The 56,290-nt window shown below is 73.2% G+C and carries 50 protein-coding genes and 1 tRNA gene (2 of these 51 running past the window's edge); 22 read left to right on the top strand and 29 right to left on the bottom strand.

The window, feature by feature from the left end; all coding sequences use genetic code 11:
* The 8 genes in view from ACFY15_RS31845 to ACFY15_RS31810 are tightly spaced (at most 50 nt apart) and all read right to left on the bottom strand, a layout consistent with a single transcriptional unit that may run on beyond the window.
* Positions 1-539, bottom strand: the 5' portion of a protein-coding gene (locus ACFY15_RS31845) for a lipopolysaccharide biosynthesis protein (RefSeq protein WP_390826530.1). Its footprint begins 205 nt before the window's first position; 539 of the gene's 744 nt are visible here — the first part of the coding sequence; the start codon lies at positions 537-539; the stop codon falls past the left edge of the window.
* A gap of 50 nt (positions 540-589) precedes the next feature.
* A complete protein-coding gene (locus tag ACFY15_RS31840) occupies positions 590-1,831 on the bottom strand; it encodes a glycosyltransferase (protein WP_390826529.1) in 1,242 nt (413 codons plus the stop codon).
* Positions 1,828-2,610: a polysaccharide deacetylase family protein gene (locus tag ACFY15_RS31835; protein ID WP_390826528.1), complete on the bottom strand. Its 783-nt coding sequence runs from the start codon at positions 2,608-2,610 to the stop codon at positions 1,828-1,830. The genes ACFY15_RS31840 and ACFY15_RS31835 overlap by 4 nt, the downstream gene beginning before the upstream one ends.
* Positions 2,600-4,552 carry a murein biosynthesis integral membrane protein MurJ gene (gene murJ, locus ACFY15_RS31830; protein ID WP_390688448.1) on the bottom strand — a complete coding sequence of 651 codons (1,953 nt, stop codon included), beginning with the start codon at positions 4,550-4,552 and terminating at the stop codon, positions 2,600-2,602. The genes ACFY15_RS31835 and murJ overlap by 11 nt, the downstream gene beginning before the upstream one ends.
* Positions 4,549-5,907: an O-antigen ligase family protein gene (locus ACFY15_RS31825; protein WP_390688446.1), complete on the bottom strand. Its 1,359-nt coding sequence runs from the start codon at positions 5,905-5,907 to the stop codon at positions 4,549-4,551. The genes murJ and ACFY15_RS31825 overlap by 4 nt, the downstream gene beginning before the upstream one ends.
* Positions 5,908-5,910: 3 nt before the next feature.
* A complete protein-coding gene (locus ACFY15_RS31820) occupies positions 5,911-7,482 on the bottom strand; it encodes a sugar transferase (protein ID WP_390826543.1) in 1,572 nt (523 codons plus the stop codon).
* A 2-nt stretch (positions 7,483-7,484) separates the two neighbouring features.
* The gene (locus ACFY15_RS31815) at positions 7,485-8,714 is read right to left on the bottom strand and encodes a glycosyltransferase family 4 protein (protein WP_390826527.1); all 1,230 of its coding nucleotides are present in this window, start codon (positions 8,712-8,714) and stop codon (positions 7,485-7,487) included.
* Between the two features lie 19 nt (positions 8,715-8,733).
* Positions 8,734-9,837 (bottom strand): DUF3344 domain-containing protein, encoded by a 1,104-nt coding sequence (locus ACFY15_RS31810; RefSeq protein WP_390826526.1) that lies wholly within the window; start codon positions 9,835-9,837, stop codon positions 8,734-8,736.
* Between the two features lie 182 nt (positions 9,838-10,019).
* Here ACFY15_RS31810 and ACFY15_RS31805 point away from each other — a divergent pair, with 182 nt between their 5' ends.
* The 5 genes from ACFY15_RS31805 to ACFY15_RS31785 all read left to right on the top strand — a co-directional run bounded on the left by ACFY15_RS31805 (position 10,020) and on the right by ACFY15_RS31785 (position 13,153).
* The gene (locus ACFY15_RS31805; RefSeq protein ID WP_390826525.1) at positions 10,020-10,271 is read left to right on the top strand and encodes a chaplin; all 252 of its coding nucleotides are present in this window, start codon (positions 10,020-10,022) and stop codon (positions 10,269-10,271) included.
* Positions 10,272-10,389: 118 nt separating this feature from the next.
* Positions 10,390-10,800 (top strand): rodlin, encoded by a 411-nt coding sequence (locus tag ACFY15_RS31800; protein WP_390688442.1) that lies wholly within the window; start codon positions 10,390-10,392, stop codon positions 10,798-10,800.
* 259 nt (positions 10,801-11,059) lie between these two features.
* On the top strand, positions 11,060-11,293 hold the full coding sequence (locus ACFY15_RS31795; protein ID WP_390688441.1) for a chaplin: 234 nt from the start codon (positions 11,060-11,062) through the stop codon (positions 11,291-11,293).
* A gap of 119 nt (positions 11,294-11,412) precedes the next feature.
* Entirely contained in the window at positions 11,413-12,633 is a 1,221-nt protein-coding gene (locus tag ACFY15_RS31790; RefSeq protein WP_390826524.1) for a chaplin, read from the top strand.
* 178 nt (positions 12,634-12,811) lie between these two features.
* Positions 12,812-13,153 carry a hypothetical protein gene (locus ACFY15_RS31785; RefSeq protein ID WP_390826523.1) on the top strand — a complete coding sequence of 114 codons (342 nt, stop codon included), beginning with the start codon at positions 12,812-12,814 and terminating at the stop codon, positions 13,151-13,153.
* Between the two features lie 46 nt (positions 13,154-13,199).
* On the opposite strand, the gene ACFY15_RS31780 is transcribed toward ACFY15_RS31785, so the two are convergent.
* Together ACFY15_RS31780 and ACFY15_RS31775 are read right to left on the bottom strand one after the other, a co-directional pair.
* Positions 13,200-13,442 carry a chaplin gene (locus ACFY15_RS31780; protein ID WP_390688438.1) on the bottom strand — a complete coding sequence of 81 codons (243 nt, stop codon included), beginning with the start codon at positions 13,440-13,442 and terminating at the stop codon, positions 13,200-13,202.
* 158 nt (positions 13,443-13,600) lie between these two features.
* Positions 13,601-14,092 (bottom strand): hypothetical protein, encoded by a 492-nt coding sequence (locus ACFY15_RS31775; RefSeq protein ID WP_390826522.1) that lies wholly within the window; start codon positions 14,090-14,092, stop codon positions 13,601-13,603.
* 281 nt (positions 14,093-14,373) lie between these two features.
* Between ACFY15_RS31775 and ACFY15_RS31770 the strand changes: the two genes are divergently transcribed.
* Complete coding sequence (locus ACFY15_RS31770) at positions 14,374-14,784, top strand: rodlin (protein ID WP_390688436.1); 411 nt, start codon at positions 14,374-14,376, stop codon at positions 14,782-14,784.
* A gap of 108 nt (positions 14,785-14,892) precedes the next feature.
* Here the strand turns inward: ACFY15_RS31770 and ACFY15_RS31765 are convergent, their stop codons facing one another.
* Positions 14,893-15,531, bottom strand: a complete 639-nt coding sequence (locus ACFY15_RS31765) for a vitamin K epoxide reductase family protein (RefSeq protein WP_390688435.1) — start codon at positions 15,529-15,531, stop codon at positions 14,893-14,895.
* 191 nt (positions 15,532-15,722) lie between these two features.
* On the opposite strand from ACFY15_RS31765, the gene ACFY15_RS31760 reads away from it, so the two are divergent.
* Positions 15,723-16,520 (top strand): DUF6227 family protein, encoded by a 798-nt coding sequence (locus ACFY15_RS31760; RefSeq protein WP_390826521.1) that lies wholly within the window; start codon positions 15,723-15,725, stop codon positions 16,518-16,520.
* A 328-nt stretch (positions 16,521-16,848) separates the two neighbouring features.
* Here the strand turns inward: ACFY15_RS31760 and ACFY15_RS31755 are convergent, their stop codons facing one another.
* Positions 16,849-18,417, bottom strand: a complete 1,569-nt coding sequence (locus ACFY15_RS31755) for an MFS transporter (protein WP_390688433.1) — start codon at positions 18,415-18,417, stop codon at positions 16,849-16,851.
* 62 nt (positions 18,418-18,479) lie between these two features.
* On the opposite strand from ACFY15_RS31755, the gene ACFY15_RS31750 reads away from it, so the two are divergent.
* Positions 18,480-19,451, top strand: coding sequence for a helix-turn-helix transcriptional regulator (locus ACFY15_RS31750; protein ID WP_390826520.1), 972 nt, complete (start codon positions 18,480-18,482; stop codon positions 19,449-19,451).
* A 124-nt stretch (positions 19,452-19,575) separates the two neighbouring features.
* Here the strand turns inward: ACFY15_RS31750 and ACFY15_RS31745 are convergent, their stop codons facing one another.
* From ACFY15_RS31745 to ACFY15_RS31730, 4 genes are all read right to left on the bottom strand, one after another.
* The gene (locus ACFY15_RS31745) at positions 19,576-20,553 is read right to left on the bottom strand and encodes an RNA polymerase sigma factor RpoD/SigA (protein ID WP_390688431.1); all 978 of its coding nucleotides are present in this window, start codon (positions 20,551-20,553) and stop codon (positions 19,576-19,578) included.
* A 512-nt stretch (positions 20,554-21,065) separates the two neighbouring features.
* Positions 21,066-21,854: a dioxygenase gene (locus ACFY15_RS31740; RefSeq protein ID WP_390826519.1), complete on the bottom strand. Its 789-nt coding sequence runs from the start codon at positions 21,852-21,854 to the stop codon at positions 21,066-21,068.
* 133 nt (positions 21,855-21,987) lie between these two features.
* Positions 21,988-23,541, bottom strand: coding sequence for an MFS transporter (locus ACFY15_RS31735; RefSeq protein ID WP_390826518.1), 1,554 nt, complete (start codon positions 23,539-23,541; stop codon positions 21,988-21,990).
* A gap of 95 nt (positions 23,542-23,636) precedes the next feature.
* Entirely contained in the window at positions 23,637-24,281 is a 645-nt protein-coding gene (locus ACFY15_RS31730; RefSeq protein ID WP_390688428.1) for a TetR/AcrR family transcriptional regulator, read from the bottom strand.
* A gap of 332 nt (positions 24,282-24,613) precedes the next feature.
* Between ACFY15_RS31730 and ACFY15_RS31725 the strand changes: the two genes are divergently transcribed.
* Positions 24,614-25,891, top strand: coding sequence for a M6 family metalloprotease domain-containing protein (locus ACFY15_RS31725; RefSeq protein WP_390688427.1), 1,278 nt, complete (start codon positions 24,614-24,616; stop codon positions 25,889-25,891).
* An 82-nt stretch (positions 25,892-25,973) separates the two neighbouring features.
* Complete coding sequence (locus ACFY15_RS31720; RefSeq protein ID WP_390826517.1) at positions 25,974-26,453, top strand: RidA family protein; 480 nt, start codon at positions 25,974-25,976, stop codon at positions 26,451-26,453.
* Positions 26,454-26,479: 26 nt separating this feature from the next.
* Here the strand turns inward: ACFY15_RS31720 and ACFY15_RS31715 are convergent, their stop codons facing one another.
* Entirely contained in the window at positions 26,480-27,361 is an 882-nt protein-coding gene (locus ACFY15_RS31715) for an alpha/beta fold hydrolase (protein ID WP_390826516.1), read from the bottom strand.
* 124 nt (positions 27,362-27,485) lie between these two features.
* Between ACFY15_RS31715 and ACFY15_RS31710 the strand changes: the two genes are divergently transcribed.
* From ACFY15_RS31710 to ACFY15_RS31695, 4 genes are all read left to right on the top strand, one after another.
* On the top strand, positions 27,486-28,115 hold the full coding sequence (locus ACFY15_RS31710; RefSeq protein ID WP_390688424.1) for a TetR/AcrR family transcriptional regulator: 630 nt from the start codon (positions 27,486-27,488) through the stop codon (positions 28,113-28,115).
* A 62-nt stretch (positions 28,116-28,177) separates the two neighbouring features.
* A tRNA-Arg gene (locus tag ACFY15_RS31705) sits at positions 28,178-28,250 on the top strand.
* A 178-nt stretch (positions 28,251-28,428) separates the two neighbouring features.
* The gene (locus tag ACFY15_RS31700; RefSeq protein WP_390826515.1) at positions 28,429-28,695 is read left to right on the top strand and encodes a hypothetical protein; all 267 of its coding nucleotides are present in this window, start codon (positions 28,429-28,431) and stop codon (positions 28,693-28,695) included.
* Complete coding sequence (locus ACFY15_RS31695) at positions 28,692-29,138, top strand: hypothetical protein (protein WP_390826514.1); 447 nt, start codon at positions 28,692-28,694, stop codon at positions 29,136-29,138. The genes ACFY15_RS31700 and ACFY15_RS31695 overlap by 4 nt, the downstream gene beginning before the upstream one ends.
* Before the next feature lie 161 nt (positions 29,139-29,299).
* Here the strand turns inward: ACFY15_RS31695 and ACFY15_RS31690 are convergent, their stop codons facing one another.
* From ACFY15_RS31690 to ACFY15_RS31675, 4 genes are all read right to left on the bottom strand, one after another.
* Positions 29,300-34,855 carry a DUF4011 domain-containing protein gene (locus ACFY15_RS31690; protein WP_390826513.1) on the bottom strand — a complete coding sequence of 1,852 codons (5,556 nt, stop codon included), beginning with the start codon at positions 34,853-34,855 and terminating at the stop codon, positions 29,300-29,302.
* 592 nt (positions 34,856-35,447) lie between these two features.
* Positions 35,448-35,669 carry a hypothetical protein gene (locus ACFY15_RS31685; RefSeq protein ID WP_390688405.1) on the bottom strand — a complete coding sequence of 74 codons (222 nt, stop codon included), beginning with the start codon at positions 35,667-35,669 and terminating at the stop codon, positions 35,448-35,450.
* Positions 35,670-35,779: 110 nt separating this feature from the next.
* Entirely contained in the window at positions 35,780-37,609 is a 1,830-nt protein-coding gene (locus ACFY15_RS31680; protein ID WP_390826512.1) for an MFS transporter, read from the bottom strand.
* Between the two features lie 129 nt (positions 37,610-37,738).
* On the bottom strand, positions 37,739-40,648 hold the full coding sequence (locus ACFY15_RS31675) for a D-alanyl-D-alanine carboxypeptidase family protein (RefSeq protein ID WP_390826511.1): 2,910 nt from the start codon (positions 40,646-40,648) through the stop codon (positions 37,739-37,741).
* A 278-nt stretch (positions 40,649-40,926) separates the two neighbouring features.
* Here ACFY15_RS31675 and ACFY15_RS31670 point away from each other — a divergent pair, with 278 nt between their 5' ends.
* The 3 genes from ACFY15_RS31670 (at position 40,927) to ACFY15_RS31660 (ending at position 43,311) form a co-directional block, all read left to right on the top strand.
* On the top strand, positions 40,927-41,667 hold the full coding sequence (locus ACFY15_RS31670; protein WP_079427798.1) for a GPP34 family phosphoprotein: 741 nt from the start codon (positions 40,927-40,929) through the stop codon (positions 41,665-41,667).
* 293 nt (positions 41,668-41,960) lie between these two features.
* Positions 41,961-42,845 (top strand): helix-turn-helix domain-containing protein, encoded by an 885-nt coding sequence (locus tag ACFY15_RS31665; RefSeq protein WP_390688402.1) that lies wholly within the window; start codon positions 41,961-41,963, stop codon positions 42,843-42,845.
* Between the two features lie 253 nt (positions 42,846-43,098).
* Complete coding sequence (locus ACFY15_RS31660; RefSeq protein ID WP_390688401.1) at positions 43,099-43,311, top strand: DUF397 domain-containing protein; 213 nt, start codon at positions 43,099-43,101, stop codon at positions 43,309-43,311.
* Between the two features lie 111 nt (positions 43,312-43,422).
* Here the strand turns inward: ACFY15_RS31660 and ACFY15_RS31655 are convergent, their stop codons facing one another.
* Complete coding sequence (locus ACFY15_RS31655; protein ID WP_390688400.1) at positions 43,423-44,280, bottom strand: hypothetical protein; 858 nt, start codon at positions 44,278-44,280, stop codon at positions 43,423-43,425.
* 127 nt (positions 44,281-44,407) lie between these two features.
* Between ACFY15_RS31655 and ACFY15_RS31650 the strand changes: the two genes are divergently transcribed.
* Positions 44,408-45,610, top strand: coding sequence for a PLP-dependent aminotransferase family protein (locus tag ACFY15_RS31650; RefSeq protein ID WP_390688399.1), 1,203 nt, complete (start codon positions 44,408-44,410; stop codon positions 45,608-45,610).
* A 7-nt stretch (positions 45,611-45,617) separates the two neighbouring features.
* On the opposite strand, the gene ACFY15_RS31645 is transcribed toward ACFY15_RS31650, so the two are convergent.
* Together ACFY15_RS31645 and ACFY15_RS31640 are read right to left on the bottom strand one after the other, a co-directional pair.
* Positions 45,618-47,141, bottom strand: a complete 1,524-nt coding sequence (locus ACFY15_RS31645) for an alpha/beta hydrolase (RefSeq protein WP_390826510.1) — start codon at positions 47,139-47,141, stop codon at positions 45,618-45,620.
* 105 nt (positions 47,142-47,246) lie between these two features.
* Entirely contained in the window at positions 47,247-49,112 is a 1,866-nt protein-coding gene (locus ACFY15_RS31640; protein WP_390688397.1) for an AMP-dependent synthetase/ligase, read from the bottom strand.
* A 236-nt stretch (positions 49,113-49,348) separates the two neighbouring features.
* On the opposite strand from ACFY15_RS31640, the gene ACFY15_RS31635 reads away from it, so the two are divergent.
* Positions 49,349-50,119, top strand: coding sequence for a hypothetical protein (locus ACFY15_RS31635; RefSeq protein ID WP_390688396.1), 771 nt, complete (start codon positions 49,349-49,351; stop codon positions 50,117-50,119).
* Here the strand turns inward: ACFY15_RS31635 and ACFY15_RS31630 are convergent.
* Both ACFY15_RS31630 and ACFY15_RS31625 read right to left on the bottom strand, forming a co-directional pair.
* Positions 50,116-51,063 carry a DUF1648 domain-containing protein gene (locus tag ACFY15_RS31630; protein WP_390688395.1) on the bottom strand — a complete coding sequence of 316 codons (948 nt, stop codon included), beginning with the start codon at positions 51,061-51,063 and terminating at the stop codon, positions 50,116-50,118. The genes ACFY15_RS31635 and ACFY15_RS31630 overlap by 4 nt on opposite strands.
* A complete protein-coding gene (locus ACFY15_RS31625; protein ID WP_390688394.1) occupies positions 51,060-51,407 on the bottom strand; it encodes a GntR family transcriptional regulator in 348 nt (115 codons plus the stop codon). The genes ACFY15_RS31630 and ACFY15_RS31625 overlap by 4 nt, the downstream gene beginning before the upstream one ends.
* A 124-nt stretch (positions 51,408-51,531) precedes the next feature.
* On the opposite strand from ACFY15_RS31625, the gene ACFY15_RS31620 reads away from it, so the two are divergent.
* Together ACFY15_RS31620 and ACFY15_RS31615 are read left to right on the top strand one after the other, a co-directional pair.
* Positions 51,532-51,852, top strand: coding sequence for a hypothetical protein (locus tag ACFY15_RS31620; protein ID WP_390688393.1), 321 nt, complete (start codon positions 51,532-51,534; stop codon positions 51,850-51,852).
* A 256-nt stretch (positions 51,853-52,108) separates the two neighbouring features.
* Entirely contained in the window at positions 52,109-52,372 is a 264-nt protein-coding gene (locus ACFY15_RS31615; protein ID WP_390688392.1) for a hypothetical protein, read from the top strand.
* Here the strand turns inward: ACFY15_RS31615 and ACFY15_RS31610 are convergent, their stop codons facing one another.
* Positions 52,373-53,212, bottom strand: a complete 840-nt coding sequence (locus tag ACFY15_RS31610; protein WP_390826509.1) for a helix-turn-helix domain-containing protein — start codon at positions 53,210-53,212, stop codon at positions 52,373-52,375.
* A 412-nt stretch (positions 53,213-53,624) separates the two neighbouring features.
* On the opposite strand from ACFY15_RS31610, the gene ACFY15_RS31605 reads away from it, so the two are divergent.
* Entirely contained in the window at positions 53,625-54,845 is a 1,221-nt protein-coding gene (locus tag ACFY15_RS31605) for a hypothetical protein (RefSeq protein ID WP_390826508.1), read from the top strand.
* Between the two features lie 19 nt (positions 54,846-54,864).
* Here the strand turns inward: ACFY15_RS31605 and ACFY15_RS31600 are convergent, their stop codons facing one another.
* Together ACFY15_RS31600 and ACFY15_RS31595 are read right to left on the bottom strand one after the other, a co-directional pair.
* Positions 54,865-55,830, bottom strand: a complete 966-nt coding sequence (locus ACFY15_RS31600; RefSeq protein ID WP_390688534.1) for a glycosyltransferase family 2 protein — start codon at positions 55,828-55,830, stop codon at positions 54,865-54,867.
* Between the two features lie 100 nt (positions 55,831-55,930).
* Positions 55,931-56,290 carry the 3' end of a dicarboxylate/amino acid:cation symporter gene (locus ACFY15_RS31595; protein WP_390688389.1) on the bottom strand. 960 nt of this gene lie beyond the right edge of the window, so 360 of the gene's 1,320 nt are visible here — the last part of the coding sequence; its start codon lies beyond the right edge, outside the window — the gene reads right to left on this strand; the stop codon is at positions 55,931-55,933.

Here is a 56,290-nt window from a genome sequence, read left to right as displayed (position 1 = left end):
TCACCCGGCGCGACGGCCTGGTTGAACAGCAGCAGCTGCACACCGGTGTTCTTGGCAGCCTGGTTGCTGGTGAGCGAGAGGGCGTCGGCGACGGCGTTGGCGATGTCGGCGGCCTCGGCGGCGCTCCTGGAGGTGCCGGTGATCGCGATCATCGGCGAGTCGGGGGAGGTCTCGGCGCGGACCTGCGTCCGCAGCTGCCGGGCGCCGATGCCCGCGCGGGGCTGGGCGTAGGCGAGGGTGGAGCTGCTGGTGGCGATGCGGCCGTAGGCCTGGGCGAAGCCGAGGGCGGTGGCCGGCTCGGTGGTCTCGTTCGGGACGGCGACGACGTAGCTGGTGGCGGCGTACTCGGGCGCCTTGAGCACCCCGTACGCCCCGCCGGCGGCCATCCCGAGCAGGGCGCAGGCGGGCAGGGGCCACCACGCGGACGGTGGCAGCAGCCTGCGCCTCCTGGCGGAGCGGTGGTCGGACTTCTTCCGGTCGGGCTTCTTCTGGTCGGGCCTGTTCTGGTCGGGCCTGTTCTGGTCTGCGCTGTCGGCCATGGGGTGCTCGCTTCCTGGGTGAAGGGGGTGCGTAGGGGCAAAGAAGGGGATCAGCCGTCCGAGCCGGGCGCGGCCAGGTCAAGCCCCGCCTGCGGTCGGGGCGCGGGCTCGGGTGCGGAGCCCCGGGGCTCGGCCGCGGGCACGGGCCCGGCGCCGCCCCTCGCCGCGGGCACGGGTGCCGCCAGCGCGAGCCCGTAGACGTCCAGCAGCCGCGCCGCGCTCCGCGCGATGTCGTACCGCCGCACCACCGCAGGCGCGGGCAGGCGGCGGGCGCCCGCCTCCATCTGCCCCCGCAGCGCGGCGACCAGCTCCTCGGTCCCCGTCCCGATCCGCCGCGCCCCCGGCGCCTGCGCGGCGGGCAGGTCGTCGATGGCGGGGCAGGTCACGTGCAGCACGGGCAGCCCGGCGGCCAGGGCCTCGACGACGGCCAGCCCGAACGCCTCCTCCCGGGAGGGGGACACGAAGACGTCCATGGCGGCCAGCAGCGCGGGGACCCCGGGGGTGCGCCCGTCGGGGCTGTCGCCCAGCGGGTCCCGCTCCCCCAGCAGGTGGATCCGCGCCTGGGCGCCCAGTTCGGCGGCGAGGGTGCGCAGCGCGGCCCGCTCCGGGCCGTCACCGGCCAGCAGCAGGTGCGCGCCGGGCAGTGCGGCGACGGCCCGGACGAGGACGTCGAACCGCTTGCCGGGCACCAGGCGCCCGACCCCGCCGACCACGAAGGCCCGTTCGGGCAGGCCGGTCCGGGCGCGGGTGGCACGGCGCACGCCCTCGTCGAAGCGGAAGCGGGCGGCCTCGATCCCGTTCGGGACGACGTGGACCCGCTCGGCGGGCACCCCCCACCGCTCCAGGCGGGCCGCGACGGTGTCCGAGACCGCGACCGTCGCCGCCCCGAGCCGCTCGCTGGCGAGGTACAGGCGGCGGACCCCGCCGGACAGGGGCCGGCCCTCGATCTCGGCCTCGCCCAGGGAGTGCTCGGTGGCCACCGTCGCCCGGACCCCGGCGAGCCGGGCGGCGAGGCGCCCGTAGACGCAGGCCCGGTAGAGGTGGGTGTGGACGAGGTCGTAGCGGCCCCGCCGGACGAAGCGGACCAGCTTCGGCAGGGCGCCGAGGTCGCGGTTGCCGTGCATGCCGAGGTGGACGACCCGGATCCCGTCGGCGCGCAGCCCCTCGGCGACCGGGCCGGGGTTGGTGAGGGTCAGGACGTCGCAGTGCATGGGCATGTGGCGCAGCAGCAGCCGCAGTTGCTGTTCGGCACCGCCGACGCCCAGGCCGGTGATGATGTGGAGGGCCTTCACCGCAGCACCGGCACCTTCCGACGCAGCTCGCGGGCCCCGTGCCGCAGCTCCTTGATCCGCAGCCGGGCGGCCCCGTCGGCCTGGCTGACGTGGGTGCGGGGCAGGGCGTGCGGGCCGGCGAGGCGTCCGGGGGAGATCGCGCAGGCGTACGCGTAGCCGGCGGCGCGGGTGGCGTCGACGACGCGGGCGTCGAGGTGGCCGTACGGGTAGCAGAACCCGTCGGGCAGGGTGCCGGTGAGTTCGCGCAGGAGCTCGCGGCTGCCGCGCAGTTCCTGCTGGAGGACGTCGTCGGGGGCGGCGGTGAGGTCCTGGTGGAGCAGGCCGTGGGAGCCGATCTCCTGTCCGGCGGCGGCGACCTCGCGGATCTGTTCGGCGGTGAGGAGGGACTTGCGGGGGCCGAGCGGGTCCCACACGTTGTCGACGCCGAGCCGTCCGGGGAGGGCGAAGAGGGTGGCGGTGAAGCCGTGGCGGTGCAGCAGGGGCAGGGCGCGGGTCAGGAAGTCGGTGTAGCCGTCGTCGAAGGTGAGGCCGACGAGGTCGTGGCCGCGTCCGGCCGCGCGGGCGCGCAGCAGTTCGCCGACGCAGACCCCGCGCAGACCGCGGGAGCGCAGCCACCGCAGCTGGGCGTCGAGGGCGTCGGGGGTGACGGTGATCCCGTACGGGTCCTCGGCGGGGTCGGTGAACTCGGCGACGGAGTGGTACATCAGGATCCACGGCGACGGGGTCCGGCGGGCGGCGGCCGCCACGGCCGCGGGTGCCGTGTCGGTGTCAGCGGGCATTGCGGAACCTCTGGGTGAGCTGGGCGGTCTGGGCGGCGGTGTGGGCGGCGATCTGGGCGATCTGGCCGGGGAGGGCGGTGATCTCCAGGGCTCTCATGGCCAGCCCGGTGGCCCCGAACATGGCGGGGACCAGCAGGCAGCCGAGGGCGGCGCTGAGCAGCGGGTCGGGGATCATCGGGCCGGCGAGCCAGCCGGTGGCGCAGGCGCAGGCGGCGGCGACGGCGAGGCGGCCGATGCTGACGGCGACGCGGCGGGCCTGGATGGCGATGATGCGGGAGCCGATGCCGGTGAGGAGCAGGGCGGCGGTGGCGGTGATGCCTGCGGCGTTGGCGGCGGCGATGCCGTAGGTGCCCCACCAGCCGACGAGGAGGGCTCCGGCCGCGATGTTGACGAGCAGTCCGGCACCCATCGCGAGCGCCGGGAACCAGGTGGGCCGGGCGGTCGAGAAGAAGGGCCGGGACAGGGCTCCGACGAGGCAGTGGCCGAGGAGTCCGAGGCCGTAGACGCGCATGACGGACGCGGTGGTGAGGGTGTCCTGGTGGGTGAAGGCGCCGCGTTCGAAGAGGACTTCGATGATCTGCGGGGCGTAGCCGATGACCAGGGCCATGCCCAGCAGAACGGCGAGGGAGGCGAGCGCGAGGTCCTGTTCGACGCGCCGGCGGGCCTTCTCGCGCTCGCCGCCGGCCATGGCCTGGGCGACGACGGGGAAGGTGACGGTGCAGATCATCAGGGAGAGCACCATCGGCATCTGCGCGACCTTCTGCGCGTAGTTGAGGTGCGAGATGGCGCCGGAGGGCAGGGAGGCGGCGAGGAACCGCTCGACGAGGACCTGGGACTGGCGGAAGACGGCGAAGGAGATGACGGGGGCGATCACGCCGAAGGCGATGAGGGTGGGCCGGTCGCGGTCGCGCTGGCTGCGGGGGGCGCCCTTGGCGCGGGGCGGTCCGAAGCCGACGTTGCGGATGAAGGCGGGCAGTTGCACCAGCACCATCAGCAGTCCGCCGACGGCCACGCCGGCGGCGGCGGCCCGGACGCCCCACAGGGTGTGGAGGGCGACCATGGTGGCGATGATCCCGACGTTGTACGAGACGTAGATCGCGGCGGGCGGCAGGAAGGACCGGTGGGCGCGCAGGGCGGCGCTGAAGTATCCGGCGATGCCGAAGGTGAGGACGGTCAGGGCGGTCATCCGGGTGCACTGGACGGCCAGTTCCGGGTCGGGCAGGCCGGGTGCGAGGACGCCGACGACCAGGGGGGCGGCGACGACGAGGACGGAGGCGACGGCCGCGAGGAAGACCATCAGGCGCGGCAGGGTGGCCCCTACGAGCAGGCGTACGGGGTCGGCCGCGCGGGCCTCCTTGCGGGTCAGTCCGGCCCGGCTGGCGGCGCGCCGGGCGAGGGCGTGGCTGAAGGCGGGCACCATCAGCAGGGCCATGGCGTCCTCGATCAGCAGGGTCGAGGCCATCTCGGGGACGGTCCAGGAGATGAGGAAGGCATCGCTGTCGTGTCCGGCGCCGAAGAGGTGGGCGATGGCCTGGTCGCGCAGGAGGCCGAACACGGCCCCGGCGGCGGTCAGTCCGGCGGTGACGGCGGCGGCCTTGACGAGGAACCGGCCGAGGGGGACGCCGGGCTTGCCGGCCCCGCCTGCGGCCCGGTCCGCGCCGGGCCCCGCGCCCGCCCCCGCGCCACCGACGGCGCCCGCGCCCGTGCGCCCGGCGGCCTCCCCGCCGGGCCCTGCGGAGGCGGAACACGGTGGCCGGGTGGCGCCCCGCCGGGGCGGAACGGCCGCGTCGGTCCCCGCGGGCGCCGGGCCCCGGCCGGTGTACCCGGGCCGGGGCCGGGCCTCGGGCGGCCCGTCGACGGCGGGAGCGGTGGCGGGGCCCGCGGCCGCGGCGAGGTCGGTCGCCGGGGCCGCGGGCCGCCGCCAGGGGGTCGTGTCGGTCACCGGACGGCCGGCCCGTCGGCGGGCCGGCCGTCCGCGGCACCGGTGGAGGGCAGCGCCCACCAGGCCGCGAGCCCGACGATCACACCGGTCAGGACGGTGGAGGGGCCGCCGATGTCCGCGTACAGGAAGTCGGTCAGCTGCCACACGAGCAGCCCGATCGCGATCAGCCCGCAGTCGCGGATCCTCCGGTCGCGGGCCACCGCGTACCGCCGCAGCCCCGCGACCAGCAGGGCGGCCCAGCCGCCGGCGAGCGCGAGCAGTCCGACGAGCCCCTGTTCGCCGAGGACCAGCAGGTACATGTTGTGCGGGGACAGCAGCGGCTGCCTGATGAAGGCCTGGCCGGCGCCCGCGGTGTCGCTGCCGGAGGACAGGCCCAGCGAGGAGTGCCCGTCGCGGTGCGCGGGGAAGCCCTTGAGGCCCACGCCGACGGCCGGCCGCTCGCGCCACATCGACTCGGCGGCGGCCCACATCGTGTAGCGGTCGGTGACCGACTGGTCGGGGGCGCTGGAGACGCGGGTGATGGAGTCGAGCCGCTCGGCGACCATCTCGGAGCCCAGCCCGAGCCCGGCGACCAGAACCACCCCCAGGGCGGCCAGCGCCACGAGCACCGCCAGCGCCCGCCGGATCCCGGCCAGGCACATCACGAGCACCGCCGCCCCGACGGTGGCGATCCACGCGCCGCGGCTGAAGGACAGCACCAGCGGGACCACCAGCGCCGGCGCGCAGCACGCGGCGGCCCTGCGGACCTTCGCGGGCAGTCCCGGCGCGAGGGCTGCGGCGGTGGCGACGACGAGCCCGTACGCGACGACGGTGGCCATGCCCATGACGTCGCCGGGGCCGAAGGTGCCCACGGCGCGGATGTCCTCGCCCTGGTAGGAGGCCCCGGTGTGCGTCGCGTACTGCACGACCCCCACCGCGCCCTGCACCAGCCCGAGCACCACGAAGCACCCGGCGGCGAGCCGGAACTCCCGGGCGTCGCGCACCAGCAGCACCACGGCCGCCGGGACCAGCACGAACACCTGGAGGTAGCGCACGAACCCGGGCAGGGCGGCGTACGGGTCCCCGGCGGTCGCGGTGGAGACGGCGAGCCCGATCCCCGGGGTCCCGAGCACGAGCACGCCCAGCGGGTTCAGCGTCCGCACCCGGCCCCGCAGGGCCTGTACCGCGCAGACGAGGGCGAGCAGCAGCGAGGCGGCGTCGGCGGGGCCGACCTTGCCGGAGGCGGTGGCGTCGCCGGCCGGGAGCGGGGCGAGCAGGAGCAGGACGGTCGCGGCGAGCGGCAGCAGCGGCCAGTGCCGGCGCAGCACGGCGGCCGCGGCGGCGGGGCGCACGGGTCCGGGGACGGCGAGGCTCATGGCTCAGCTCCCGCCCAGCCGGAAGCGGAAGAAGGAGGCTGCGGTCCGCGCCAGGATCCACAGGTCCTGCCACAGCGACCAGGTGTCGATGTAGTGGTTGTCGAAGCGGGCCCGGTCCTCGATGGAGGTGTCGCCGCGCAGCCCGTTGATCTGGGCGAGTCCGGTGATGCCGACGGGCATCCGGTGGCGGGCCTCGTAGCCGGGGTGGAGGCTGCTGAACTTGGCGACGAAGAAGGGGCGTTCGGGTCGCGGGCCGACCAGGCTCATGTCGCCGCGCACGACGTTCCACAGCTGCGGCAGCTCGTCCAGCGAGGATTTGCGCAGGAAGGAGCCGACGGGGCTCATCCGGCGGTCGCCGGCGACGGTCCAGCGGGTGGCGGACTCGTGCTCGTCGGCGCGCAGGGTGCGGAACTTCAGCAGGGTGAAGGGGCGCCCGTAGAGGCCGACCCGTTCCTGACGGAAGATCACCCCCGGCCCGTCGGAGAGCCGTACGGCCAGCGCGCAGACGCCCATGACGGGGGCGGCGGCGAGGAGGGCGAGCGCGGCGAGGGCGGAGTCCACGATCCGCTTGGCGGACCGCTCCACCGGCCGGGCGGGCCGGGGCAGCAGGGGCTGTACGGCGTAGCCCCACAGCTGATCGGCGGGGTGGGCGAGCCGCATCCCGGTGACCTTGGCGGTGCCGGCAGGGTCGGCGAGCCAGAGCCGGCAGCCGTGGTCGTGGAAGAGGCGGACCAGGGCGGCGGTGCGCTCGTCGGTCTCGGGCGGGCGGGTGAACACCGCGCAGCGCACGGAGTTCTGGATGACGGCGCGCCGGACGTCCTCATGGGTGGCGAGTACGGGCAGCGGGCCGCCCACCGCGTCGGCGGGCTCGGCGGCGTCGGCGATCCCGACGGGCCGCAGCCCGTACTCGGGGCGTCCGTGCAGGGCGGCGGCGACGGCACCGGGCCCCTCGCCGGGGCCGACGACGAGCGTGGAGACGGGGTGGCGCACGGCGGAGCGGCGCCACGCCCGGTGGACCAGCCCGCGTCCCGCGCAGGCCAGGACGGCCTGGAGGCAGACGGCGGTGAGCAGCGCGTTCCAGCCAAGGGCCCGCTCGGGCGCGGCTGCGGCGAGGACGGCGGCGGCTCCGCACCACAGCGCGGCGGTCCGCCAGGCCAGCGCGGGCAGTTCGAGGAGGGCGGAGGGGGCGAGGCGGGGCCGGTAGAGCCCGCCCTGCGCCTGGAGGGCGGCATTGACGGCGGCGAGCAGGGCGGCGGCGGGCACCGCGGCCTGGGCCGGGAGCTGCGGCCCGGGCAGGGCCGCCACGGTGGCGGCCGCCGCCAGCGCGTCGGCGGCCACCAGCGCGGCGGCGCCCCGGCCGCCGCGGACCCGGCCCGGGCGGGCGGCGGGGCGGGCCCGTTCGGCCAGCGGCCCGCGCGGCGGGTGGATGGCGGTCACGGCACGGCGGCCCGCCGCGGGGGACGCGGCGGGCGGAACGGCGGGTGGGACGGCCGGCGACACGGAGGCGAAGGCGCTGCCGCCGGCGTGCCCCGTGCCGCTCTGCCCCCCGGTGTGCCGGGCGGGTGCGCTGTCCATCGTCATCGGCTGATGCGCTCCTGGTTCAAGGGCTGGGGGTTCCCCCCGCGCAGCCGGGGGGAGGGCCTGCCCAGCAGTTCGTGGTACAGGCCGGTGACCGCGTCCGTGGTCCGCCGCACGTCGAACTCGGTCCGGGCGTGCTGCTGGGCCTGCTCGCCGAGTTCGGCGAGCAGCCGCGGTTCGGCGAGCAGCCGTCCCAGGGCCTTGGCCAGCGCCGTCGGGTCCTCCGGCGGTACCAGGCAGAGCCGTCCGTGACCGGACGGCAGGCTCTCCCGCGCACCGCTGACGTCGGAGACCAGGACCGGTCGGCCGCAGGCCATGGCTTCGAGGGGGGCGAGCGCCATGCCTTCCCACCGCGACGGCAGTACAACGAGATCGGCGGCCCGAAGCCACGGTCGGATGTCGCGGGCCGCTCCGGCGAAGTGGACTCCGGCGGGTGCGGTGCGGCTCAGCCGTTCGGCGTCGGGGCCGTCGCCGACCAGGGCGAGGCAGGCACCGGGGACGGTGGCGAGCGCCTCCGGCCAGGCGCGCAGCAGGACGTCCTGGCCCTTCTGGGGGCAGAGCCGGCCGACGCAGACGGCGAGCGGCCCCTCGCCCCGCAGGGCCTCGGGCAGCGGGAGCGCGGCGCGGGCCTCGGCCCGGTCGCGGTCGCGGTCGGGGTGGGCGGGGCGGAAGTGGGCGAGGTCCACGCCGTTGCGGATCACCGCCCAGCGGGCGGTGATGCCCTCCGCCTCGCCGGCCCGGCGTTCCGCCTCGCTGACGCAGAGCACCCGGTCGGCCCAGCGGGCGCCGGCCCGCTCCCAGCGCAGCGCGAGCGCGGCGGTGGTTCCGCCGGCGGCGTCGAAGGACCAGGCGTGCGGCTGGAAGACGGTGGGCAGGGAGCCCCGTACGGCCATCCGCCCGGCCAGCCCGGCCTTGGCGCTGTGGGCGTGCAGCAGGTCCGGGCGGACGCGGCGGACCAGGCGGGCGGCGCCGAGCACCTCGGCGGGCAGCCCGGGCCCGGGGGAGCGTCCGGCGCGCCAGGTGAGGACCTCGGCCCCGGCGGCCCGGGCCGCGTCGGCGAGGGAGCCGCCGTCCGGGCAGCCGACGACGACGCGCAGGCCGGCGGCGGACTGGGCCCGTACGAGGTCGGTGACGACCCGCGCGACGCCGCCCTCGACGGGCTGGACGAGATGCAGGACGGTGAAGGACGGCGCGGCCGGAGAGCCGGCCGGCGAGGGGTGTTTCGGCACGTGGAGCGGTCTCCTGCGCTCAGCGGCGCGCGTCTGTCTGAACGAAGAGCACACCGAGGAATTGACCCTGACTTTCGCCCGTGAACTTGAAGTTCAGACTGTGGGCGCCACCGGACAGGGCGGGACTCAGGTCGAACACGTCCGCGTCATATCCGAGATTATTAATATTTTCAGGCTGTCGTACTGATGAAGGCCGACCGAATTCCGTGATCGTGGAATTCATGAGGTCGTTGAAGGGGTTCTCGGCGTCGCCGACGTTGATGCGGCGCCCACTGTCGGCCGTCACCGTGAGTGAGTCCCCCAGGGCTCCGCGGTCCCCGTCGTACGCCACCACCCCGGCCTTGCCCGCGGCCCCGGGCGGCGCCCCCAGGCCGGCGATCTCCACCGTCTCCGCGGCGGCGTCCCCGGCCCCGGCGGCCAGCGACTCGAAGCCGTCCCACAGCGAGATCCGGCGCAGCGGCTCCTGCGGGTGCTCGTAGGCGACCACCAGCGTCCAGCCGCCCCAGGCGCCCACCTCCGAGTGCCCCATGGCGACGTTGAGCTGGGCCACGGTCCACATCCCCGCACCGCCCTTGCGCACCAGCGGGGTGACGTCGGCGGAGGCCTGGTAGGCATCGCTGCCCGCGTCCGTGCGGTGCCCGATCACGGTGTCGGCGATCACCGGCTTGTACGCGCCCCCGGGCTCGGCGACCAGGACGCGGCCGTTGTCCTCCGACGGCTTCTGCTCCCCCACCCGCAGGTTCCCACCCCAGTAGAGCCGGGCGTACGAGACCTTCGCGCCCTGCGGGACCTTGAGCTCGGCCCGGGTGGAGTTGTAGGTGTCGGGGTCCTTGTCGACCTCGTCGTAGAACATCTCGAAGTCGCCGTTGGTCCCCGCCGCACCCTTCTTCACCTCCGCGCACGGCTCGGCCTGCGGGGACTCCTCGCGGCGGCAGCTGATCGCCGAGTTCGAGGCCCGGACCAGCCCTCCGTGCTGCACGGCCTGGTAACGCTGGGTGAAGGGGATCCGGGGCATTTCGCGCGCCGCCGCGGGAACCGCAGCACCGGCCGAAGGGACGTGGGCGGAAAGCGTGAGGCAGGACAGCAGACCGAGTGCGGCGAGGATTCTGCGGGAGGAACCCATGACCCCGTCTCCATTTTCGATCAAGGGGACAAAACAGGAGTGAACTTTGTCAGAAATCGGGCTGGAAATCACGTCGGACTCGCTCGTACGGCCTTTCGGGCGACGGCACGCACCCTGCCGGTGGGCGAGTCGTTATGCCGGTGCATCGTTGTTCGAGTTTTCGAACCGAAAGGAATGCGGAGATGAAGAAGAGGCTGGTGCGCGGCACTATCGTGGCGCTCGGGGGCGCCGCGCTGCTGATGGGCGGCGCGGGCCTCGCCTCCGCGCACGGCGGCGGAGCGACGGCGGAAGGCCTCGCCGCGGGCTCCCCCGGCGTGCTGAGCGGCAACCTCGTCCAGGTTCCCGTCCACGTCCCGGTCAACGTCTGCGGCAACACCGCCCAGCTGGTCGGGCTGCTGAACCCGGCCTTCGGCAACCGCTGCCTGAACGCCTGAGCGTCATCCGCACGTTCGAAACGGCGGCATCCGGGTGAAGTGACGCAACCCGAACCGGAGCCGCGCCGTTGATCCGGGTGCTCCAGTATCCGGGCAATCCTGCAAAAAAGGGACGATAATGATCAAGAAGCTTGTGGCCGGCGCAGCGGTTGCCGCCTCCGCCGTCGGTCTCGGCGCCGCCATGGCCCCGCAGGCGATGGCCATCGGCAACGACAACGGCGTCAACACCGTGAACGGCAACAACTCGGCGCAGATCTACGGCAACCAGGCCACCTACGGCAACATGAGCCCGCAGATGGCCCTGATCCAGGGCTCGTTCAACAAGCCCTGCATCGCCCTGCCGGCCAAGGTCAACGCCCAGTCGCTGCTGGCCCTGGTGAACGTCGGCGTCCAGGACATCCCGGTCCTGTCCAGCCCGCAGAACCAGCAGTGCACCGAGAACTCCACCCAGGCCAAGGGCGACGAGGCCCTCTCGCACATCCTGGACAACATCCCGATCCTCTCGGGCAACGTCTCCTCCGGCAGCTGACCGAGGCCGCGCCGCGCGAGGCCGTCGCACCCCCGGGTCGCGGCGGCCTCGCCGTGTATCGAGCCCATCGCCGTGTATCGAGCCCTCGAATTCCATCCCGATAAATTCGGGCGAGAATTCCCCGAAGGCACCGCCGAAGCATCGGAGTGAAATACCCGGCGCCCCCTCGGAAATACCCGGACTTCGCGGTTTCTTTTCACCGGCCCACTCGTTGTTGTGTATGCAGCGGACAGACCTCTGCGGGAAGGATCGAATTCAGATGAAGTACAAGAAGGCAGTGGTGATGGCCGCCGGCGTTCTCGTCGCCGCCGGTGCCGCCTCCCCCGCCATGGCCGACTCGGTCGCCGACGGCCAGGCCGTCGGCTCCCCGGGCGTCCTCTCCGGGAACCTCGTCCAGGTCCCCGTCCACATCCCCGTGAACGTCTGCGGCAACACCGTCAACGTGATCGCGCTGCTGAACCCCGCGTTCGGCAACACCTGCGTCAACAACTGACGCGGCGCCTGCGCCAGCAGGGGCAGACCTCCTCGGGCGGCCCCGGAGTGCACGGCGGTGCACTCCGGGGCCGCCTTCGATTCAGGACCGGCCCCGCGCCGGTAGACAGGGAAGGACCCATGCGACAGGTACTGAGCCGACAGGTACTGGGCAAGGGGGTGCTCACGGCCGCGGCCGCCTCGAGTCTGCTGTCGATCGCGACCGGCGCGGCCTACGCGCATCCCGGGGCGATGGCCGAGGCCTCGCATTCACCGGGCGTGCTGTCCGGCAACAGCGTCTCGGTACCCATCACCTTCTCGCCGAACGTGTGCGGCAACAGCGTGGACGGGGGCGCCGCCCTCAACCCCGCGATGGGCAACACCTGCGCCACCTCGACCGGCGCCCACGCCGGCGGCCACGACTACGAGCGCTACCTGAGCCCCGAGAACGCCGAGGCCTTCGAGCGCTACCTGGAGGAGCGCGAGGGCGGCCGGCACGCGCTGCCCGCGCAGCGCCGGGAGGACGAGGGCGGCTATGGGGACCGCGGCGACGAAGCGCCCCGCGCGCACGCCCCCCGCCACGCGGCCCCCCGGCCCGAGCAGGCCCGTCCCGAGACGCCCCGCCACGAGACCCCGCGCCACGCGGCCCCCCGCCACGACGACGGCCGCCACGGGGACGCCTACGGAGGCTCCGGCGAGGACGACCGGGGCCCGCGGGGCGGCAAGGAGGAGTGCGACGACCACCCGCCCGCCCCCCACGCCGAGCACCCGGCCCCGCACCCGGCGCCCCCCGCGCCCGCGCCGCACCACCCGAAGCCCAAGCCGCACCCCGCGCCGGCCCCGCAGCCCCGGCCCGCGCCCGCGGCGGAACACCCCGCCCCGCTGCCCGCGCCCGCCGGGGTCCCCGTACCGCCGCAGGAGCACGCCCAGACGCTCCCCGCCCCGGCCGAGGAGCAGCCGCACACCCTCCCCGCCCCCGCCGAGGAGCAGCCGCACACCCTCCCGGCCCCGGCCCCGGCGCCGCCCGCGCAGGAGATGCCGGCGCCCCGCCCCCCGCACGGCAGCCAGCCCGAGCGGCCGCTCCCGGCGCCCGCCCCCGTACCGGACGTCGTCCGCCCGGCCGACCAGCCCCCGGCCGCCCCGGCCGGCGACCTCCCGGTGCACCTGCCCCCGGCTCCCGCACCGGCCCCGGCACCCGCCCCCGCCGCCGCCCCGCCGGCGACGCTCCCCGCGCCCGCCCCCGCCCAGGCGGGGCCGCAGCTGGCGGCCACCGGCGCCGGTGAGCTGGGGGCCATGGCGGCCCTCGCCTCGGCGCTGGTCCTCGGCGGCGCGATTCTCTACCGGAGGTCGGCCGCCGCCTGAGCGGGAACACCGGTAATCGGAGGAAACAGCGGCCGGAGAATCCGCCTCGGATTCTCCGGCCGCTCCCGCGCGCCCGCCCGGCCGGCGTTTCCGGAGCGGCCGGGAATCGTTACCCAGGGGGAAAGCGCCGAGCCGGTCGCCGCCGCCTCGCTCCCCGAAAAGAATGAGGATTTCGACAATGAAGCTCTCCCAGGTCGCCGCCGTCGTCGTCGGCTCCGTCGCCGCCCTCGGCGCCACGGCCCCCGCCTTCGCCGCCGACGCCCCCGCGATGCCCCCCATGAGCGCGACGGGCGGAGTGACCGAGGTGCTCGACGCCGTGAACCCCGTCTCCGAGGCCCTCCCCCGGACGGCGGGCAACGCACTGGCCGAGCAGGGCGACACCGTCGGCAAGGTGGTCCACACGACGCAGGCGGTCAACAAGATCCGCAATGACGTCCCCGGCACGGCCCTGGGCCTGGCGAACGGCGCGACCAAGGCCTCCCCGCTGCTCGGCGGAGTGGAGCTCAATGGCGGCAAGTAGCCGCCGGGGCCGGCCGGTTCGGCTTCCGAAACGACTGTGGGGAACGTCAGTCGTTGACGCAGACGTTGCCGAACGCCGGGTTCAGCGCGCCGACGAGGTTCACGGAGTTGCCGCAGACGTTGACCGGGATGTGCACGGGGACCTGGGCCAGGTTGCCCGACAGGACACCGGGGGAGCCCACGGCCGCGCCCTCGGCCTGGGCGTCGGCGGAAGCGGCGCCCGCGGCACCGGCCACAGCGAGACCAGCGGAGGCCAGGGCCACGGCGGCCTTCTTGGCAGCAGAGTTCATGGGAAGTGCACCTTCTCGTTCGATGTCCTGCCCCGGTACCGGGGCTCACACCGAGCGAAACGGTCCAGCATCACGGACGACACGGCTCACGGCCGAATCTGACCTGTTCAGCCCAATAGTCGTAACCATTGCGGCCGCCGACGCCGTCACGGGTGCCGCTATCGGCTGATGGGGATGTCGGGAATGTCGAGATCGGGGAGTTTCGGGACCGCAGGGACGGCCGGGGCGGCGGGAACGGCCGGCGCGGCACCGGTCGCCGGCGGGACCGCCGGGAGGTTGACCGGCGGGACCGTGACCGGCAGGTCCGGCAGCTTGACGTCGGGGAGCTTGATCTCCGGAAGCTTCGGGATCTCGATCGGCGGGAGTTTGACCCCGCCGAGGAGGCCCGAGAGTGAGCCCAGCAGGTCGGACAGGGTTTTGGAGAGGCCCGCGACGAGGTCGTCGATGGGGCCCGCCGCGACCCGCTCCCGGGACTCCGCCGCCTCCTCCAGCCGTTCGATCTGCTGCTGGACGGCCGCCGCCTTCCGCTCGACGGCGGCGGCGCCCTGGCCGTCCGCGGCACCCGCCGGGGCTGCCGCGCCGGACAGTATGACGACGGCGAGGGCCGACGGGACGAGGATGCGAAGGAGGGACGCCTTGGTGGGGTGCATGGGGAACCCTTCGGGGTGGTCGCACATAAGCGGACCGGAATAGTCCACTTACTCACCCACCGTGCGAACGCCCTGCACGGAGCGCAACCGGAGGCGGCGCCCCCGCGCGCGCCTGGGGCTGCGTACGGCCCTCGCGCAGGTGTCCGGAGCGGCCTCACCCGCTCCGGGGAAATCCCCGCCCCGGACCGGCCGTTCGAGTGAAGCAGCGCAACCATGCCCGGCGGCGGCCGGTTGATCAGGGCGCTCCACTAGCGGGCACTCGTGCGACAGAAGGACCAATGATGCTCAAGAAGATCATGACCGCCGCCGCGGTTTCCGCCGTTGCCCTCGGCGCCGGCGCCGCCGCCACCGCCCCGGCCATGGCCATCGGCAACGACAACGGTGTCAACACCGTCAACGGCAACGGCTCCCAGCAGATCTACGGCAACCAGAAGACCGCCGGCGACATGAGCCCGCAGCTCGGCCTGGTGCAGGGCACCCTCAACAAGCCCTGCGTCGGCCTGCCGGTCAAGGTCAACGCCCAGTCGATCCTGGCCGCGCTCAACGTCGGCGTCCAGGACATCAACGTCCTGTCCAACCCGCAGAACCAGCAGTGCACCGAGAACTCCACCCAGGCCAAGGGCGACGAGCCGCTCTCGCACATCCTGGACAACATCCCGGTCCTCTCCGGCAACGCGTCCGCCGGCAGCTGACCCGGCTCCACCCCTCCTGGTCAGGGCCGCGCCAGCCCGTGGAGCGAAGTGACGAGGGCCCCGGCGGCGTCCGCCGCCGGGGCCCTCGCACGCGTGGGGCCGCCCGCCTCAGCCCGTCCAGAAGTCCCACCACCGGGTCAGGACCAGCATCCCGATCACCCCGAGGTGCAGGGCGGGCGGGGCCCAGGCGAACTCGGCGAAGAACCCCCGCAGCGGGGCCGGCGCGGGCAGGCGGCCCGTGCGGACGTTGTGGGCCGTGACCGCCCAGAACATCAGCAGCGTCGCCACCCATGCCAGACAGCACCACAGGCACAGGGCGTTGATCCCGTAGAGCGACTGGACCATCAGCCAGGCGCAGAAGCAGGTGCCGAAGGCGGTGCCGGCGTTCAGTCCCAGCCAGAACCAGCGGCGGTGGCGGGCCCCCGCGAGCAGTCCCGCGCCCACGCAGACCACGACGGCGTAGGCGGCCAGCCCGAGCATCGGGTTGGGGAAGCCGAAGACGGCCGCCTGCGCGCTCTTCATGACGCTGCCGCAGGACACCACGGGGTTGAGGCTGCACGCGGGCTTGAAGTCCGGGTCCTCCAGCAGGAGGAACTTGTCGAGGGTGATCACCCAGGAGGCCAGCAGTCCGGCGGCCCCGGTGGCCACCAGCAGCCAGGCCAGGGACCGGGGGGCGTCCGGTCCGCCCTCGGAGGGGGTACTGGAGTGCCGCCGCTGGCGCGGCACGTCCACTGTGTTCGTTGCCATGGCGCCCATAGTCCCGCGCACCGCCGCAAACCCTGACGAATCCCGGCTGTTCCCGGGCAAGTTGACCTGAAGGTGTGGTGGGAACCCCTGATGCTTCCCGGACGTTTTACCGAATCCCGGACGTGATGTCAGAGCCAGGGGCTACGTTGTGCTTCCGCGAAGTGACAAGCTGCGACGGCCTGGAGCCCACCTTGAGCGATCCGTACGAGACAACCGAGGCGCACCTCGAGCGACTCCTGGGCCGCGCCCTCAACTCCTTCGACCTTCCCGACCCGTTGGTCGAGCGCCTCGGTACGGCGCTCGCCCACAGCTCCTCCCTCTACACCACGCACCACAGCCCGTCGGCGGGGCAGTGGCGGGAGACCCACCGGCACACCTACCTGCTCTCCGACGGCGAGACGGCCTCCCTGTGGGAGCTGGCCTACCGACTGAAGGGCGACGGCGAAACCCGGTACGAGGTGTTCGCCTGCCGCGAGGAACTCGCCCTGGCCGGGGCCCGGCTGTTCGGCGAGGCCGCCGCGGAGCCGGCCCACCCCCTGCCCGAGCCGTGCGGGGCCGGGGACGGGACCCCGGACCTGTACGGGGCCGGGGTGGAGGAGGACCTGGCGCTGCTGAGCGCGCTGTTCGCCGCCCCGGACCCGCGGGAGCGCCACCGCGAGTACACGGCGGAGGGGTCCGCCGACCACGCCCGCCGGGTGCTTCGGCGCGCCGAGAACGCCGACCGGCCGGGGCCGGAGGCGGCCGCGCTGCTGCGCACGGCCTACGCGCACCGGATCACCCAGGCCTTCGGCGGCCGGCAGTCCCTGGCCGACGGCCGGGACGCCGGGTTCAGCCTGTACGAGCACGCCTTCGTCCTGCCGGACGGGAGCGAGCTCAGCCTGTGGGAGGTCGAGCACACGGCGACGCCGGACGGGCGGCACATGTGCGAGGTCTACGAGAGCGAGACCGCCGCACGCGGGGCGATGGAACTGCGCACGCGCGTGCGCTGACGCCGGCCGCCCGGTGCGGGACGCAACGGCGGCGCCCGGGCGGGGCGGCCGCGGGACTCCCGGGACGGACTCCTGGCACAGGGGGAGGTCCAGAGTGATGCGAACCGCCTCGGGCGCAGGTCGGCGCAGGTCGCCGTCGTTCTGCCGGCGAGCCGGACGGCGGCAGTGCTGTGGGCCGGGGCGCGGGCGAGGGCGGCGGGGCCCGCGTCGACCCCGCTGCGGACCGCTGCCGGCCGGCGCCGCGCCGTGGAAGGCGCCCTCGGCGTCGGCCGGCAGCGGACATGCCCGCCCACAGGGGCGGACATGTCCGTGAGGGGTGGCCGGGTGCTCAGGCCTGGGCGGCCTGCTCGACGGCTCCCTCGCGCTCGGAGAGCGGGACCTGCTTGCGGGGCAGGACGAACATCACCGCGAAGATCACGACGAGGACCGCCACGACCCACCACAGCGCGCCGTGGAAGGCGTCGACGTAGGGGGCGCCGAGGATCCGGTCGTCGTCGATCGAGCCGAAGAAGACGACGGAGGTCAGGGCGAGGCCCAGGGCGTTGCCCATCTGGCCGGTGGTGTTGATCAGGCCGGAGGCCGAGCCGGCGTGCTCCCGCGGCACCTGGGACAGGATGGTGTCGTTCAGCGGGGCGACGATCAGGCCCATGCCGATGCCCATGACGATCAGCGGCGGGGCCATCTGCCAGGAGGAGATCTCCATGCCGTAGCGCTGGGACTCCCAGATGTAGAGGAGCAGGCCCGAGGCCATGACCAGCGCGCCGGCCTGGAGCACCTTGCGGCCGAAGCGGGGGACGAGCTTCTCGACGGAGAGGCCTGCGGCGACGGAGACGGCGATGGAGAAGGGGATGCCGGTGCTGCCGGCGTGAAGCGGGGTCCAGCCGAGGCCCATCTGCATGTAGAGCGTCCAGACCAGGAAGAAGATGCCGGTGGCCAGGCCGAAGGCCAGCTGGACGGTGATGCCGCCGGCGAAGCTCTTGACCTGGAAGAGGGAGAGCTCGACGAGCGGGGAGCCGTCCTTCTTGATCTTGTACTTCTCGTAGCCGACGAAGACGGCGAAGACGACCGGCGACGCGATCATGCAGAGGAAGCCCCACAGCGGCCAGTCGTTCTCCCGGCCCTGGGTGAGCGGGTAGATCAGCAGGACCAGCGCGAGGGTCGCGAGGACGACACCGACCAGGTCGAGGCGCAGGGCCTTGGGGGCCTTCGACTCGGAGATGAACCTGCGGCCCAGGATCACGGCGGCGATGCCGACGGGCAGGTTGATCAGGAAGATCGTGCGCCATTCGAGGCCGAAGAGGTCCCACTCGGTGAGCAGCGCGCCGAGCAGCGGCCCGGAGACCGCGCCGAGGCCGACGATGGCGCCGAACATGCCGAAGACCTTGCCGCGCTCGTGGGGCGGGAAGGTGACGTGGATGATCGCCAGCACCTGCGGGACCATCATCGCCGCCATGGCGCCCTGGAGGAGCCGGGAGGCGACGAGCATGCCCGGGTCGGGCGCGATGCCGCAGAGCAGCGAGGCGGCGGTGAAGCCCGCGACGCCGACGAGGAAGAGGCGCTTGCGACCGAAGATGTCACCGAGACGGCCGCCGGTGATCAGACCTGCGGCGAAGGCGAGCGCGTAGCCGGCGGTGATCCACTGGATGGCGCTGGTCGAGGCGCCGAAGTCCTGGCGCATGCTGGGTATCGCGATGTTGACGATCGTGACGTCGACCAGGTCCATGAAGGACGCGGTCATCACGATGGCGAGCGCCAGCCAGCGGCGGCGGTCGGCCGGGGCGTCGGGGGTGCTGGGGTCGGCGGCCGCCTCCGGTGCCGCCGGGGCGGGGACGGTCCGCTCTTCTCGTACGGGCCCGTTCTCTCTTTCGGGCGATGCTGTGGACGTCTCGGTGCTCATGGAGAGGAACCTAGACCGCATCTAGGCCAGGATGCGTCCTATTTCCCTGGCAATCTTGAAGGATGAACGACACACCCGCCCGGCTGCTCACCCTGCTGTCCCTGCTCCAGACCCCGCGCGAGTGGCCCGGCAGCGAGCTGGCGGAGCGGCTGGGCGTGAGTCCGCGGACGATCCGGCGGGACGTCGAGCGGCTGCGCGACCTGGGGTATCCGGTGGAGGCCACGCTGGGCGCGGCCGGCGGGTACCGGCTGGTCGCGGGGGCGGCGATGCCGCCGCTGGTTCTGGACGACGAGGAGGCCGTGGCCATCGCGGTGGGGCTGCGGGCGGGGGCCGGCCATGCGATCGAGGGGGTCGAGGAGGCCTCCGTGCGGGCGCTGGCCAAGCTGGAGCAGGTGCTCCCGGCGCGCCTGCGGAACCGGGTGGGGGCGCTGCAGTCCGCGACGGTGGCGGTGACCCGGGGCGACGGGCCGAGCGTGGACCCGCGGACGCTGACGGCGATGGCCGCGGCGGTGGCGGGCCCTGAGCGGCTGCGGTTCGCGTACCGGGCGCGGGACGGGGCCGACTCGCGGCGGCTGGTGGAGCCGTACCGCCTCGTCAGCACGGGCAGCCGCTGGTACCTGGTGGCCTTCGACCTGGAGCGGGAGGACTGGCGCACCTTCCGGGTGGACCGGGTGAGCGAGCCCTTCGCGACGGGGGCCCGGTTCACCCCGCGGCCGCTGCCGATGGAGGCGGCGGAGTTCGTACGGCGCGGGCTGCGGGGCCGGGAGACCTATCGGGCGGACGTGTCCTTCGCCGTTCCGCCGCAGGAGCTGCCGGGGTGGCTGCGGGAGTGGGCGGTGCCCGAGGCGCGGGGGGCGCGGGTGTGCTTCGAGAGCGGGGACGCGCCGGAGTGGCTGGCGGCCCGGATGGCTCTGACGGGGCTGGCGTTCACGGTGCGGGGGCCTGAGTTCCTGGCAGGGGCGGCAGCCGCACTGGCGGCCCGGCTGGCCGGAGCGGCGTCGACCCCGGGGCCGGGGCCGGCCGGGCCGGCGTAGGGACCGGGCCAGGGCGGGGTCGGGCCAGGGCCGGGGCAAGGGGCCGGGCCCCGGGGCAGGGGGGAGCCCCGGCACCTGGGGGGGGAGAGGTGCCGGGGCTCGTCTCGGGGGCTTCGGGCGGGCGTCAGGCCACGGCGTCGAAGCCGGTGTCGCGCGCCATCCGCTTCAGCTCCAGCAAAGCATGCTTCTCGATCTGGCGGATCCGCTCGCGGGTCAGCCCGTGCTGCTTGCCGACCTCCGTGAGGGTCCGCTCGCGGCCGTCCTCGATGCCGTAGCGCATCTTGATGATCGACGCCGTGCGCTGGTCCAGCTTGCCGAGGAGGTCTTCCAGCTCCTCGCTGCGCAGCAGCGCGAGCACGGACTGCTCGGGGGAGATCGCGGCGGTGTCCTCCAGCAGGTCGCCGAACTGGGTGTCGCCGTCGTCGTCGACGGACATGTTGAGGCTGACCGGGTCGCGCGCCCAGTCCAGGACGTCCCCGACGCGCTTCTCGGTGGAGTCGAGCTCGGCGGCGATCTCGGCGTGCTCCGGGTCGCGGCCGTTCTCGCGGTTGAACTCGCGCTGGATGCGACGGATGCGGCCCAGCTCCTCCACCAGGTGGACGGGGAGGCGGATGGTGCGGGACTGGTCGGCGATGGAGCGGGTGATGGCCTGGCGGATCCACCACGTGGCGTACGTGGAGAACTTGAAGCCCTTGGTGTAGTCGAACTTCTCCACCGCGCGGACGAGGCCGGCGTTGCCCTCCTGGATCAGGTCGAGAAGGGGAAGTCCGCTGCGCGGGTAGCGGCGGGCGACGGCGACGACGAGGCGGAGGTTGGACCGGATGAAGACCTCCTTGGCCCGCTCGCCCTCGGCGACCAGGGCCTCCAGTTCCTCGCGCGCCGGGGTCTCCCCGTCGCGCTCGACCTCGCCGTCGAGGATCTGCCGGGCGTAGACGCCCGCCTCGATGATCTGCGAGAGCTCCACTTCCCGGGCGGCGTCGAGCAGCGGCGTCCGCGCGATCTCGTCCAGGTACATGCCGACCAGGTCGCGGTCGACGATCTCTCCGCCCACGGCGCGGGCGCTGCTCGTGGACTGACGACGGGCGACGGCGCGGGTTGCCATGCGGTGCTCCCTTGCGATGCGATGAACGGTCGCGGTGCGTCTTCGGACACTCTCCCGAGTGCCTGCTTCCGAGGGAAACAACGACTGGAATCGGGACAGAATTCCCACACGCCTCCCTCTTCCCCGGGATCTTGCAGTATCCTGCCCCGCCAAGGCGCCGACCGGGCGCGTCTGGCGGGCCGCGAGAACCCGAAGAGGTGCAGGTCAGACCTGCCCCGGGGCCTCCGGGGCGACCCGCGTGACCACGGCGCCGATGAGACCGCCGTCACATGCGGCGCGTCCGCCCCAGCGGTGCCCGCGGGCTGCACCTCCACCCCCCAAGACGGCCCGCACCGGGTTCTGGTTGCCTGCCCGTCACCCGTTCGGGCGGGGTATGGGCATATTCCTGCGGCACGGTCCCGATGCGCCCCGGCGCCGCGGTGGACCCGCGGCGCACCGGCGGCCGTCCCCTCCGGTCCAGCCGGAGCTTTCGTCATCGGCGAGACGATCACCGGGCCCGCGCGCGGCGGCTCCTAGCCGAACTGCACCGACCGCTTCGACAGCCCCATCCAGAAGCCGTCCACCGGGGTGGACTGGGCGGTGAGGTCCGAGCCGGCGGCGCCGAGGGTGACGAAGAGGGGGGCGAAGTGCTCCGTGCGGGGGTGGGCGAGGCGGCCCGCCGGGGACTTGGCCTCGAAGTCGAGCAGGGCGTCGACGTCGTGGGCGGCCAGGGCTTCGCGGCCCCAGGCGTCGAACTCCGCCGACCAGCCGGGCACACCGGGGCCGGTGTGCCGCAGGGCGGCCAGGTTGTGGGTGAAGAAGCCGCTGCCGACGATCAGTACGCCCTCGTCGCGCAGCGGGGCGAGTTTGCGGCCGATGTCCATCAGGCGGGCGGGGTCCAGCGTGGGCAGGGAGATCTGGAGGACCGGCAGGTCGGCCCCGGGGTACATCTCGACGAGGGGGACGTACGCACCGTGGTCGAGGCCGCGGTCCGGGACGTCCTGGACCGGGGTGCCGGGGGCCTTCAGCAGGGCGCGGACCGAGGCGGCGAGCTCCGGGGCGCCGGGGGCGTCGTAGCGGACCCGGTAGTAGTGCTCGGGGAAGCCCCAGAAGTCGTACACGAGCGGGGCCGGCTCGGTGGCGCCCAGCGCCAGCGGCGCCTCCTCCCAGTGGGCGGAGACCATCAGGACGGCGCGCGGCCGGGGCAGCCCCGCCGACCAGGCGGCGAGCTCCGCCGGCCAGAGCGGGTCGTCCGCGAGCGGGGGCGCGCCGTGGCTGAGGTACAGCGCCGGCATGCGCTCGGGGGCGGGGGCTGCGGTCATCGGGCGCTCCTCGGTCCGTGGTGCGTACGTCGTCCGCGGGGAGGGCGTACCTGGTTCACCCGAAAAGACTAACCCCGCTTCGTTCAAATTTGAACGAAGCGGGGTCGTCAGTCATTCCCGTACCGGCGCCCCGTCAGTGGGCGATCACCGGGACCGGCAGCTCGGCGTCCTCGGCGGCGCCCGCACCGGAGCCGGCGGCCACCGGACCGCCCTGGCCCGGACGGCCCGTGGTGATCAGGGTGAACGCGAGGGCCGCGCTGACCGTGAGGATGCCCACGGCCCACCAGATCGCCGACGAGTAGCCCTCCACCATGGCCTGCGCCTGGACCAGCTTCCCCGCGACGCCGCCCGCCGCGGCCTCGGCCGCGTGGTCGGTCAGGTAGGCGGTGGTCGCCGAGGCGGCGATGGTGTTCAGCAGGGCGGTGCCGATCGCGCCGCCGACCTGCTGCGAGGTGTTGACCATGGCCGAGGCCACGCCGGCGTCGGCCGGGTCCACGCCGTAGGTCGCCAGGGACATGGCCGGCATGAACGCGGTGCCCATGCCGAGGCCCAGCAGCAGCTGCGCCGGCAGGATCAGCGCCGGGTAGGACGAGCCGACCTCCAGCCGGGTCAGCAGCAGCATGCCGGTGGCGGCGAGCAGGAAGCCCGGGCCCATCAGCAGCCGGGGCGCGACCCGGGTCATCAGACGGGCGCCGATCTGGGTGGAGCCCGTGATCATGCCCGCGATCATCGGCAGGAAGGCGAAGCCGGTCTTGACGGGCGAGAAGCCCTTGACGACCTGGAGGTAGTACGTGAGGAACAGGAACAGGCCGAACATCGCGATGACGGCGAGGCCGAGCGAGAGGTAGACACCGCCGCGGTTGCGCTCCAGCAGGACGCGCAGCGGCAGCAGCGGGGACTTCACCCTGGACTCGACGGCGACGAAGGCGGCGAGCAGCACGGCGGAGGCGAGGAACAGGCCCAGGGTGGCCCCGTCCGTCCAGCCGGCCGACTCGGCGCGGGTGAACCCGTACACGAGCGAGACCAGGCCCAGGGTCGAGAGGACCACGCCGGGGATGTCGAGACGGGCGCCGTTGCGGGAGCCGGCCGGCTCGCGGACGACCATCCAGGCGCCGGCGGCCGCGACGACCGCGAAGGGGATGTTGACGAAGAACGTCCAGCGCCAGTTGAGGTACTCGGTCAGGAAGCCGCCGAGGATCAGGCCGACGGCGCCGCCGCCGCCCGCGATCGCGCCGTAGATGCCGAAGGCCTTGGCGCGCTCCTTGGCGTCGGTGAAGGTGACCGCCAGCAGAGAGAGCGCGGCGGGGGCGAGCAGCGCGCCGAAGGCGCCCTGAAGGGCGCGGGCGCCCAGCATCATCGCCTCGCCGGTCGCGGCGCCGCCGAGCGCGGAGGCCAGGGCGAAGCCGGCGAGGCCGGTGATGAAGGCGTTCCTGCGGCCCCACTTGTCGGCGATGCGGCCACCGAAGAGGAGGAGCCCGCCGAAGGCCAGCGCGTAGGCGGTGATGACCCACTGGCGGTTGCCGTCGGAGATGCCGAGGTCGGTCTGCGCGGAGGGCAGGGCGATGTTCACGATGGTCGCGTCGAGGACGACCATCAGCTGCGCCAGCGCGATGAAGACCAGGGCCTTCCAGCGGCTGGGATCGGCGGCAGCGGCAGCCGGCGGGGCGGACGCGGCTGTTTTGGACATGGGGGTACCCACTTCACTGTACGGAATGACTGAAAAGGGATGGAATGAAATGAAAAGAGGCGGTTTTCGAGGTTACTGAAGGGCGGGGTGCCGCGTCACATGGTTTTCCTGCTGAGGTCCTGCAACGTGACGGCGCTGCCGGGGAGTTGGGAGAGGGCCGGTGCCCGCAGCCCGTCGAGGAAGAGCTGGAGGTGGCGGTGGACGAAGCCGCCCACCGCCGCGCACTCCGTCCCGGGGAGGGGGCGGGCGAGCTGGGACAGGGCGAGCATCAGATCACCGGTGCCGATGTCGGCGCGCAGCAGGCCCGCGCTCTGGCCGGCGGCGACCAGGGTGTCCACGGCGGTCCCCAACGCCTCGCGTGCGGCGAGGAGTTCGGGGTGGTCGTGGTCGAAGCCGTCGACAAGCATCGGGCACAGGGCGCCGATCCGCTCGTCGGCCGCGGCGTGTGTGAAGCGGCAGAGCGCCGCGAAGGCGTCGTGTTCCTCGGCGAGGGCGTCCTCGGCCTGGGCGGTGACCCGGTCCATCACGTAGAGCACCACGTGGTGGACGAGGTCCGCCCGGTCGGGGAAGTGCCGGTACAGGGTGGCGTTGCCGATGCCCGCCCGGCGGGCGATCTCGTCGAGGGGGGCGTCCGCGCCGAACTCCACGAACATCTCGCGGGCGGCCCCGAGGATCCGCTCCCGGTTGCGCACGGCGTCGGCGCGCGGCCTGGGCATCCGGGTGGGGGTGGCGCTCTGCATTCCGGGCCTCCCTGGGACTGGAACTCGTACGGACCGTCCGGCGTGCGGACCGGTGGCCTGGTGGCTTGATGGCCTGTCGGCCCGTCGGCCTGTCGGCTTGATGGCGGCCCCCGAACCGGGGACTCGCTCCCCGTTTGTGGGGACTCTCTTCCAAACGGGGAAACAGTCCCCGGTTATTTCACTCCCCAGAGTGACCCGCATCACAAGCCAATCCTGCGGTTTTGTCCCGTTTGGACCCTTTCGGCGCGCGGGCGTGTCGCAGCCGACGGAGGGTGAGCGCACAGAGAGCAGACCGGACCCGGCCGGCTGCCGCGCACCCGAAGGCGATCTCCATGCCGCAGACCCGCCACCGGATACGCAGACCCTGCCGCGCCGGCGCGTTCATCGGCCTCACCGCGCTGGCCCTCGGCGTCACCGCCACCGCCAGCGGCGGCATCCAGAGCCGCGGCCACGCCACCTCCGGCCCGAAGGCCGCCACCGCCGAATCCGTCCTGGCGCCCTGCCGGATCTCCGCGACCATGGGCGTCCAGCTGTCCGAGGGCCTGCCGACCGCGCCCGGGTACTCCCGGTCGACGGGCGAGATCCGCGCGCTGAACCTGATGATCGACTTCCCCGACGCCAAGGGCGAGGGCTCGGCCATGGACCGGCTGGCGGAGTTCTTCCCCCAGACCTCCGAATGGTTCCGCACCAGCTCCTACGGGCGGCTGACCTACCGGGCCGAAGCCCCGATACGGAACTGGCTGCGGATGCCGATGCCCTTCGCGGCGTACGGGATCGAGCGCGGCTCCGCCTACGAGCCGGGCTACCGGCAGCTCGTCGAGCACATCGCGAGGGCCGCCGACGCCGAGGTGGACTTCAGCCGGTACGACCTGATCAACATCCTCGTCACCCCGAACGCCGGACCGTCCGCGCTGGACACCGTCCTGTCCGTCACCTTCTCCGGCAACGGCGAGGCCCCGATGGCCGACGGGGTGCCGCTGGCGAACACGTCCTTCGTCTACAGCCGCCAGGACGACGGCTCCGGCTCCTACCGGGAGACCGGCTACCGGGTGCTGCCGCACGAGAACGGGCACGTCTTCGGACTGCCCGACCTCTACACCTCCGACGGGGGCGGCACAGTCGGGCACTGGGACATCATGAGCGAGGACTGGGGCGCCAACAACGACCTCCTCGGCTGGCACAAGTGGAAGCTGGGCTGGCTCGACGGGTCGCAGATCAGCTGCGCCTCCAAGCCCGGCGTCAGCGAGCACGTGCTGACCCCCCTCGCCGTGGAGGGCGGCACCAAGCTGGCCTTCGTCCCCCTCTCGGAGAGCGCCGGCTACGCGATCGAGGTCCGCACGCGGGCCGGGAACGACGAGGCCGTCTGCAAGCCCGGCGTGCTGATCTACAAGGTCGACTCGGACGTGGACACCGGGCGCGGACCGGTCACCGTCTCCGACAGCGCGAACGGCAGCGGCGGCTGCACGCGCCGGCCCAACGTGCACGCCGAGCTGTCGGACGCGCCGTTCCGGCCGGGCGAGACCTTCACCGACGAGAAGGCGCGCGTTTCCGTCTCGGTCGTCGCGGCCCTCCCGGACGGCGGCTTCCGGGTCCGCGTGACCCGCCCCTGACCCCCGCACCCGTCCCCGGCCCCCCGTCCCTGGTCCCCCCGTCCCCCGTCCCCGCATCCCTTTCCCCCAAGGAGCCGTTGCCGTGAACACCACCCCCGAAGAACGCCTGGCGGCCGCCGGGCACGAGCTCCCCCCGGTCGCCCCGCCCGTCGCCGTGTACGTGCCGGCGGTGGTGAGCGGGCACTACGTCCACACCTCCGGCCAGCTGCCCGTGGTGGGCGGGACGCTGCTGCGCACCGGCAAGGTGGGCGGCGAGGTCACCCCGGAGCAGGGCGCCGAGCTGGCCCGGCAGTGCGCGCTGAACGCGCTCGCCGCCGTGGCCTCGGTGGCCGGGGACCTGTCCGCCGTGAAACGGGTGGTCAAGGTGGTCGGCTTCGTGGCCTCCGCCCCGGACTTCACCGGCCAGCCGGGCGTGGTCAACGGGGCGAGCGAGCTGCTGGGCACCGCCTTCGGCGACGCGGGCATCCACGCGCGCAGCGCCGTCGGGGTGGCGGTGCTGCCGCTGGACGCCCCGGTGGAGGTGGAGATCACGGTGGAGCTGCACACCCCGATGGGCGTCTGAGCCCCTCCCCGGGGGCCGGTCCCGGTCTACGGCGCGAACGCGCGCCCGGCGGGGCGGCCCGGGGCGGCAAAGGCCTCCGGGTGGGCGGTGGACAGGAGCCGGTGGCCGCGCTCCAGTATCCGTACGAAGGCCGCGGGGTCGGTGAGGGACATGATGTGCGGCCCGCGGACGTGGAACAGGCGGGCGTCGCCGCCGCCGGAGCGGGCCGCGGCGAGGAACTCCCGCTCCCCGGTGCGGAAGAGGCGGTCGCCGACTCCGTTGACGAAGAGCACGGGCAGCCGGCAGCGGCGCGCGAGCCCGGGGAAGTCGCACCGGGAGAGTTCGTCGACCACCTCCCCGAAGGCGGGCATCGCCAGGCCGCCGCGCAGCACCGCCTCCCGGCTCTCCGCCGGCAGGCGGCGCCCGAACGCCCACGCGTTGAGGCGGGCGGAGCGGTCGGGCCCGAGCGCCGCGAACGCGCGGGCGGCGGCGCGGTGGAGCAGGACGGCGGGCCCGTCGGTCCGGGCGGTGGCCCCCTGGACGAGGAGCGCGGCCGCGCCGTCCGGATGCGCGGCCCCGTAGGCGAGGGCGACGTACCCGCCCAGCGAGGCGCCCGCCACCAGCGGGCGGCGGCCCGTGGCCCGGACGGCCTCCTCCACGGCCAGGCCCACCTGCGCGACGGCCTCCCCCAGCCGGAAGGGGCACCCGCGCCGGGCCCCGTGGCCGGGCAGGTCGGGGGCGGTGATCCGGAAGCGGGGGACCAGCCGGCGGGCGTGGGGGTCCCACATCAGCGCGGAGAGCCGGGTCCCGTGGACGAGGACCAGCGGCGCCCCCTCGGGCCCTCCGGCGGTCCAGATCCCGGGCGGACCGGGGACGGGCGCGAGCCCCTCCGGCGTCGCCGTGGTCCCCGGTCGGGCGCTTCCGTCCATGTCTCCCCCTGCACGCATCCAACGCAACGCGTTGCACATTAGGCGGAGGCCGCTCCAACCACAACGCCACGTTGCGTTGCACTAAGATGGCGCCGGACGTACAGGGAGGGAAGGAGCGGGACCCATGGCGCAGAGGCGGGACGGGACGGCCGGCGGGCCGCGTCGCAGGGCCGAGATCTTCTCGGCCACCCTCGGCATGCTCGGCGAAGCCGGCTTCGACTCCCTGACCGTCGAAGGGGTGGCCCGGCGCGCCGGGGTCAACAAGACGACCCTCTACCGCTGGTGGCCCTCCAAGTCGGAGCTGCTGCACGACGCGCTGCTGGACTCCGACGCCTTCCGCTTCGATCCGCCCGACACCGGCAGCCTGCGCGGCGACCTTGCGGCGCTCGCCGACCGGATCCGGCACCTGCTGGACGACGAACACCGGCGGACGGTCGTCGAGGCCGTTTTGGTCGGCGCGGTCCGCCACCCCGCGATGCGGGAGCTCGTGGTCTCCTTCCTCGACGACCGCTTCGGGCGGCACCGGCCCCTGTTCGCCCGTGCGGTGGCCCGCGGCGAACTCCCGCCCGACGCCGACCCGGCGCCCCTGGTCGACGCCCTGGCCGGCGCCCTGTGGATGCGGATCCTCGTCCGTCGGGACGGGGCGTCCGACGGCTACCCCCGCGAGCTCGCGGGCCTCCTGATGGACGGAGCCGCACACTCCGCGGCATCCGCCGAGCCGGGCGGGAAACCGGGCCCCGGAGCCGGTACCTGATCCGCTACGCTGTGCCTGGGCCGCTTTCGCAGCGGCCCAGGGCTCCGCACGGAGCCCCGAACGCCTTCGTAGCTCAGGGGATAGAGCACCGCTCTCCTAAAGCGGGTGTCGCAGGTTCGAATCCTGCCGGGGGCACAACGCATTACCGCTCTGACCTGGGGTTTATCCCCCGAGGAGGGGCCCCACTCGGCCTCGGACGTCTCATCCGGGGCCGTTTTGCGTGAGCGGACGGAGAGTCGACCTCCCGAGTATCTTCAAAGACTCCACACCATCCGGCGAGCTTCGAGCCGAGCAGGCATGACATACTTAAAGTATGGCAACCCGGAAGATCACCATCACTGTGCCGGACGAGCTGGTGGAATCGATCAAGCAGCGCGTCGACGCACGCGGCGTATCCGGCTACATCGCGGCCGCCGCCGCTCATCAGGACGCCATGGACCGACTGCGCGAGCTGGCCGAACACCTCGAAGAAGAGCACGGCACCGTGACGGACGACGAACAACAGGCAGCACTGGACCGCATCGCCGCCATTGACGTCTGGCATGACGAGCAGCGATCACATTCGGACGAGGCCGCGTGAGCCGCACTGCCCGGGCGAAGCTGCACCGGCCGCGACAGCGCGTCTTCGTGTTCGACTCCGAGGCTCTCTCCAAGGCTGTTCAAGGCGATCGGCAGATGACTGCGCTGATCAAGACGGCTCCGCGGCTAGACATCCCGATCGTCACATCAGCGCTCACGACCTTGGAAGCATGGGACCCTCGCGAAACGTCGAGGCAGGCGCTGTGGAATTGGACGCTGTCCCGAATCCGCATCGTGCACACTGACGACCAGGTGATCGCCATGGCGCGCGACATGCTGAAGACAGCCGGCCTGCATGGGCACAAGTACGCCATCGATGCCATTCTGGCGGCCGTGGCCGGGCGGGAAACTGCACAGGGAGCCGAGGCAACTGTCTTCACCTCCGACACCGACGACATGAATCAACTCCTCGCGGGACGCTCCGTGCGAGTCGAGAAGATCTGACGGAACGCCGTCCACACCTCACTCCGGCAGTCCACTGGATCAGCATGCGGTCCGGAGTCCAGAGTGCCCAATGCGTAGCCCCCTCCTTCCGGCGGCGCTCCGACTCACGTCACTGGGTCACTCCTCTTCATCTTGCTCTGGTCTACAACGTGCAGTTCCACTCAGTCGCGAACGTGTCGGATGTGCGCGGTCCGCCGTTTCCCCGAGCCGTCTTCGTACTCAACCGGGGAGCCAGCCATGCGCCACAGCAGGGCAGCGGCAAGGGGCGACGACGGGCTGAGCACCTCGCCCCCCACCATCGCGGGGCTCTGAGAAGTGATCTCGTACTCCTCGACGTCTGTGGACCCGCCGAAGGTCAGGCCGATCAGACGACCAGGGGCGACCATCTTTCCACCAGTCGCGCGAGGAGTGGAGGGCACTGTCTTGAGGAAGGTCTCCAGGAAGGCGGCGCGCTCTTTGAGCTGTGCACAGCGCTTCTCCCAATGACGCCGGTTATCGGCGCGCACCCGGTAATCGGTGGCGGGGTCCACGGGCTCCGGCTGCTGCAGATACTTGCGAATCTGGGACAGTTCGTTCTCGACACGGCGACGGGAGGTCTCGGCCAATGCCGATACCGGATACCGGGGGGCAGGAGTAGCTTCGTCGCTCCGCGGTGCTGGCACAGTTCCACTCCGCCGCGCGGAGAGAGGGGAGGCTGCGGCGGTCCGGGTTCCATTACCCCGAGCCGCAGAAGGCCGCTGTGCAAACGCGCTCCGCGATTCGGCTCGCGGCGATGGTGCTTCCGGTTCCGCCGTGCCGCCCGCAATCACACGCGGGGTACTGGGGCTCGTCCTGACGAGAGCCACCGCGCGATCGACCGCAGCACGGAGCCGGGCTTCGGCTCCGGACCGGTCGCGGTACCAGTCGGTGCCCCAGATCCGGTGCAACTCCCAGCCGAGTCCTCGCAGCACTCCTTCGCGCAGACGGTCACGGTCGCGTGCCGCCTTCGAGGAGTGGTACATGGCACCGTCGCACTCCACGCCCAACGCGTACAGGCCCGGTCGGTCCGGATGCCGGACGCCCAGGTCGATGCGGTAGCCCGCGACACCGACCTGAGGCTGTACGTCATAACCCCAGTTACGGAGCACCGCCAGTACGGATTCCTCGAACGGGCTTTCCGGCTGGGCGTCCGGGTCCACTGCCTCCTGGGAGAGCACGGACGGCCCGCTCTGCGCGTACCTCAGATAGCGGCTGAAGTGCCGGAAACTCTTGCTACCGGTGTCTCCCAGCTCACCCGGTTCGAACGAGGCCACGACCTCCACACGGTAGCGCGCTCGGGTCACGGCGACGTTCAGGCGGCGCCAGCCATCAGCCTTGTTCATCGGGCCGAAGTTCTTCGAGAACTTGCCCTGGGCGTCGGGGCCGTAACCGACGGAAAGGATCATGACATCCCGCTCGTCACCCTGCACGCTCTCCAGGTTCTTCACGAAGAATCCGTTCAGCCGGTCCTCGGAAAAACATTCGTCGAGGTCGGGGCGGCTCTGCCGGGCCGCGTCCACAGCGTCCTGGATCGCGACGGCCTGCGACTGGGACAGCGCGACCACGCCCAGCGACCTGCCCTTGCGCGTACTGAAGTGGTGGAGGACCCGGCGGGCCACCGCTTCGGCCTCCCCGGGGTTGTTCCGGGCGGCTGCCCCCGAACGGTAGACGCCCTCCGTGGCACGGTAGAAGGCGACACCGACATCCTCACCCTCAGCATGAGCGCCCGGGAAGGTCGTCATCGACTCGTCGTAAAACTCCCGGTTGCTGAAGGCGATCAGGTCCTCGTGACGGCTGCGGTAGTGCCAGCGCAGGGAAAGGCTTTCCAGCAGTCCGCTCGCCTTGCAGAGGTCCAGCACGGAGGCAAACCTGTCCGGGGCCTCCTCGTCCTCGCGGTCCTCCTCATCGTCGTCCGCAGAGGAGAAGAACGCGGTGGGCGGAAGCTGCTTCTGGTCGCCGGCGACGATCAGTGCCCGTCCGCGATAGACGCAGTTGATGGCGTCCTGCGGCAGGACCTGCGACGCCTCATCGAAGATCACCACGTCGAAGACGAGGTCGGACGGCAGGAAGCGGCTCACGGTGAGCGGACTCATCATGAAGCATGGCTTGACCCGTGACACCGTGTCCCTGGCAGCCTCCAGCAGCTCCCGCACGGGCTTGTGCCGACTCTTCTTCTCGCCCTCGCGCTTGAGCAGCGCCGCACCCGGCGTACTCGTACTCCGCGGGCGGCGGCCGTCACACGCCTGGACGACGCGCAGACGGGCATGGTCGGCCAGTCTCGCGTCCAGCTTCCGGAAGCCGGCCACGAGATCGTCACGGTCAGCGGACCGGGAGGTGGCCAGCCGCCGGTCGTCTGCCAGTTGGACATCCGCCCATGCGCGGAGCACCGCACGTTCGACCACGTCTGGGAAGTCTGCCGGAGTGACCCCACGGCGCACCGCCCGGTCCACCAGGTCCCCAAGGCCCAGGTCGTCGAGGGAGCTGCGTCCGATGTCGTAAGCGCGCCACTCGTCAGGACCGCCCCGGTCGTTGTCCAGGACCGCCAGCGCCTTTACGGCCGCGTCCTGGCCATCGGCGAACGACTGACGCAGCTGCTCGGCGCGTTCCGGACGGAACAGATTCGCCAGCGCCCCTGAGGCACGTGACCACGCGTCCGCAGCGGCTTCCAGTTCCGTGTCGGATTCCGCCCGGTAGAGGATCTCTGCGGCGGACGCGCTCAGGAGAGTCTTCTGCTGAAGCCCGCACGACTCACGCAGAGCGGCGATCCAGTCCAGGCCGGCGGTCAGGTCGGGCACCTTGGTGCTCCTGGCCGTGTAAAGGTCACCGAGGAGTTCCCGGTCCGCGTCTTCCTTCGACAGGAACTCCGACACGGCGGCACGCGTCGCCCGTACGGTACGGACTGCCGTGCGTGCGGAGGCGAGAGTCCAGGTGCCGGGCGCCGCGGCCGCGCCTCCGTCCGCGACGGCCGTCTGCTCCACGATCCGCATCAAGCGCTCCGCGGTTCGCAGCGGCGCCACATGTGCGCGACTCCACTGCGCGGCGGCGCGGAGACTTCCCGGTTCCAACTCGTACGACGGCCCAGGCATGGGCGGAAGCACGAGGGAGTCCCGCCATTCGGTCAGCCGGGCGGCAGCTTGCTCTGCGGTGTTCCTCGCTGCAGTACGCGGCTGTCCCCCAGAAGCCACCTCGCGTGCCAACGCGTCCTGGTTGATCACCCGGGGAGCGAGCGCCAGGATTTCATCGGCCCGTGCTATGAGGGAGTCCAGGCCATCGAAGTCGGTGTCCTCGCCCCGCCAGTGCTTGCCAAGGGCCGCTGCGTGGTGGCCGACCTCAGCGTGCAGGGTCCGTGCCGCCTGCTGCCAGGCCACCGCCGCCGGCAGCGTGGCCAGCACCTCCTTGGTGCACTTGCCGCCGTCGGGGAGGAGTGACCTCACCAACCGCCGGTCGGCGCGACATGCTGCTGTCAGCCTGGCAGTGATGGACCGGTGCACCGTGGCGAACCGGTGCGCCACGTCTTCGAGGGAGTCTTCCTGCAATACCCGGTCCGTGAAGATCCCTTCGGCCTTCTTCCGCGCCGCACTCAGGCGGTCCACGGCTTCGCGCAGGGCCTGTGCGGCGGTCCTCGCACCAGCCGCGCCCTCTCGGGTGAGCCATGCCGCCAGCGGCTTGGCATCGTCGGAGTCCCCCGCCAGGTCGGCGAGGCGGCCCAGACGAAGGGCTTCGTCGCAGGTCTCGGGGGCCGGCAGGCCGTACATCGCGGCAACCGCCGCCAGCGACTTGACTGCCTCATCGAGTGCTATGGCGTCGGCTTCGAGGCGGCCCCCGAGCTCGCGCGCGGCATCAGTGGTGAGCGCACTGATATCGATGGCCGGGGGCAGCAGAGTCGCGAGAGCGGTCTCTTCAGGACTCGGCGTGGCGTCCACTTCGGCCGGCAGCTGGTCCCATGCCCTGCCGAGTGTCCGCTCCGCCGACCGCTCGGCGTCGATGACCGCGTCCAGGCGGCGTCGGAAGTCTGCCACCGCTGTGGTCAGACCGTGGTACTCGGCGGTCAGCCACGGGAACGGCAGAGTCGGCCGCGCACCGGCGATCCGGAGAAGAGCGGTCAGCCGGGATACGTCCCGAACTCCCTGCCAGCCGAGGTCGACGAGGAGATCCGCGTGCGGCAGCAACCTCGTCTCCAGCTCGACGAGGGTCTCGGTGGCGAGGTCGAGCGCCTGCAGCGGCTCTCCGGTGGCTGTCAGCCCGTACCAGGAGAACGCGGTGCCTTCCGCAGCCGGCCGCCACGACCTGCTGACCTGGCGGGCCGCCACCGTCGCCTGGCCAAGTCGCTCGGCGCTGAACGCCACCGCGTCGAAGGCGGGGGCTGGGGGTAGCGGGTGGGAATCGTCGAGAAGGGAGATCCGTCCCAGGACATCATGCAGGCTCGCGTCGAGACCGGGCCGGATCTCGTTCATCGCCGCCGCGTATCCGGAAAGTTCCTTGCGTAGTTGGCGAGCGCGGTTGAGGTCCGCCTGGGCGCTGCCGGGCGAGGTACGGCGGGGCGCCTGCAATGCCTGGCCGAGTTCCTGCGCCACTTGCTTCCGGCCCATGTTGTTGCTGTGCAACGCCAGGACGTAGTCGTCGAGACCAAGATCGCCGAGGCGGTTGCGGACTACGTCCAGTGCTGCCGCCTTCTCGCTGACGAACAGCACGGTGCGGCCCTGCTCCAGCAGGCCCGCGATCATGTTGGTGATCGTCTGGCTCTTGCCGGTGCCGGGCGGTCCATCCATCACGAAGCTGCGGCCTTCGAGCGCGGCGGCGACGCACTGCCGTTGGGAGGAGTCCGCGTCGAGCACCAGGGGGGCGTTCTCGGGCGGCTGGACCTCGTCGATGCGATCCGTGTCGACGGGGTCGAAGGCAAAGGTTCCGGACGCTATGCCGGAGTCGGCGCCGAGCCCGATGGCTCGCACGAGGGCGCTAGCCTGCACACGGTCGGCATTATCCAAGAGGTCCCGATACATGACCTCCTTGCTGGAGTTGAACGTGTCCAGCACGACCCGGTTGGTGACCCTCCAACCGCGCACGCCGGCCACCGCGTGGCGTACCCGCGCAAGCAGCTCCGGAATGTCACGGTGGTCCACCTGGTCGACACGCGGCCATTCGATACCCAACTCGCCCATCTTGATGGCAAGGGCTGGGTTGAGGGATGGCTCCTCATCCGTATTGGTCTTCAGAACGTACGAGTCCCCACGGCGCCGTTCCAGGACGACCGGCACTATCACCAAGGGAGAACTGAAACTCTTCTCGGCGGACGTGGCCGGCGTCCATTCAAGGAAGCCCACGCCGAGATGGAGAACCCACAGGCCGTAGTCGTTGAACTTCTCCCGCGCGACCAGAGCCAGGCGCCGCAGGTGCCGGACCTGCTCGGCCTGGGTGGTCTTGGAAGTCTTGAGCTGCACACCAGGTCGGCCACCTCCGACTCCGGCCCGGGACGCGGGGGTGTCGATCCCCCTCGCACCGGCGAGGGAACCCGCCGGATTCGCCGCGATGGCCGGCGCCGAACCCGTGGTCTCGTCATCAGGCTTCTCGTGGCGCACGACAGAGAAAGTGCAGCCTCGGGATAGCCCTTCCAGGACGCCGGCGAGCCCGGGCTCGACCAGATCCATGCCAGCGGACGAGGAGCGGCGCTGATAGTTGAGCAGCCGGTTACGGAAGCTCAAGTCAATGAGTGAGCCACGCCATGAGGCAAGCAGCTTGTCCAGCCGAGCGCGGTCCGCGGAAGGCAGCGAGCCTTGACGGGGCATACAGCGCAGCTCCCTCACTGATGAAGATGCCGTGAAGGCAGTAGACGAAATGGGTGAAGCATAGCGGCGCGCCGCCACGACGTCTGGGGGACAACTCCAGACGCATCTCCCATGTCAGGGCACATCCGGACGAAGAAACAGCCCCCTTGCGCACAGGGAGGAGACGAGCCAATCAAGTGCGTCCTTCGCTCCCAAACCACCCGCGGCCATCGCCGAGACGAGCGGAAGAACCGACCTCGACCTGCGGCCATACATCTCAAGCGGAGGGTTCGTGCGTGCGCGATGCGTGAGCGGACGGGGCAGCACGAGGCGTCACACGCAGGATCAGGCACCGTGCCGCGCGGCGCTGATCAGGCAGAACAGCACCGCGCGGCACGGTCTGGAACCGCCCGGCACGGATTCGATCCCACTCCTAAAGCGGGTGTCGCAGGTTCGAATCCTGCCGGGGGCACAGTCGGGAACGGCCCGGAGCGATCACGCTCCGGGCCGTTTCGTCTGTACCGCCGCGTCAGCTCAGGCCCCTGCTGCGTTCGCCGATCCGGTCGCCCTGGGGGGTGTTGGCCCGCTTGAGGTCCGCTTTCGTGTGCGCCCCGCCCTTCACCTTGGTGCGGAGGGGGCCCTCGAAGCCGTGGTGGGGTCCGTTGCCCTGCGTGCGACGCGTGTTCAGCTGGAGCTGTTCCACCGCCTTCGCGACGGCAGCCTGGACGTCCTGCTTCTGCTCTTTGCTCATCCCGTCGTCAACTCCTTCGGGAAGCACTCGATCCAATTACTGGGATCGTATGCAGATATACGGACCTATGCACCTGGATAGGGCGGAAACGGGCCCCTCCCCGGGTCGGCTCAGGGCCGGCCCGGGGTGTCCTGGCCTGCGCGGACCAGCTCCTCCGGGCAGGGCGTGCCGCGCGGGAGCTGGTACTTCGCCGCGATGCGGTACTCCCCCGGCGCCGGGGCCAGCAGCTCCGTCCACACGTCCCCCTCGCCGTCGGGGGCCGCCTTGGCCAGGCAGCCGGCGGTGTTCGCGTACTCCTTCGGCGCTCCGGACCGCGCCGCGCCCCGCGCCTTCGACGCCGGGGTCTCCTGCGGGGGCTCCACGGCCTTCCCCGAGTCGTCCACCAGGCCGAGCCACGGCGAGTGCGGGATCCGCACCAGCACCCGGCCGGGCGCCCGGACGTCGACGACCAGCTGTTCCGCACCCGCCCGGACGACCTGCGCCGGCCCGGTCACCAGGCTCGTCGGATCGTCCACCTGGAACAGCCGCCAGTTCTCGTCGCCCCAGATCTGCCGCAGGTACGGCAGCCCCCCGCGTAGCAGCTCGGCCTCGGCCTCGCCGCCGGAGTCGGGCTTGTCCGCGGGCAGCACCACGTAGTGCACGGCCCAGCGCCCCAGCCAGGCCCGGTAGCTCTCGGCGCTGAGGGTGTCGTCGTAGAAGAGCGGGTTGCGCTCCAAATCGGCCTGGCGGTTCCAGCCGCGCGCGAGGTTCACGTACGCGGGGAAGGCCGAGGACTCCCGGTGGCTGCTGGCGGGGACCACCTCCACCCGGCCCCGGTCGGCGCCGGCCTTCTGCAGCTGGTCGACCAGGGGGGCCAGCTCGCGGTTCCAGGCGGCCACCGGGGTGGTGCGGACGATGTCGGTGATGCTGTTGGTGGTGATCCAGGCGGTCAGGCCCACGAAGGCCAGCAGCAGGGCGTACCGGCGCCGGGTGCGCGGGGCCTCGTACGGGAGGGCCGCGAGCAGGACCGCTCCGCCGAAGAGCATGACCATGCGGGTGGCGTTCGAGCCGATCTGGGAGTCGACCACCCAGGTCAGGAACACCCCGAGGGCGTAGACGGCGGCGGCGATCCGGACCGTCTTCCACCACTTGGGCACGAGAAAGGCGATGGCCAGCCCGAAGACGAACGGGAGCCAGGCCGAGCCGATCTTCATCGGCTGGGTCCCGGAGAAGGGGAACAGCCAGGCCGACAGCCCCACCACGGCCACCGGGGCCAGTCCCAGCGCGTACGCGCCCGGGCGCCGCCCACTCAGGAACAGGGCGGCCGCGACCACCCCCAGGAAGAGCCCCGCGACGGGGCTCCCGGCGGTGGCCAGCCCGGCCAGCGGCGCGGCGACGGCGGCCTTGGCCCAGCGCCGCCGGGCCCACTTGCGGGGCCAGCAGAAGACGGCGGCGACGGCCCCGAGGGCGAACAGGGTCCCGAGCCCGAAGGTGACACGGCCCGAGAGGGCGTTGCAGAACAGCCCGTAGACCCCGGCCAGCGCCGGCCACAGGGGGCGCCGGACGGCGCCCCGGCAGCGGGTGAGGATCAGAGCGAGGAGGCTTGCCGAGCAGGTCCCGGCGATCATCATCGTGGTCCGGACGCCGAGCATGTGCATGACGTACGGGGACACGACGCTGTACGAGACCGGGTGCATCCCCCCGTACCAGGCGAGGTTGTACGCCGTGTCCGGGTGCCGGCCGACGAACTCCGCCCACGCGTCCTGGGCCGCGAGGTCCCCGCCGCTGTTGGCGAAGCAGAAGAACCAGACGACGTGCAGGACAGCCGCCGCGGCGGTGGCGATCGCCACCGGGTGGCGGTGCGCCCGGGCGAGGGGGCCGCCCTCCGGCCGGCCGGCGGAGGGCGGCCGTCTCTGTCCGGGCACCCGGCTCCCCGGCTCGTTCTGCTCAACTGTGGTCACGACCGACGCCCTCTTCCCGACACCTCTTCCCGACACGACACACGAGTCCCGTCCCGGCTCCCTGGACGCACCGCGGCGCCCCGGGCTTGCCCGGGGCGCCGCCTGCGGCCCTGCGCCCTGCGGCCCGTATCAGCCGATACGGGTCAGCTTGCTGCCGACGCCCGGCGCGGCCAGCTCCGACTGGAGCGCCACCGGGACCTTCACCTGGCTGGCCCCGTCGCCGACGGTCAGCATGCCGACCGCCGTGCCGGCCTTCGCCGTCTCGGGAATCTTGGTGCCGCCGTCGCCGAGCTTGATGTCCACGGTCAACGAGGACCAGCCGACCGCCTGGACGTCGGCGGTGGCGACGACCTTGGTCCGGCCGCCGACGCCGTCGTCCACGTACCCGACGACATCGCCCTTCTTGACGACGGGCGCGCCCTCCAGGGACTTCTGGGTGGCGACCAGCAGGTTGCGGCTCGCGGCGATCACCGTGTCGATGATCGGCGGCTTGTGCTGGCCGAGGACCGCGCCGACGATCAGCTGGTTGGTGTCGCCGACCTTCTTGTAGGCGGCGAAGAGCAGGTTGCCACCGGCCTTGGTCGTCGTACCGGTCTTGATGCCGAGGGACTCGTTGTACGGGACGAGGCGGTTCCAGTTCGGCCAGTTCTTGCCCGTCTGGTCGGTCCAGCTGGGCTTGCGGGTGATGTCCACCAGCGCGTCCAGCTCGACGATCTTGAGGCCGAGCTTGACCTGGTCCTCGGCCGTGCTGACGGTGGTCGCGTCCAGGCCCGAGGGGTCGGTGTAGGTCGTGTTCGTCATGCCGAGCTGCTTGGCGGTGTCGTTCATCTTCTTGACGAACGCCTCCTGGGAGCCGGAGTCCCAGCGGGCCAGCAGCCGCGCGATGTTGTTGGCCGACGGGATCATGAGGGCGGCGATCGCGTCGTACTCGGAGATCTTCTCGCCCTCCTTGACCGTGTTGAGGGTGGACTCGTTGTCGGACTTGTCCTTCTGGCCCTCGGTCTCGGCGGTCTTGTCGACGTCGATCATCGCGCCCTTCTCCCCCTTCTTGAAGGGGTGGTCGCGCATGATGATGTACGCCGTCATCGACTTGGTGACACTGGCGATCGGCACGGGCTTCTGCTCGCCGGACGAGCCGATCGTGCCGAGGCCGGCGGCCGCCATCGAAGCCTGGCCCTCGGTGGGCCAGGGCAGGTCGGGCGCCCCGCCGGGGAAGGTGAACTGGGACTTCGCGGTCAGCACGAGCCGGGGCGCGGGCAGCGGGCGCACCAGCTGCACGACGGCCAGGACCACGACCAGCAGCAGCACGATCGGCGCGTAGATCTTGACCCGCCGTACGACCGTCCGCATCGGGCTGGGCGGCGGGGGCGGGTTGTTGGTGAGGTCCGCCAGCATGTCGAGCGGCGGCCTGGGCGGCAGCGGCTGCTGCGTGGTGCGTTCGCTGGGGTCCAGCCGCCGCACCGTGGGGGCGGTCGCCGGGTCGGGCTTCGGGGCGGCCGGGGCCGGGGCGGGCCCGCCCTCACCGCGCAGCGGTACGAACGTGCTGACCCGCGCCTCGGGGGCCGGAGCCGCCTTCTGCCCGGGCGCGGGCGCGGCGGCGGGCTTGCCGGCGGCGTCCGGCTTGTCGGCGGCGTCCGGCTTGTCGGCGGACGGCTTCGCGGGCTCGGCCGCGTCCTTCCCGGACCCGTCCTTCCCCGACGCGTCCTTGCCGGTGGCGCCCGCCGGGGCGGAACCCGGCCTCACGGCGCGGAAGACGGCCGTGCGCTCGTCGGACTCGGCGGCCGGCTTCGCGGCGCGCGGGTCCTGCGCGGCGGGCTTGCCGGGCGCGGCGGGAGCGCCCAAAGCGGCCTTGCCGCCGTCCGCCGGACGGGTACCCGGCTTCACCGTGCGGAAGACGGCGGTGCGCCGGTCCGACTCGGCCGCGGGCGCGGAGGAGCCTGCCGGGTCCTCCTTCTTCCCGGCGTCCGCCGGGGCGGAACCCGGCTTCACGGCACGGAAGACAGCCGTCCGCTCGGAGTCCTCGGACGGCTCGGCGGGAGCCTTCTCCCCGGCCTCCCCGGCCTCCCCGGCGGCCTTCCCGGCCTCAGCGGCGTCCGGCGCCGGCTTCGGTGCGCGCGGGTCCTGCGCGGCGGGCTTCCCCGGCCCGGCAGGTGCCGCCCCGCCCTCGCCCGCGGCGGAGCCCGGCTTGACGGTACGGAAGACGGCCGTGCGCTCGGAACCGGCGGACGGCTTGCGGGCGTCGGCGGAGCCGGAGCCCGGCTCCGGGCGGGCGTCCGCGTCCCGCGGGGCGGGGTCGGAGGTCACCACGCCGAAGGCGGTGGTCCGCACGTCCCCCACGGGCTTCCCGGAGCCGGCCGAACCGGAACCGGAACCCGGCTCGGGGTCCGCCTGGCGGTCCGCGTCGGAGTCCGCCGCAGCGGAGGACGGCCTGACGGTGCGGAAGACGGCCGTGCGCTCGGAACCGGCCGCCGCCTCGGCGGGACCCGGGCCCGCGGCCGGCCCCTCCGCATGCGCGGACGCGGGTCGGTCCTCACCGGAGGCCCGAGCGGCACCGCCGGAAGCGGAATCCTGCCCACCGGTCGACTCCGGGCGAGCGTCCGCGTCCCGCGGGGCGGGGTCGGAGGTCACCACGCCGAAGGCGGTGGTCCGCACGTCCCCCACGGGCTTCCCGGAGCCGGCCGAACCGGAACCGGAACCCGGCTCGGGGTCCGCCGGGCGGTCCGCGTCGGAGTCCGCCGCAGCGGAGGACGGCCTGACGGTGCGGAAGACGGCCGTGCGCTCGGATCCGGCCGCGTCCCGCCCGGAGGGCTTCCCGTTCGCGTCCTCGGGGGCGGAGGTCTCCGAAGTCTCCTCAGAACCCTCGGACCCGGAACCCTCGGAAGCGGAACCCTGGCGAACCAGCGCGCCCTTCGCCCGCGCGGGCTCGCCGTCCACCCGCGCGTCCGCGCTGTCGTCCGCGTCCGCGTCCGCGTCCGAGGCGCCGACGGCACCCGCCCGGGCCGCCAGGGCGTCCTTCACCGGGACACGCGGCTGGAACACCGAGACCCTCGGGTCCTGTTCCCCGGCCCGTGAGGACTTCGCCGCCCCCGACGCTCCTTCACTTACCGACTTGTCGGGGGACTCGCCCGCCACCGTTCCTCCTCGATCGCCGTCCGGTCACTGCCCGAACCGTCTAACAGTGTCCCGTCTCGGGGGCCTCGCCCACGTGCTAGACGAGAACGACATAGCTACTGGTTCCCCCACAAAGCATCCAGGCGCTCTCGACAGATGAATGTGAGAGGCGTCACCCTGTCACTCATCCACGCGGGGAGGCATGGATGGGCAGGAGCCGCAGAACAATTCCAGAGGAGCTTTTGCTGCTCGCCCTGGACCCGGCCACGGGTACCACGGCGCAGCCGCAGTCGCTCGACCTCGGCCTGGCCGGGGCACAGCTAGTGGAGCTGGCTCTGGCAGGACGGATAGCCCCTGACGGGGATCGTATCGCCGTGGTGATGCCACGGCCGACAGGAGATCCGACTCTGGACTCCGCACTGGAGCTGTTGCGCAGGCGCGGCAGCCCGGTACGGGCGGTCCACTGGATCGGCGGACCCCGGCTGGGGCTCCGCCAGATCTACCTCGCGCACCTGGAGCGCTGCGGCATGGTGCATGCCGTCGCGGGACAGATGTGCGGGGTGTTGCCGACGACTCGCTACCAGGCGACCGACACGGCGATCAGCCGGGAGATCCGTGCCCGGCTCGACAGTGCGATCCGCACCGGTGTACCGCCGGACCCGCGGACCGCGGCGCTCGCCGCACTGGCCCACGCGGTCGGACTCGGCAAGCACCTGTACCCCGGCAACGAGGGGCGGTCGTCCAGGTCCCGGCTGCGGGACCTGATCCGGCACGACCCGATGGGCGGTCTGGTGGCGCACGCCGTCATGGACGTCCAGAACGGCGTGGCCGCACAGCCGCGCCGCGACCGCGCTCCGGCTCCGCAGCCGGCCGCCCGGGCCACGGCGGGCGGCGTGCCGCTCCAGCCGCGCCGGACGGGTGCGATGGCCCGCGCGGCCGCGCACTGAGCGCACGGCACGTACGACCCGAAGGGCCGTGAGACCCGGAGGGCCGCAGAACCCGCTACACCCCTTGGTCCACCAGCGGGACACCGATCAACCTCCGCAGCCGGCCGTCCCCCCAGAGACCCGGTGCGCGAACCGCGGACACGCGGGGTGGCGGGGCCGATACGTCGGCCCCGCCACCCCGCGTGGCTGCTTTCCGGGCCGTTCCCCAGCGCCGTCGCACCCTTCGGTGGCAGTCTGCTGAACATCAGACACGCAGAGAGACAGCTACTGAAGAAGGCGGAGGTGCCGATCCCGTGGCGTCCAATGTCAATCCCACCGTCCGACGCCGCCGACTGGGCATGGAGTTGCGCAAGCTGCGCGAGGACAAGGGCATGACGGCCGAGCAGGTCGCCGAGCGCCTCCTCGTCTCCCAGTCGAAGATCAGCCGTCTGGAGAACGGCCGCCGTTCCATCAGCCAGCGCGACGTCCGCGACCTGTGCGAGGTGTACGAGGTGGAGGACCCCCGGCTGGTGGACTCGCTCATGCAGATGGCCAAGGACTCCCGCCAGCAGGGCTGGTGGCACGCCTTCGGCGACATCCCGTACAGCGTCTACATCGGCCTGGAGACCGACGCGGCCAGCCTGCGCACCTACGAGCCGCAGATGGTCCCGGGGCTGCTCCAGACCCCCGAGTACGCCCAGGCCCTGATCCGCGGCGCGCTGCCGGAGACGGCGCCCGCCGACGTGGAGAAGCGCGTCCAGGTCCGGATGCACCGGCAGAAGCGGCTGTCCGAGACGGAGAACAACAATCCGGAGGTCGGGCCGCTGCGCCTGTGGGCGGTCATCGACGAGGCGGTACTGCGCCGGCACGTGGGCGATCCCCAGTTGATGATCCGACAGTTGGAGTTCCTGATAGAGCAGTCGCAGCAGCCGTACATCACCGTGCAGGTGATGCCGTTCTCGATGGGTGCCCATCCGGGCGTGAACGGGCAGTACGCGATTCTGGAATTCCCGGACGCCTCGGACTCGACGGTGGTCTACATCGAGGGCGTCACGAGCGATTTGTACCTGGAGAAGGCGAACGACGTCCAGAAATACAGCGTGATGTACGAGCACTTGCGCGCACAGGCGCTCAATGTGGAACAGACCCGGGAGTTCATCTCCGGGATCATCGACCACTACGCGGCCCTGACCAAGTAGCCGAAGGCGCCCCCACGGGTAGCCGGAAGTAGTCGGGCGTGTGCGGGAAGTAGGAAGGTGGCGGGGGGGGTCCGGCACGCTACACCGTCGGTCCCCGGCCACAGAAGGCCTGAATGGGATATGCCACCCGGTCGAGTGAATGTCTCCTTCCCCTCTCGGAAGGTGCCGGTAGCGTCGATCACGTCGGCCCGGGAATTGGCGCCGGCGTTCAGCCGGGAACTCCCGGAACCACTCTCTGAACCGGAGAAGAACCATGGGCATTCGTCAGGGCGGCACCGAGAACTGGACCAAGTCCTCCTACTCCGGCGGAAACGGCGCCTGCGTCGAGGTCAAGTCCCCCGTCACCGAGGCGATCGCGGTCCGCGACTCCAAGGTGCAGGACGGCCCCTCGATCACCTTCGCCCCCGGTTCCTGGACCTCCTTCGTGACCGGCGTCGCCGAGGGCCGGCTGGGGCACCTCGCCTGAACCCCGCGACACGCGACACCCACGGGAGCCCTCTCGACCGGCCCGCCGTCCTGGCCGAGGGGGCTCGGCCATGTCCGCGTGCGGACGGCCGGCCCCCTCTCCGTCCGGGGGTCAGCGCAGCCGGTCCACGTACCGGTCGGTCCCGGGCACCGTCGGGATGAACGGCGCCACCAGCTCCACCCGCCCCAGCCCCGCCTCCGCGACCTCCGCGTCCAGCCCCTGGAATCGGTCCCAGCAGGTGCGGGGATCGGCCTCCAGGAACCACAGCAGCGTGAGGCGGGTGTCCACCCCCTCGACCTGCTTGACGTAGGTCATCCGGTCCCCCGGCAGCGGCGTCGGCCGGAAGACGGTCACCATCGCCGCCGGCGAGCCGTGCAGCCGACGCGGCAGCGCCCGGGAGCGCAGCCACTCCAGCAGCTCCGCACGCCGCTCGGGGCCCTCGGCGTCGACGACCTGGAGGACGAGCCCGGCGTACGGGTGGTCCAGGGCGTGGTGGTCGCGGGGTCCGGCGGCGCCGTCGCGGTAGACGGTGGCCTCGTGGTCCTGGAAGGCCGTGAAGACGTGCGTACGGTCCTGGTAGACCCGGCCGTCCCGGTTGAGGCGCCTGTTGATGCCGACGGTCCACTTCATGTGCTCGTCGTAGCGGCCCTCGGTCACCCAGTACGTCGACAGGTAGCAGCCGGCCGTCACCGGCCGGGCCACCGCCGACTTCTCCGGATAGCGCAGCTCCTGGAGGTCGCGGGTGGCCACCCAGCGGCGGCCCGCGAACATCCAGGGCATGGCCATCGCGCCCGCGTAGTAGTGGTCGTCCTCGTACCAGCGGTTGTAGGCGTACTCGTGGCCCGGATGCGGTTCGACCATGGTGATCAGCGCGTGGCCGGGGCGGACGCCGTACGGGCCGACGGCCGCGAGCTCGGCGTAGTCCCCGGCCCGGGTGTCCTCTGGTTCCCGCTCTCGTCTGCTCGTCATGGCACCGGTTTAGCTGATGCACCGTCAGTTCGCGAGGGTGCGTGCGCCGTTCACCCTTCGAAATGGTAGGTGCCGTCTGCATCCTTCCTGGCTAGGCTGCGGTCACCCGCCACCCGAAGGAGCCCCCATGCCCCTCGAAAGCCGCGACGCCGCCGCCCTGCCCGGCTTCGCCTCCCGCGCCGCCACCGTGGGCGGTTCGCCCGTGCGGGAGATCCTGGCGCTCACCGAACGGCCCGGGGTGATCTCCTTCGCCGGCGGCCTTCCCGCCCCCGAGCTCTTCGACACCGCCGGACTGCGCGCCGCCTACGACAGCGCCCTCGCCGGAGCCGCCGCCTCCCGCGCGCTCCAGTACTCCACCACCGAGGGCGCCCCCGAGCTCCGCGCGGCCGTCGCGGCCCGCGCGGGCCGTCGCGGGCTGCCCACCACCGCGGACGACGTGCTCGTCACCACCGGCTCCCAGCAGGCGCTGACCCTGGTCACCACCACCCTCGTGGAGCCCGGCGACACCGTACTCGTCGAGAACCCCACCTACCTGGCGGCCCTCCAGTGCTTCGGGATGGCCGGGGCCCGCGTCGTACCCGTCCCCTGCGACGAACAGGGCCTGCTCCCCGACGCCCTGGCCGAGATCACCGCCCGGGAGCGCCCCAAGCTGCTCTACACCGTCCCCACCTTCCAGAACCCCACCGGGCGCACCCTGCCCGGCGAGCGCCGGGCGGAGGTGGCACGGACCGCGGCCCGCCTCGGGCTGTGGCTGGTGGAGGACGACCCGTACGGGGACCTGCGCTACGAGGGCGACCACGAGCCCTGGCTCGCCGCCCACCCGGGCGCGGAGGACCGCACCGCCCTGATCGGCAGCTTCTCCAAGATCATGGCCCCGGGGCTGCGCCTGGGCTGGCTGCGCGCCCCGGCCGCCCTGCGCCGGGCGGCGGTGGTCGCCAAGCAGGCGGCCGACCTGCACACCTCGACGGTGGACCAGCTGGCCGCCGCCCACTACCTCGGCGCCCACGACCTCGACGCCCACGTCGCCCGGGTCCGCGAGGCCTACCGGGCCCGGCGCGACGCCCTCCTGGCAAACCTGGCCGGGGCGCTCCCGGAGGGCTCGGAGTGGAACCGCCCGCAGGGCGGCATGTTCGTCTGGGTCCGGCTCCCGGACGGGTACGACGCGACGGCCCTGCTGAAGTCGGCCGTCGCGCACGACGTGGCGTACGTGCCCGGCGCCCCCTTCTTCACCGGCGCCCCGGACGCGCGCACCCTGCGGCTGTCCTTCACCACGCACACCCCGGACGAGATCGCCGAGGGGCTGGACCGGCTGCGCCGGGCCCTGGGGTAGGGGCGGTTTACTCGCCGGCGGGGCAGGCGCGCGTTCCGGACGGGAGGCTGCCTTCGGTCAGGAAGTCGTCGACGTACGCCCGTACGCAGGCCGAGGAGGGGTAGCCGGTGTGCCCGCCGCCCTTGTGGTCGATGACCACGGCCGAGCCGAGGCGGCGGGCCGTCTCCTCCGTCCACTCGTACGGGGTGGCCGGGTCGCCCCGGGTGCCGACGAGCAGCATGCGCGGGGCTCCGGGGTGGTCGATGCGGCGGATGAAGTCGGTCCCCGCGGGGCGCCCGTAGCAGGACAGGAGGGTCATCAGCCGGCGCGGGCCGAAGACCGGCGAGGCCTCGCGGAACTCCGCGCGCAGGCCGACGATCTTCTGGACGATCGCCGCCGCGGTGGCCCTGTCGTCGCCGCGGTCGGGGTCGTCGGCGCAGTTCACCGCGGTGAGGGCGGCCGTCGCGTTGTCGGCGGGCACCGTGGAGGGGGTGCTCGCGGGGTCCGGTTCGGCGGGTGCGAGGAGCCCTTCGAGGCCGCCGGGGTCCGCCTCGCGCTCCGCCCGGCCGAGGGCGCCGGCGAGGTCGGGCCAGAGCGCGGTGGAGTAGAGGGCGGCGCCGATGGCGCGGACCGCGTCGTCGCCGGTGAAGGGGGCGCCGCCAGTCCCGGCCATCGGGCGCTGGTCGAGGCGGGCGACGAGGGCGGCGACCTCCTCCCTGGCGGTCCGGGTGTTGGTGCCGTAGACGCAGCCGGTCCGGTGGGCGCACCAGGTCAGGAAGCCCTCCAGGGCCCGCTGCTGGCCGCGCGCCGAGGCGAGGGCCTGCTCGGTGAAGGGCTCGGTGAGGGTGTCGACCCCGTCGAGGACCATCCGGCCGGTGTGCCGCGGGAACAGGGCGGCGTAGACGGCCCCGAGCCGGGTGCCGTAGGAGAAGCCGAGGTAGTTCAGCTTCTTCTCGCCGAGGGCCCGGCGGATGTCGTCCAGGTCCCGGGCGACGTGGACGGTGCCGATGTACGGGAGCACCCGCCCGGAGTGCCGCTCGCAGCGGCGGACCTCGGCGCGCAGCGCGGCCAGCTGGGCGGCGGCGTCGCCGGCCCCGGCGCCGGAGCCGGCCGGCCGGGGGCCGCAGGAGACGGGGTCGCTGAGGCCGACGCCGCGCGGGTCGAAGGCGACGAGGTCGTAGCGCTTGCCGAGTTCCGCGAAGAGGACGGGGTCGGCGGCGAGCGAGGCGATGCCGGGGGCCCCGGGGCCCCCGTAGTTCAGCAGGAGGGAGCCGAGGCGCCCGCGGCCGCGGGTGTCGGCGGGGATCTTGGCGAGGGCCACCCGGGTGGTGCCCTTGGCGGGGTCGTCGTGGTCGAGGGGGACGGTCAGGGTCGCGCACCGCATCCCTGCGGGCACGGGCTTCTCGGGGCAGTCCCCCCACCGCAGGCCCGGGGCGGGGTCCGGGCCCGCTTCCCGGCCGGGTGCGGGGGCCGGGCCGGGACCGGCGGCGGCCGAGAGGGCGGCGGCCAGCGCGGCGGCGCAGGCGGCGGTGCGTATCCGGGCACGGCGCACGGCACCCTCCTCGGGCGGCCCCCCGAACCGGTCAGCCCACGATAAGCGGCCCGCGGCGCACCCGCCCGCCGGGCCGGGCGGGTGCGAGGGTGCGCGGCCCGCGGCTCAGGAGCCGCGCGGTGCCCGGTACAGGGCCTCGATCTCGTCCTCGTGGTCGCGTGCGACGGCGGCCCGCCTGAGCTTCATGGAGGGGGTGAGGTGCCCGCGGTCCTCGGTGAACTCCCCGGGCAGGACGGCGAAGCGGCGGATGGACTCGGCCCGTGAGACCAGCTTGTTCGCCTCGTCGACCGCCCGTTGGAGGTCGGCCAGCAGCTCCGGGTCCGTGACCAGCTCGCGGAGCGGGACGCCCTGCCTCTTGTGCATCTGCCGCCAGTGCGCCAGCCCGTCCGGCTCCAGGGTGATCAGGGCGGCGATGTAGGGCCGGTTGTCGCCGATCACCATGCACTGGCCGACCAGCGGGTGGGCGCGCAGCCAGTCCTCCAGGGGGGCGGGGGCGACGTTCTTGCCGCCGGAGGTGATGATCAGGTCCTTCTTGCGGCCGGTGATGGTGAGGTAGCCGTCGGCGTCGAGCTCGCCGATGTCCCCGGTGGCCAGCCAGCCGCCGGGCGGCTGCGCGGAGACGTTCCAGTACCCGGCGAAGACGTGCCCGCCGCGCAGCAGCACCTCCCCGTCGTCGGCGATGCGCACCGCGGTGCCGGGCAGCGGCCAGCCGACCGTGCCGAGGCGGGGCCGCAGCGGCGGGGTGACCGTGGCGGCGGCCGTCGTCTCGGTGAGCCCGTACCCCTCGAAGACCTCGATGCCCGCGCCCGTGTAGAAGGCGGCGAGGCGCCGGCCGAGGGGGGAGCCGCCGCTGAGGACATAGCGGACGCGGCCGCCGAGCGCGGTGCGGATGCGCCGGTAGACGAGCGGGTCGTACAGGGCGTGGGCGGCCCGCAGCGCCAGTCCCGGCCGGGCGCCCTCGGGCGCCTCCCCGATGCGCCGGGCGATCCGGGCGGCCCGGTCGAAGGAGGAGGCGCGGCCCATCCGCTCGGCGGTGGCGCGGGCGGTGTTGTAGACCTTCTCCAGGACGTAGGGGATGGCGAGCAGGAAGGTGGGCCGGAAGCCGGCGAGGTCGGCGAGGAGGTCCTCGGTGGCGATGCTCGGCGCGTGGCCGAGCTTGACCCGGGCGCGCATGCAGCCGACGGCGACCATCCGCCCGAAGACGTGTGACAGCGGGAGGAAGAGCAGGGTGGAGGCGGGGTCCTTGCTGACGGACCGGAAGACCGGGTGCAGCAGCTCCACCGCGTTGTCGACCTCGGCGAAGAAGTTGCCGTGGGTCAGTACGCAGCCCTTGGGCCGGCCGGTGGTGCCGGAGGTGTAGACGAGGGTGGCGTAGGACTCGGGGGTACGGGCGGCCCGGCGGGCCTGCACGATCGCGTCGGGGAGGTGCTCCCCGGCCTTGACCAGGCGGGCGACGGCGCCGGTGTCGAACTCCCACAGGTGCGCGAGGCCGGGGAGGTGGGCGCGCTCGGCGCTGATGAGCCGGGCCTGGACGGTGTCCTCGACGGCGCAGGCGACGGCGCCGGAGTCGTGGATGATCCAGCGGGCCTGGAGGGCGGAGGAGGTGGGGTAGATGGGTACGGTGACCAGCCCGGCGGCCCAGCCGGCGAAGTCCAGCAGGGTCCATTCGTAGGTGGTCCGGGCCATGATCGCGAGCCGGTCGCCCTCCGCGAGCCCCTCGGCGATGAGCCCCTTGGCGACGGCGAGCACCTCGGCGGCGAACTCGGCGGCGGTGACGTCCCGCCAGGTCCCGTCGCGTTCCTTGCGGGCGAGTACGGGCTCGCCGGGGGCCTCGCGGGCGTTGAGGAAGGGCAGGTCCCCGAGCGATCCGCCGGCCGGCGCCCCGGCGAGGGCGGGTACCGCCACCTCGCGCACCACCCCGGCGACGATCGTCTTGACGGGTTCGACCAGCTTCGGCTCGGCAGCGTCCACGGCTCGTTCTCCTCGGTCGATCGCGGGTTACCGCCGGTAATCTACGCACGCGCCTCCCCCGGGAACACCCCTCGGACCGGCCCTCCTCCACAGCTCCACACCCCGCGAACGATCTCCACCCCTGGTCCGCACACCCGCGGGACGGGCCCGGCGGGCCGGAACGGCCGTGTCGGCGAGGGCGGAGGGGGAAGAATCCGTGAAGTCCGCCAGGGCACCGCCACCTTGAGGAGCAGCCGGTGTCGTCAGAGGAGATCCAGTTAACGCTCACCCCCGCGCAGGCCTCCGGCGGCACGACCGTCGAGGTCGCACTCCCGTCCGGAACCGCGCGGCTGCGCATACCGCCGACCCGCAACGGCGACCTCGTACGGGCCCGCGTCGGCGCCGCGGAGGTGCTGCTGCGCATACGGGTGTCCGACCCCGCCGCGGCCGGCCCCTCCGGCTTCACGGTGCCGGGCCCCTTCGGGCCCCTATCGGTCCAACCGTCCCCGCCCGGAAAGAAGTCCGGGCCCCTCGGCTGCCTGCTGGCGCTCGGCGTCGGCGCGGCCCTGATCATCGGCATCGCCGTGGCGAGCAGCGGTGACGGCGACTCCCGCCCCACCGGAGGGGCCACGCCCTCGTCCTCGTACACGCCGTACACCCCCTACAGCCCGCCGGTCTCGGCCCCCGACGCGGGGACCGGGCCGGCCACCGTCCCGACGTACGAGCCGCCCGCCCCCTCGCCGACCACCGAGGCCCCCCGCCCCTTCGACGAGGGGACCTGCCTCAACGGGCAGTTGCCGGACTCGACGACGGCGACGCGCGTCACCGGCGTCCACGAGGTCTCCTGCTCCGCCGACGACGCGCACTACCGGGTCGTCCAACGCTTCCCCGGCACCTCGGACATGAGCCGCTGCGACGAGAACTCCGCCACGGAGTACGGCTTCTCGTACCGCTACACCATCAACGGCAGCGTCATCAACGAGTACGTGTACTGCCTGGTCGGCCTGGGCGCGTACGCCCGCCGCTAACCCCTCTTCGCAGCAAGCGAGTTCAGCAGGGCGGCGCCGCGCGCGGCGTCGTCCACGCTCACCGCGAAGTCCCGCCCCTTCGCCCGTACGACCAGGCATGCGCCGCTCCGCAGCATCACCGTCGTACCGAGGCCGTTGACCCGGTAGCCCCAGCCGCCGGCCCGGGCCGGCGTGCGCTCCTCCACGCGGGCCGACTCGATGTCCTCGGCGGCCCAGCGCCGCACCGGGTACCCGAGCGGGCCGAAGGCCACCTCCAGCCCCCGCCGCGTCACCCGCGCCCGGACCGAGGAGCAGACCAGGACCGCCAGGGCGGCGAACGCGAGGGTCGCGGCCATCGGCCACGGCCCGGCGAGCAGCCCCGCCAGCCCGGCGAACAGGCCGCCCAGCGCGGCCAGCCCGAGGAGGCCGGCCAGCAGTTGGAGCCAGGGATTGGCGGCGCTCGACAGCCAGACGAGCCGCTCGCCGCTCGGGATCTCCATCCGCGGCCCCTGCGCGCCCGCGGGCTCCGCGGCCGGGGACCGGCGCCCCAGCGCGGCCCCGCCGGCACCGGCCAGCACCGCGACCGCGACCATCACCGCCACGCCCCACCCCGTCACGGACCCGGCCTGCCGCCAGTCGGGGGCGTCCAGGTTGGCCCGTACGATCGACGTCTGCGCCCCCGCGAGCAGCACCCCCGAGGAGGCCAGGGTCGCCAGGGCCCATCCGGGCAGGGGCCCGCGCCGGGCCCCGAACGCCACGGCGGCCACCACGGCCAGCCACACCAGCGCCGGGAACAGCACTGCCGCCCACAGCCCCATCGCCCCGTCGGGTGCCGCGGAGCCGCCGCTCCAGTGGGTGGCCACCGGATCGGGCAGCCGCCCGCCCGCCGCGAGCGGCAGCCCCACGACCAGGGCCAGCACCCCGGCCCCCCACCCGGCCACTGCCCAGACCACGCGGTTCTTCACGGCATCCCCCTGATCATCTCGATGAGCTCGGCCCTGCCGTACCCCAGCCGCGCCCCGTCGGCCACCAGGGCGCGCACGCGTTCCAGCAGCTCCGAGCGCCCGTCCGCCCCGACGGCCACGGTCACCCCGCGGCCGCGCCGGAACTCCAGCAGCCCCTCGTCGCGCAGGGCCCGCAGGGCGCGCAGCACGGTGTTGGCGTTGACCCCCAGCGCCTGCGCGAGGTCGCGCGCGGGCGGGATCCGGGCGCCGGGGGCGCATTCGCCCTCGGCGATGGCACGGCGGACCGCACCGGCCACCTGCTCGTGCAGGGGGCGGGTGTCGGCGGTGTTCAGCCTCAGCAACATGGTGCCTATGACGCTAGCACCATTATTCCGATGGAACCACTGCCCGGGGCCGGCGGCAGCGACGACTCCACCGTCCGGGTGTGGCGGCCCCCCTGACGACCCGCCCGGCGGTGATGATGTGGGCATGACCTACCGCCGCCGCGAGAGCATCGACCTGCCCGAGGACCGGGGCTGCCTGCGGTGGGTGCTCGGCGCGCCCCTGGCCGTCCTGGTCTACCTGCCGGCCGCCTACCTCTGCTACGTCTCCCTCGCCCTGCGGCCCGACGGCCCCGACGACCGGATCCGGGACGACGTCCTGTTCACCGCCCACGCCTGTGTCGCCCTGTGCTTCGCCGGGCTGCTGCTCACCGCCGTGCCGGTCTTCCACCGCACCCTGGGCCGCTGGTGGTACGCGGCACCGTTCCTGCTGGCCTCGCTCGCTTTCCTGCGCGGCCGGACGGTCTGACCCCCGGGCCCGGCGGGCCCTCAGGGACGGGTGACGGCGCGCTCCAGCAGGCCGCGCAGAAGGCTCTGCCCCTGCGGCGCGAGGCCCCCGTTCGGCCGGAGTGCGGGCGCCGGTGGGGTGTTCTAGCGTCGAAAGGGCGGGGGTGTCCGATGCGCCGAGCCGGCCGCCCCCCGGAGTACCGGCTCCGCGCCGCCCCCGCGCGCGGTCCGGCACACGCGCGGATCGCGTGACCGACCAAGAGAGCAGGAGCATCCGCATGCGTCCGTCGGCCCGCATCCCCAGCATCCTCGCCGCCCTGGTCCTCGCCGCCGGCGGTGCGGCCTTCGCCGCCCCGGCCGCGTCCGCCAGCGTCCAGGACTGCACGCAGTACGTCGTGTCGCACGGCAAGAAGTCCTCGCCCGACATCACACAGGCCTGCTACGAGGGCTCCATCGGCAACCAGACCAGCTGCGTCGCGAGCCTCCAGGCCGCCGGCGTCTCCTCGAACGACGCGAGCGGCGCCTGCCGCGCGGCCCACTAGCTAGGCCGCCGCGTCCATCCCCTCGGGCGGGCAGGTGCTACAGCGGCCGGGTGCGGGGGCGCGGAAGCCACGGTCGCAGCCGTCGCAGTTCTGCATCGGGTCGGGCCGCCGGGCGGCCGTGGGCGCGGGCTCGCGGGGCAGCTCCGGCGGGAGCCCGGACCGGAGCCGGTAGCCGATGAGCGCGGCGGGGCTGCGCATGTCGTCCGGCAGCCCGGCGGCGAGCACGCACCGGACGGCCTCGGGCTCGGCCCCCCGCTCCAGCCAGGCGGTCACCCCGGGCGCGAGCCGGCGCACGTCCCGTTCGGCGAGCAGCAGCCGGGGGTCGTCGCCGCGCAGCCGGGCGAGCAGGTCCAAGGCCTCCTGCCGCACCGGCCCCGCCGGGGCGGCGGGCACGACGGCGGGCACGGGTACGGGCACGGGCACGACGGCAGGCGCGGGCACGACGGCGGGCGCGGGCGCGGCGGCCTGCGGCGGGGGCGCGGCCACCGGTTCCGCAACGGGCACGGGCACGGGTGCCCGGCCGCCCGGGGGCGTCGGGGGCGGCTCGTGCGGTGGCGGGAGCGCCTTCGGCCGGTTGTAGGACACGGTCCTGCTCACCACCCGCCCGTCGGCGGTCCGTACGCGGCTGCGCTCCAGGTACCCGTGGGCCTCCAGCTCCCGCAGGGCGGCGGCGATCCGGACCACCCCCTCGGGGAACCGGTCGGCCAGCGCCTTGATGCCGACCCGGGAGCCGGCGGGCAGCGACTGGATGTGGAGCGCCAGCCCGATCGCGACCAGCGACAGGGCGCGGTGCTGGGCGAGGTGGTTGCCGACCACGGTGTAGTGATCGGTGTGCTTCACGTTGACGTGGATGACACCTGAAGGGGCGGTCCCGGCGGGAACGCGGGACGCGGTGCGCATGGGCGCGTTAGTCTGCTTCGAAGCCATGGGGAAGCCTGTTACTTCCTGCTTGGTCAGGCCCTCGCCCGGGATGCCAGTCCCGACGGGGGCCGTCTCATGTCTGCGGTTGCCGCGGCGAGCATATGCCAGCCAACCGCACCCAAATCCAGCCCAGTTGGCACAGTTCACCCATGCGAGTGATGGCCTCGCGCGGGAGAACCGGAGGGGGTCGGTAGGGGGGTCGGTGGGTACACCCACCGGGTACTTGACAGGTGTCGAAGGCCCCCGGGTCCCGACACCCCGCACCACGGCCCGCCCCTGCGGCCCTCCTCCGGGTGCGGGCCCCGGGCCCCTTCGCCAGACTGGCCCGGAGATGATCGAATCCCCCACGCCCGTGCGTCCGGCGCGGGCCGGACGGGTCCGGCGCGCGCTGCCGCCGGTCGTCGCCTGGCTGGTCTCGAACCTGGTCACCTGGCTGGTGGCGGCCGCCTCCGTCGCCGGTGACGGGTCCCGGGTGGCCTACTGGTCCACGGCCGCCCGCCGGCGCTGGGACTCCGAGCACTACCTCTCCATCGCCCGGGGCGGCTACGAGATGTTCCGGTGCCGGGACCGGTACCCGGATTTCCCGGACGTGGTGTGCGGGAACGTGGCCTGGTTCCCCGGGTATCCGATGGCCGTGCGGGCGCTCTCCGGCACCGGGCTCTCCTACGAGCTCTCCGCCGCCGTCGTCACCGAGACGGCGCTGCTCGGCATGTTCGCGGTGCTGTGGTGGCTGCTCGGGGCCGTGCTCACCCGGGCCACCGGACTCACCCTCGCCATCGGCGCCGTGTTCCCCGGCGGCGTCTACTTCCACGCGGTGTTCCCGATCGCCCTCGCGACCCTGGCCCTGCTCGTCTGCGTCGCCGGGGTGAAACGCGGGTCCTGGTGGACGGCGGCCGGGGGCGGCTTCGTGGCGGTCTCCTGCCATCCGGTCGGCGCCGTCGCCGTCGTCATGCTGCTGTCGAGCGCCCTGTTCGCGTGGCGCGGGGACGCGTGGCCGCTGCGGTGCGCGAAGGCGGGGCTGTCGGCGGCCGTCGCCGCGTGCGGGGTGCTCTGGGCCGAATGGCTGATGTGGCAGGCGACGGGCCGCTGGGACGCGTACGCGACGATCCAGCGGGTCAGCTACGGGCAGGGCGACCTGCGCGAACCCTTCGCGGAGCTGGTCCGGGCCTACGACGTCCCGTTCCGTTCCTGGTACACGCCCAAGGGGCGGCTGCCGTGGCTGGTGGAGCACGCCCTCGCCGCCCACCGGCCGCAGTTGTGGCTGAACGCCGTCTTCGTGGTGCTCGTCGTGGCCACGGCCGCGGTCCTTCTGGTCCGGGAGCGGCGGCTCGCCGTCGAGGAATGGGCCGCCCTGGTCCTGACGGTGGCGGTCTTCCTGGTGCCGTTCCTCGCGGGGGCGCAGATGTCCTGGTACCGCAACCACGCGCAGATGTTCGTGGGCCTGGTCCTGGTCCGGCGGATGTCCCCCTGGGTGCAGGTGCCGCTGCTGGCCGCCTGTGCGGCCCAGTACGCCCTGCTGGGGGCGATGTTCTTCGCGGGCGTGCTGGTGTGACGGGGCGGGGTACCGCCGCCTACGCCTCCTCCTCGCCGGTGTCGCGGGCGACGCAGTAGGTGGGCCGGGCCTGGACGGCGGTGTGGATGCGGGCCACGTACTCGCCGAGCATGCCGAGGCAGAAGAGCTGGACGGCGCCGAAGAACAGCATGGTGATGATCAGGGAGGTCCAGCCGGGCAGGGGGTTGCCCGTGGCGTAGACGGTGAGGGCCCAGACGAAGAAGGCGAGGCAGACCACGGAGCTCAGGGCGCCGATCGCCGTGGCCAGGCGCAGCGGGACGGCCGAGAAGCCGGTGACGCTGTCGAACGCCAGGAGGAGCATCTTGTGCAGGGGGTACTTCGAGGTGCCCGCCGCCCGCTCCGCGCGCTGGTAGGCGATCCGGCCGCTGGGGAAGCCCAGCCAGGGGATGAGCAGGCGGTAGATCTGCTGCTGGTCGGGGAGCGACTTGAGGGTCTCCACGACGGCGCGGGAGAGCAGCCGGAAGTCGCCCGCCTGGGCGGGGACGTAGGCGCCGGCCAGGCGGCGCATCAGCCGGTAGTAGGCGGCGGCGGTCCGGCGCTTGAACGCGCTGTCCGTGGAGCGGTCGGTCCGTACGCCGTAGACGATGTCCAGGCCCTCGGTGCGGGCGAGGGCGAGCATGTCGGGGATGATCTCCGGCGGATCCTGGAGGTCGGCGTCGATGCTGACCACGTAGGCGCCGCGGGCCCGGCGCAGGCCGGCGGTGAGGGCGGCCTGGTGGCCGCTGTTGCGCCGCAGGGTCACCACGCGCAGCTGCGGCCAGGTGGTGCGCAGGTCCTCCAGGAGGCGGGGGGTCGCGTCGGTGGAGCCGTCGTCGACGGTGAGGACTTCGTACGGTTCGCCGCACCCGTCCAGGACCGGGCGGAGCCGCGCCGCCAGGACGGGCAGCACCTCCTCCTCGTCGAAGACGGGGACCACGACCGACAGGGTGGTCGCGTCCCCGGGTGTGTCGTGCACAGCCCTCATCATGCGGGAAGACCCCCACCCCGGCATGCGGAGCGCGCACGCCGCGGCCCCCGCCCGGACGGGGGCGGGGGCCGCGGCGTGCGATGCGCGGGCGCGTGCGTCAGGCGGCGACGGCGACCGGGGCAGGGGTGGCGGCGGGCTCGTCCAGCGGGGACGACGAGGCGGCGGCGTAGGCCTCCTTGTCGAGGATCCCCTCGCGGGCGGAGACGAGGACCGGGACGACGGCCTGGCCCGCGACGTTGGTGGCCGTGCGCATCATGTCCAGGATCGGGTCGATCGCCATCAGCAGGCCGACGCCGGCCAGCGGCAGGCCCAGGGTGGACAGGGTCAGGGTGAGCATGACCGTCGCGCCGGTGAGGCCGGCCGTGGCGGCCGAGCCGACGACCGAGACGAACGCGATGAGCAGGTACTCCTTGATGCCCAGCTGCACGTCGAAGATGTTCGCGATGAAGATCGCGGC

The sequence above is a fragment of the Streptomyces sp. NPDC001373 genome, from assembly GCF_042895815.1.
Lineage (GTDB): Bacteria > Actinomycetota > Actinomycetes > Streptomycetales > Streptomycetaceae > Streptomyces.
This window is presented reverse-complemented; position numbering and strand designations above follow the sequence as displayed.

Bases quoted from the DNA above. Each gene is read 5' to 3' on its own strand.
- ACFY15_RS31765 (WP_390688435.1), bottom strand. From the start codon at position 15,531: ATGGCAACGAACACAGTGGACGTGCCGCGCCAGCGGCGGCACTCCAGT.
- ACFY15_RS31795 (WP_390688441.1), top strand. From the start codon at position 11,060: ATGAAGTACAAGAAGGCAGTGGTGATGGCCGCCGGCGTTCTCGTCGCC.
- ACFY15_RS31785 (WP_390826523.1), top strand. From the start codon at position 12,812: ATGAAGCTCTCCCAGGTCGCCGCCGTCGTCGTCGGCTCCGTCGCCGCC.
- ACFY15_RS31770 (WP_390688436.1), top strand. From the start codon at position 14,374: ATGCTCAAGAAGATCATGACCGCCGCCGCGGTTTCCGCCGTTGCCCTC.
- ACFY15_RS31685 (WP_390688405.1), bottom strand. From the start codon at position 35,669: ATGAGCAAAGAGCAGAAGCAGGACGTCCAGGCTGCCGTCGCGAAGGCG.
- ACFY15_RS31825 (WP_390688446.1), bottom strand. From the start codon at position 5,907: ATGAGCCTCGCCGTCCCCGGACCCGTGCGCCCCGCCGCCGCGGCCGCC.
- ACFY15_RS31660 (WP_390688401.1), top strand. From the start codon at position 43,099: ATGGGCATTCGTCAGGGCGGCACCGAGAACTGGACCAAGTCCTCCTAC.
- ACFY15_RS31615 (WP_390688392.1), top strand. From the start codon at position 52,109: ATGCGTCCGTCGGCCCGCATCCCCAGCATCCTCGCCGCCCTGGTCCTC.
- ACFY15_RS31700 (WP_390826515.1), top strand. From the start codon at position 28,429: ATGGCAACCCGGAAGATCACCATCACTGTGCCGGACGAGCTGGTGGAA.
- ACFY15_RS31650 (WP_390688399.1), top strand. From the start codon at position 44,408: ATGCCCCTCGAAAGCCGCGACGCCGCCGCCCTGCCCGGCTTCGCCTCC.
- ACFY15_RS31790 (WP_390826524.1), top strand. From the start codon at position 11,413: ATGCGACAGGTACTGAGCCGACAGGTACTGGGCAAGGGGGTGCTCACG.
- ACFY15_RS31730 (WP_390688428.1), bottom strand. From the start codon at position 24,281: ATGCAGAGCGCCACCCCCACCCGGATGCCCAGGCCGCGCGCCGACGCC.
- ACFY15_RS31715 (WP_390826516.1), bottom strand. From the start codon at position 27,361: ATGGACGGAAGCGCCCGACCGGGGACCACGGCGACGCCGGAGGGGCTC.
- ACFY15_RS31755 (WP_390688433.1), bottom strand. From the start codon at position 18,417: ATGAGCACCGAGACGTCCACAGCATCGCCCGAAAGAGAGAACGGGCCC.
- ACFY15_RS31710 (WP_390688424.1), top strand. From the start codon at position 27,486: ATGGCGCAGAGGCGGGACGGGACGGCCGGCGGGCCGCGTCGCAGGGCC.
- ACFY15_RS31745 (WP_390688431.1), bottom strand. From the start codon at position 20,553: ATGGCAACCCGCGCCGTCGCCCGTCGTCAGTCCACGAGCAGCGCCCGC.
- ACFY15_RS31750 (WP_390826520.1), top strand. From the start codon at position 18,480: ATGAACGACACACCCGCCCGGCTGCTCACCCTGCTGTCCCTGCTCCAG.
- ACFY15_RS31740 (WP_390826519.1), bottom strand. From the start codon at position 21,854: ATGACCGCAGCCCCCGCCCCCGAGCGCATGCCGGCGCTGTACCTCAGC.
- ACFY15_RS31725 (WP_390688427.1), top strand. From the start codon at position 24,614: ATGCCGCAGACCCGCCACCGGATACGCAGACCCTGCCGCGCCGGCGCG.
- ACFY15_RS31600 (WP_390688534.1), bottom strand. From the start codon at position 55,830: ATGAGGGCTGTGCACGACACACCCGGGGACGCGACCACCCTGTCGGTC.
- ACFY15_RS31810 (WP_390826526.1), bottom strand. From the start codon at position 9,837: ATGGGTTCCTCCCGCAGAATCCTCGCCGCACTCGGTCTGCTGTCCTGC.
- ACFY15_RS31735 (WP_390826518.1), bottom strand. From the start codon at position 23,541: ATGTCCAAAACAGCCGCGTCCGCCCCGCCGGCTGCCGCTGCCGCCGAT.
- ACFY15_RS31780 (WP_390688438.1), bottom strand. From the start codon at position 13,442: ATGAACTCTGCTGCCAAGAAGGCCGCCGTGGCCCTGGCCTCCGCTGGT.
- ACFY15_RS31605 (WP_390826508.1), top strand. From the start codon at position 53,625: ATGATCGAATCCCCCACGCCCGTGCGTCCGGCGCGGGCCGGACGGGTC.
- ACFY15_RS31620 (WP_390688393.1), top strand. From the start codon at position 51,532: ATGACCTACCGCCGCCGCGAGAGCATCGACCTGCCCGAGGACCGGGGC.
- ACFY15_RS31775 (WP_390826522.1), bottom strand. From the start codon at position 14,092: ATGCACCCCACCAAGGCGTCCCTCCTTCGCATCCTCGTCCCGTCGGCC.
- ACFY15_RS31805 (WP_390826525.1), top strand. From the start codon at position 10,020: ATGAAGAAGAGGCTGGTGCGCGGCACTATCGTGGCGCTCGGGGGCGCC.
- ACFY15_RS31625 (WP_390688394.1), bottom strand. From the start codon at position 51,407: ATGTTGCTGAGGCTGAACACCGCCGACACCCGCCCCCTGCACGAGCAG.
- ACFY15_RS31655 (WP_390688400.1), bottom strand. From the start codon at position 44,280: ATGACGAGCAGACGAGAGCGGGAACCAGAGGACACCCGGGCCGGGGAC.
- ACFY15_RS31835 (WP_390826528.1), bottom strand. From the start codon at position 2,610: ATGCCCGCTGACACCGACACGGCACCCGCGGCCGTGGCGGCCGCCGCC.
- ACFY15_RS31820 (WP_390826543.1), bottom strand. From the start codon at position 7,482: ATGGACAGCGCACCCGCCCGGCACACCGGGGGGCAGAGCGGCACGGGG.
- ACFY15_RS31670 (WP_079427798.1), top strand. From the start codon at position 40,927: ATGGGCAGGAGCCGCAGAACAATTCCAGAGGAGCTTTTGCTGCTCGCC.
- ACFY15_RS31800 (WP_390688442.1), top strand. From the start codon at position 10,390: ATGATCAAGAAGCTTGTGGCCGGCGCAGCGGTTGCCGCCTCCGCCGTC.